The organism is Methylobacterium sp. ME121, from assembly GCF_000974725.1.
Taxonomy (GTDB): Bacteria; Pseudomonadota; Alphaproteobacteria; order Rhizobiales; family Beijerinckiaceae; genus Methylobacterium; species Methylobacterium radiotolerans.
Genome location: NZ_BBUX01000027.1, coordinates 1 through 54733, shown reverse-complemented (window position 1 = coordinate 54733; position 54733 = coordinate 1). Strand labels below are relative to the sequence as shown.

Here is a 54733-nt window from a genome sequence, read left to right as displayed (position 1 = left end):
AACGTCACGCTGCTCGGCGGCGGCTTCGGCCGCAAGTCCAAGCCCGACTACGTGGTCGAGGCGGCGCTCTGCTCGCAGGCCGTCGGCGGCGCGCCGGTGAAGCTCGCCTGGACCCGCGAGGACGACCTCCACCACGGCTTCTACCACACGATCTCGGTGGAGCACCTGGAGGCCGGCCTCGACGACAAGGGCATGCCGGTGGCGTGGCTGCACCGCTCGGTGGCGCCGACGATCGGCTCGATCTTCGCGCCGGACCCGAAGCACGAGCTGCCGTTCGAGCTCGGGATGGGGCTGGTCAACACGCCGCTCAACATCCCGAACATGCGGCTCGAGAACCCCGAGGCCGCCGCCCATGTCCGCATCGGCTGGTTCCGCTCGGTGTCGAACATCCCGCACGCCTTCGCGATCCAGTCCTTCGTGTCGGAGCTGGCGCACGCCGCCGGCCGCGAGCCGAAGGAGTACCTGCTGGAGCTGATCGGTCCCGACCGGAAGATCAGCCCGACCGAGATCGGCGACGTCTGGAACTACGGCGAGGATCCGAAGCGCTACCCGATCGAGACCGGCCGCCTGCGCGGCGTGATCGAGGCGGCCGCCAAGGGCGCGGGCTGGGGGCGTCAGATGCCCAAGGGCACCGGCCTGGGCATCGCCGGCCACTACAGCTTCGTCACCTACACGGCGGTGGCGGCCGAGGTGGAGGTCGACGACAAGGGCCAGGTCCAGGTGAAGGCGATCGACATCGCGGTCGATTGCGGGCCGCAGGTGAACCCGGAGCGCATCCGCTCGCAGATGGAGGGCGCGGTGGTCATGGGGATGGGGCTCGCCCTCACCTCCGAGATCACCTTCAAGCAGGGCCGCGCGGTGCAGAACAACTTCGACGGCTACGAGGTCCTCCGGATCGATGCTGCCCCGAAGGTGGTCCGCGTGCACCTCGTGCCGACCGGCAGCTACGACGGGCCGCTCGGCGGCGTCGGCGAGCCCGGCGTGCCGCCGGTGGCGCCGGCCATCGCCAACGCGATCTTCGCGGCCACTGGCCGCCGGGTCCGGCAATTGCCGATCCGCGATCAGCTGAGCGCCTGAACCGTCACCCGTCGCGAGACGTTGGGGCCGTGGGGGAACCCGCGGCCCCATGTTTTGGAAAGCACCCGACCCGATGATGCGTCCCGCCCTCACGGCCTGCCTGACCCTGATCCTGACGGCGGTCCCCGCCCTCGCCTCGCCCTGCGGCGACCGGATCGACAGCATGTCGAAGCGCGTCCAGTCCGAGGTGAGCCAGTCGATCTCGGCCAATACCAGCGGCCAGGGCAACGCCGCCAAGCGCGGCGGCGAGGGGCTCACCGGGACGGAGGGGCAGCGGGCGAACGAGTCGCCGCAGGCCCCCCCGGAGAAGGCGGCCCAGGCCGGCCAGGGCGCGGACGCCGCCCAGCAGGCGAAGGTCGCCCTGGAAGAGGCGCGCACGGCGGATCAGAAGGGCGACGCCAAGGGCTGCGAGGCGGCGCTCGCCCGCGCCGAGCAGCAGATGAAGAAGGCGCCGTGAGGAGCTTGGCGGAACAGGCCGGAGGCTCGGTGACCGCGCCTCGACATCGCCGTTGATCCAACCCGCACCGTCATCCTGAGGCGCCGGAGCGCAGCGCGGGCCTCGAAGGAGCCGTCCAGAGGCCGCGCGGTCCCCGGAGCCCTCCTCCGCGGCCTCGCCGCGCAATCACCTCAGTCAGGACGAGGAGGAGGATTGGATAGGGTCGGTCCGGCCCTGCCCCTACCGAGCCAGCGCGCTGATCTCGATCACGAACTTCCGCCGCAGCGCCCGCGAGAAGTCGCCGTAGCCGGCGGCCGCCAGCAGGAACGCCCCCGGACCGCCGATGACGTGCGCGCGGTACCACTGCTCCAGACTCGTCCGCTCCTGCGGCAGCGGGGTCGGGAGCAGGCCATAGCCGGGCGCCCGGTAGGCGCCGGCCCCGACCACGTCGTTCTCGCCCGGCACCAGGATCGGCAGGCCGTTGACCGTCGCGCCGGTGTCGAGCAGCGACCGGTGCGCCTCCGTGAGGCTGTCGGCGTCGGTGCAGTTGTCGATCCCGTCGCCGGAGACGTCGACCACCACGCGCTCGGCCGGGACCGGCAGCGCCGGGAGCACGGCGGCGGTCACCGTGCGGAACATCTGGCCGAGGCAGGTGAACTCGCCCGCCTGCCGCGGGGTGGCCCGGACTAGGGCCGCGGCCGCCGCGGCGTCGGCGCGGCCGGCGATCCGCCGCCATCCGACCGCGAGGTTCGCCCGGTCCGCCCAGGTGACCATCGCGAACAGGATCCCGCCCGGATTGCCAGTGATCGCGCCGAGGACCGACGGATCCTCCAGGGCCTCGGCGATGCCCTCCATCTGCAGCCGGAAGCGCGCGTCGTCGACGGATTGCGACACGTCCACGGAGACGACCAGCGCGGTGGCGACGCTCTCGGGCGCAGCTTGAACAGGCTCGGCTGTGGCGGGCGCGAGCCCGAGGAGCAGGAGGCCGGCGCCCCGCAGCACGCCGCGGCGGATCCGTCGCGAACCCGTCCGCATCATCGGCCTCGGCGCTCCCGGAAGGCGCGGCCCTGCGGCCGTCGCGCATCCGTTAGGCCACGTTTCGACGTCGCGCGAAACCGGCCTTTCGGGGGGCCCGCCGCGCGGACCCGCCCGTCGGACCGACGCGCCGCGGGGCAGGCCCGGATGCGCGTCGGCACGGTGTCGTTGGGCGCGAAGCCCGGCCCCGGTGAGGAAGGTTCGCTCCGGCGGCGGTGGCCCGCTCATCTCGGAGGTTGCCCGTCCTCCGGCCCCGTCCCTAGGCCGGCCGCGGGGTCGTCGCGGGCGGCCTCGGCCGCCCCGGAAGGTGCCTCAGGCCGCCGCGGCCGCGAGCGCGTGCGGGTTGCCGTTCAGGCCGGCGCAGAGATCGTCGATCTCGGCGAGGTCCAGCGCCTCGCCGGCCCGGCCGGCGATGGTGTCGATCAGGTGATCCTGACGGGGGTCGAACGGGTGACCCTGCATCCGGTAGAACTGGTAGTAGCGCAGCGCCGCCAGGACGGTGTCACGCTCGCGGTCGGTTACGGTGAAGTGCTGCATGGGTAGTCGCTTCCCCTTGTGGCTTCAACGAACGCTCGGGTAGGCCGCGACGCCGATCCCGAGCTTGACTGTTGTAACCCGTGGGCAACTGCCCGACCAGTTCTTGACAGCTCGCGCCGATGTGATTCGCGTCATTTAAGATTTTGATCCTGCCCCGGGCCGGCCGGTCACGGATCGAAAAGATCTACTCGGACAATGGCTTGGCAGGATCGACGGCGAGCGCCGCGCGGTCGGGCCTGTCCGCGGCCCGTCACGAATCCCCGCGCGGGACCCGCGCCGCCGGTCCCGCGCCCGCCTCAGAGGCCGAGCTCGGCCAGGTAGCGCGGCAGCGCGGCGCTCGCCGGCCCGTAGCGGGCATCGTCGAAGGCGTCGGCATTGTCGGACGGCTCCAGGTTGACCTCGCAGGTCGGGATGCCGAGGGCCCGCGCCTGCCGCACGTAGCCCGCGGCCGGGTAGACCGCCCCCGACGTGCCCACCGCCACGAACAGGTCGGCCTCGGCCAGCGCCGCCTCGATCGCGTCGAGGTGCATCGGCATCTCGCCGAACCAGACCACGTCCGGCCGCATCCGGCCCGCCGCGCCGCAGGCGGGGCAGCTGTCTGCCCGGCTGAGGTCGGCCCGCCACGGCGTGACAGCGGTGCAGGCGCAGCAGCGGGCCTTGAGCAACTCGCCGTGCATGTGGGTGATCGCCCGCGAGCCGGCCCGCTCGTGCAGGTCGTCGACGTTCTGCGTGCACAGGAACAGCCGCCCGCCCCGCGCGGCGATCCGCGTCTCGGCCCGCGCCAGGGCACGATGCGCGGCGTTCGGCTCGGCCGCGACCACGCCGCGGCGGCGATGGTCGTAGAAGTCGAGCACCGTGTCAGGGTCGGCCGCGTAGGCCTCCGGGGTGGCGAGCTTCATCGGGTCGAACCGCGCCCAGATCCCGCCGCGGTCCCGGAACGTGCCGAGCCCGCTCTCGGCCGAGACGCCGGCCCCGGTGAGCACGAAGATCGTCCTGGGATGGTCCGTCATGGGCTGCTCCTGCGCGCCGGAGATTGGCCGGATCTGTCCGCTGGTTGGCGGTGCGGTTTCTTTCCCGCTGCGTCCGCTCGGTGAATGCTGCGGCTCGCTTCACCGAGCGGGAGACACGAAATGTCCGATGTTGCGCTGCTGGTCATCGATGTCCAGGAATCCTTCCGGCACAGGCCCTTCTGGAACGACGCCGATGTCCCGCCCTTCACCGCGCGCCTTCAGGCGCTCATCGACGGCGCCGCCGCGCGGCAGATCCCGGTCCTGCAGGTGTTGCACGTCGCCGAGAGCGGACTGTTCGCCATCGCCTCCGGCCACGTTCGCACCCTCGAGCCGGTCGTGATCACGCCGACGGCCATCTTCCACAAGCGCCGGCACAGCGCCCTTGTCGAGACCGGCCTGTCCGGCTGGCTGACGCAGCACGGTATCCGCCGGCTGATCGTGTCGGGCATCCGGACCGAGCAATGCTGCGAGACCACGGCCCGCCACGCCTCCGACAGCGGCTGGCAGATCGATTTCGTGACGGAGGCCACCCTGACTTTCGCCATGACTCATCCGAACGGCCGCCGTTTCAGCGCCGACGACATCAAGGCCCGGACCGAGCTGGTGCTGGCCGACCGGTTCGCCCGGATCGCCACGGTGGATCAGGCGCTGGCCGGCCCGGACCTGCCGGTCGCCGCGTGAGCGGGGCGGCCCGGCACATCCCGGTCCTCGTGGTCCTGCCGCCGCGCGCGCTGCTGCTCGACCTCGCCGGCCCGCTGGAGGTCCTGCGCATCGCCGGCACCGTCCAGGACCGGGTCGGCTTCGCGGTGGCGTACGCGGCGCCGCGGGCGCTCACCCGCTGCTCGATCGGGCTCGACCTGGGCGGGGCCGGACCTCTGCCGGATACGGTGGCCGACGGGACGGTCGTGCTCCTGCCGGGCTCCGCGACGCGGGTGCTCGGCGACGCGCCGGAGCGGGCGGCCGACGCCGACGCCGACGCGGAGGCCGAGATCGTCGCGTGGCTGCGCGGCGCCGTCCGGCCGGGCCACACCGTCGCGACCGTCTGCGAGGGCGCGCTACTGGCGGCGCGGGCCGGGCTCCTCGACGGCTACGCCTGCACCACCCACCACGCCAGCTGCGACCGGCTGCGGGCGGCGGCGCCCCGGGCCCGGGTGCTGGAGAACCGCCTGTTCGTGCAGGACCGCGACCGGTTCAGCAGCGCCGGCGTCACGGCCGGCATCGACCTGATGCTGCACCTCGTGGCGGAGTGGGCGGGCCCGGCGACGGCGGTTGCCGTCGCGCGGGCGCTCGTCGTGTACATGCGGCGCGGGCCCGACGACCCCCAGCTCTCGCCCTGGCTCGAGGGGCGCAGCCACCTGCACCCGGCGGTGCACCGGGCCCAGGACGCGATCGCCGCCGACCCGGCCCGAGACTGGTCGCCGGCGCTGCTCGGCCGGTTCGTGGGCGCGAGCCCGCGCAACCTCGCGCGGCTGTTCCGGCTCCACGCGGGCATGACGGTGACGGACGCGGTCAACCGGTCCCGCGTCGCGCTGGCCCGCGACCTGATCGCGCGGAGCGATCTCGGCCTGGAGCGGATCGCCGAGCGGGCCGGCTTCGGCTCCGCCCGGCACATGCGCCGCGTCTGGCGGCAGTTCCACGCGGCGGCGCCGTCGAGCCTGCGCGCTCGATCCGCGGATGTAGCGGCCGAGCCGGCCAACCCGCGGCCCGTAGGCCGGGATTCTGCACGGAACCCCGCGAAACACCCGCCCTCGCGAGCGGAGCGAAGCGATCCAGGGTAGCGCCCCGCTCTCCGGCGTCGCGCGGCCCTGGGTCACTGCGCGGCGCGGGTGGATGGACCGACGCGGCCGCCTGTGACCTCCTGCCCCGCCGACCCCGTCCGCCCGAATCGGCGCGGACCGTGCATCGGCCCGGCGCGCCCGTTGGCGCGGAAGGAGTGAGCGGCATGCCCGAATTCGACCTTGCCATCCGGGGCGGCACGGTGGTCACGGCGAGCGACACGGTCCGGGCCGATGTCGGCGTGCGCGGCGGCCGGATCGTCGCGGTGGCCGAGGGCATCGCCGACGCGGCCCGGGTGATCGACGCCTCCGGCCTGCTGGTGCTGCCCGGCGGCATCGACAGCCACGTCCACATCGCCCAGGAGTCCGGCCCCGGCATCGTCATGGCCGACGATTTCGCCAGCGCCACCCGGGCGGCGGCGGCCGGCGGCAACACCTGCGTGATGCCCTTCGCGCTCCAGCCCCGGGGCGCCTCCCTGCGCGGTGCGGTCGACGCCTACAGGGCCCGGGCCGAGGGCCAGTGCCACGTCGACGTGGCGATCCACATGATCATCTCGGACCCGAGCGAGGCGGTGCTCGGCCAGGAGCTGCCGGCTCTGGTCGCCGACGGCTACACCTCGTTCAAGGTCTTCATGACCTACGACGACCTCGTCCTGAACGACCGCCAGCTCCTCGACGTGTTCCACGTCGCGCGGCGGCAGGGCGCCCGGGTCATGGTCCACGCCGAGGGCTACGACGCGATCCGCTACCTCAGCGAGCGGCTGGAGCGGGCGGGCGAGACCAGGCCCTACGGCCACGCCCTGTCGCGCCCCGAGATCGTCGAGCGGGAGGCGGCGCACCGGGCGATCAGCCACGCCGAGCTGATCGACCTGCCGATCGTCATCGTCCACGTCTCGGGCCGCGAGGCCACCGAGCAGATCGCCTGGGCGCAGGCGCGGGGCCTGAAGATCCGGGCCGAGACCTGCCCGCAATACCTGACGCTGACGGCCGAGGACATGAAGGGACTCGGCCAGGAGGATCTCATGGCGGGGGCGAAGTACGTCTGCTCGCCGCCGACGCGGGACGTCGAGAGCCAGGAGGCGGTCTGGTCGGGGATCCGGCGCGGGATCTTCGACGTGGTCTCCTCCGACCATTGCCCGTTCCGCTACGACGACCCGCAGGGCAAGCTGAACCCGCGGGGTAAGACCTCCTTCCGCTGGATCCCGAATGGCATCCCCGGCATCGAGACGCGGCTGCCGGTGTTCTTCTCGGAAGGGGTCTCGAAGGGGCGGATCAGCCTCAACCAGTTCGCCGCGCTGACCGCCACCAACCACGCCAAGCTGTACGGGCTCTACCCGCGCAAGGGCTCGATCGCTCCGGGCTTCGACGCCGACCTCACGCTTTGGGATCCGAACCGGCGCGAGACCATCCGCCAGGCGAACCTGCACCACGGCTCCGACTACACGCCGTGGGAAGGCTTCGACGTCACCGGCTGGCCGGTGGTGACGATCGCGGGCGGGCAGGTGATCGCCGAGGACGGCCGGGTCCTGTCCGAGCCGGGCCGCGGGCGGGTGCTCGACCGGGCCGTCGACCCGGCCGAGCGGCGGGACGCCTGAAGGACGCGCTGGCCCGCCGCTTGCCTGCAGCCCCCGGGGGAGAACCGCATGGACGTCGAGCTGATCGGCCTGACCAAGCGCTACGGCGCGGCCATTGCGGTCGACGGCATCGACCTGAAGGTGCCGTCCGGCGCCTATTGCTGCCTGCTCGGCCCTTCCGGCTGCGGCAAGACCACGACGCTGCGGATGATCGGCGGCCACGAGCGCGCCAGCGCGGGCGACGTGGTGATCGGCCCGAAGGCGGTGGGCGACGCGGCCCCGGCCGAGCGCGGCACCGCCATGATGTTCCAGAGCTACGCCCTGTTCCCGCACCTCGACGCGCGCGATAACGTCGCGTTCAGCCTGAAGATGCGCGGCATCGGCAAGGCCGAGCGCCGCGCCAAGGCGATGGCGATGCTCGACCTCGTGCAGATGGGCCACCTCGCCGGGCGCCTGCCGGCCCAGCTCTCGGGCGGCCAGCAGCAGCGCGTGGCCCTCGCCCGCGCCCTCGTCACCGGCCCGAAGGTGCTGCTGCTCGACGAGCCACTCTCGGCCCTCGACCCGTTCCTGCGGGTGCGGATGCGGGTGGAGCTGAAGCGGATCCAGACCGAGCTGGGCCTCACCTTCATCCACGTCACCCACAGCCAGGAGGAGGCGATGGCGCTCTCCGACCTCGTGGTGGTGATGAATGCCGGCCGGATCGAGCAGGCCGCCGACCCGCGCACCGTGTTCGAGCGGCCGGCCACCGCCTTCGTGGCCCGGTTCATCGGCGGCCACAACGTGATCCGGCTGTCGGAGGGTCTCGTCGCCGTGCGGGCCGACCGGATGCGGCTCGGCGCCGAGGCCGGCCCCGCCGCGCTGCCGGCCCGGGTGGTCGCGGTCGAGTACCAGGGCACCAGCGTCCATGTCGGCCTCGACGCCGAGGGGCTGGAGCGCGCCCCCGAGAGCCCCGCCGCCCTCACCGCCATCCTCAGCGACGCGGCTTACGCGGCCCGCCCGTTCCACCTCGGCGACACGGTCCCGGTCGGCTGGGACGCCGCCGCCGCCCATCGCCTCGACGCGTAACCCGTAGGGAGACGACCATGGACCTGCCCTCGAAGCCGAGCCGCCGCACGCTCCTGAAGGGGGCGGCCGCGCTCGCCGCGACGCCGGTGACCGGCTTCCCGGCGGTGCACGCCGCCGAGCCCGTGACCCTGCGCTACCTCGGGACCGCGGTGAACCAGTCCGCCGACATCGCCCGGAAGGTGAAGGAGGATCTCGGCCTGACCATCGAGTACATCCCGGTGGTGACGGACGAGGTGACCAAGCGGGCGGTCACCCAGCCGAACTCCTTCGACCTGATCGACACCGAGTATTTCAGCCTCAAGAAGATCCTGCCTTCCGGCAACCTGCAGGGCATGGACGCCGGGCGGATCAAGCTCGCCGACAAGATCTCTTCCATTTTCACCAAGGGGGAAGTGGCGGGAAAGCGGATCGGCGACCAGGGCACGGCGCCCCGCAAGGTCTTCTACCTGGAGGGCCAGGAGTCCAAAAAATTTGCCGGCGAACAGACCGGGTGGATCTCGCTGATCCCGACCGTCTACAACGCCGACACGCTGGGCATCCGGCCGGACCTGATCAAGGTGCCCGTCACGAGCTGGAAGGAGCTCCTGAACCCGGCCTTCAAGGGCAAGGCCTCGATCCTCAACATCCCGTCGATCGGCATCATGGACGCCGCCATGGTGGTGGAGGCGACCGGCGACTACACCTACGGCGACAAGGGCAACATGACGAAGCCCGAGATCGACCGCACCATCAAGGTGCTGATCGAGGCCAAGCGCGCCGGCCAGTTCCGGGCCTTCTGGCAGGACTTCAACGAATCCGTGAACCTGATGGCCTCGGGCGAGACGGTGATCCAGTCGATGTGGTCGCCCGCCGTCACCAAGGTGCGGGCGCAGGGCGTGCCCTGCACCTACCAGCCGCTGAAGGAGGGCTACCGGGCCTGGGCCTCGGGCTTCGGCATCCCCAAGACCCTGAGCGGCCGGAAGCTCGACGCCGCCTACGATTTCATCAACTGGTTCCTGTCCGGCTGGGCCGGGGCCTACCTCAACCGGCAGGGCTACTACTCGGCCGTGCTGGAGACCGCCCAGGCGAACATGCAGCCCTACGAGTGGGCCTTCTGGATGGAGGGGAAGCCCGCCGAGAAGGACATCCTCGGCCCCGACGGCACCCTGATCGAGAAGGCCGGTGCCACCCGCGACGGCGGCTCCTTCGACGCGCGGATGGGCGCGGTCGCCTGCTGGAACGCCGTGATGGACGAGAACACCTACATGGTGCGCAAGTGGAACGAGTTCATCGCGGCGTGAGGGCGGTGGGCGCCGCCGCCTCTCCCCGCCCCCTCCCCCGCGGAGGGGGGCGGGATGCATCGGCGCGCGGGGGGCGAATCCGATGACCGATCTCGCCCTGCCCGCTGCCGCGGCCGCCGAGCGGACCGCGGCGCCCGCCGTCGCGGCGCGCCCCCGCCGCCGCGCCCTCGCCTATCTCCAGGCCGCCCCGCTGGCTCTCGTCTTCCTGATCTTCCTCGTGGTCCCGCTGGTGCTCACCGGGATCGTCTCGCTCTGGGAGTACAACGAGTACGAGATCATCCCGGCGCTCACCCTTCAGAACTACGTCGACGTGTTCGACGGCTGCCTGTCGGCCGACCTCTGCACGACGGTGCGCACCTATCTCTCGACGGTGAAGTTCGTCGTGCTGACGCTGGCGATCACCCTGCCGCTCGGCTTCGCGATCGCCTACTTCCTGGCCTTCCACGTCCGCTCGGGCACGGTGCGGATGGGCCTGTTCCTGCTCTGCACGATCCCGTTCTGGACCTCGAACGTGATCCGCATGATCTCGTGGATCCCGCTCCTCGGCCGCAACGGCCTCGTCAACGACACGCTGCGCAGCCTCGGGCTGATCCGCGCGCCGATCGAGGGCCTGCTCTACTCCGACTTCGCGGTGGTCCTGGCCTTCGTGCACCTCGACACGGTGTTCATGATCGTGCCGATCTTCAACAGCCTCGCGCGCATCGACCGGCGGCTGATCGAGGCGGCGCGCGACGGCGGCGCGTCCGGCGCGCAGATCCTCTGGAACGTGATCCTGCCGCTCGCCAAGCCCGGCATCGCCATCGGGACGATCTTCGTGACGACGCTGGTGATGGGCGACTTCGTCACCGTCGGCGTCATGGGCGGCCAGCAGATCGCCAGCGTCGGCAAGGTGATCCAGGTGCAGATGTCCTACCTGCAGTTTCCGGCCGCCGCCGCCAACGCCGTGGTGCTGCTCGCCGCCGTGCTGCTGATGATCCTGGGGCTCACCCGGATGATCGACCTCCGGCGGGAGCTGTAGCGATGGATCAGCCCCGCGGCCGCGCCTTCTACCTGCTGGCGGCGGTCTTCGCCCTCTACGTCCTGTTCCTCTACGGGCCGACCCTGACGATCCTGGCGCTCAGCTTCCAGGGCCCGTCCGGCGGCCTGACCTTCCCGATGAACGGGGTCTCGACCCACTGGTTCGCCAAGCTGTGGGAAGGCGTCGGCGTCGTCGACATCTGGGCGGCGTTCCGGCGCTCCCTGGCCCTCGGCCTCGTGGTGATGGCGCTCACCGTGGGGATCGCGTTCTACGCCGGCCTCGCCTTCCGGAAGGGGTTTCGCGGGGCCGGCCTCGTCTTCGCTCTCGCCGTGTCGAGCCTGATCGTGCCCTCGATCGTGGTCTCGCTGGGGATCGGGCTGGAGTTCCGGCTCCTCGACGACGCCGTGAAGGCCCTCGCGGCCGCGACCGGCTGGGGATTCCTGCAGGACCACGGCACGCTGATGGGCCTCTACACCTCGGCGCTGGGGGCGCACCTCACCTGGACGCTGCCCTTCGGCCTGCTGATCATGTTCGCGGTGTTCAACCGGTTCGACCCGGCCTACGAGGAGGCCGCCCGCGACCTCGGCGCCAGCGGCCCGCAGACGCTCCGGCACGTGGTCGTGCCGATCCTCGCGCCCGCGCTCGTCGGCGTCGCGCTGTTCGGCTTCACCCTGTCGTTCGACGAACTCGCCCGCACCAGCCAGGCGATCGGCGGCCGCAACACCCTGCCGCTGGAGCTGCAGGGCCTGACCACCACGGTGACGACGCCGGAGATCTACGCCCTCGGCACGGTGACCACGGCGATCTCGGCGCTGGTGATCGGCACGGCGCTCGGCCTGACCCTGTGGCTGCAGAAGCGCCGGGCGCGGCGGGCGCTGGCGGGCCTGTGATCGATGCCGGACGGTCAGGCGGCCATGGGTCGGCGGCGCCGCATTGCCAATCCGGCCCCGTCCGTGTAAGCGCACGGCGCGCCCCCGAGACACCCTTGGAGGCAGGGGCGCGCCGGGAAGGATGTGGCCGTCCGCCAGGGGCGGCCTTTTCGTTTTCCGGCTCCAGCAATCGTAAAGGATCACGCCATGAGCGCTGTGAAGACGCTTGAGGCCGTGGCACGCGACCGGGTCGGCAAGGGGGCCGCCCGGGCCGTTCGTCGCCAGGGCCAGATTCCCGCCGTCATCTACGGGGGCGGCCAGCCGCCGCAATCCATCGCGGTCGACCTCATCCGCACCCGCACCCTGATCTACGCCGGCGGCTTCAAGACCACGCTGTTCGAGATCAACGCCGGCGGCAAGAAGGTCCGCGCGATCCCGCGCGACTTCCAGCTCGACCCGGTGACCGGCGTGCCGCTGCACGTCGACTTCCTGCGCGTCGTCTCGGGCCAGACCGTCACGGTCGAGGTGCCGGTGCACTTCGTCAACGAGGACGCGGCCCCTGGCATCAAGAAGCTCGGCGGCACCCTCAACATCGTGGCCCACACGCTGAGCCTCGACGTCGCCCCCGACCAGATCCCGGACGCGATCGAGGTCGACCTGACCGGCCGCGCGATCGGCGACGTCATCCACGTCTCCGACATCAAGATCCCGGCCGGCACCTACACCGGCGAGGCGACCGACCCGGTGGCCAACATCGTGCCGCCGACCGTGCTGGGCGCCGAGGTGGAGGCCGAGGAGGCCGCCATCGCCGAGGCGCAGTCGGCCGAGGCCGCCGAGGAGAAGGCCGAGGAATCCGCCGAGGACGAGAAGAAGGACGGCGAGGAGGCCTGAGCCTCGTCGCTCTCTGTCACGCGACGCGAGAGCCCCGGCCCTGCCGGGGCTCTCTGCGTTTCGGCCGCGGTCAGGGATAGAGCCGCGCCCGGCTCCAGCCCGCGCCCGTCCGGGTGAAGCGCACGCGGTCGTGCAGGCGGAAGTCGCCGTTCTGCCAGAACTCGACGCTCACCGGCGCGATCCGGAACCCGGTCCAGTGCTCAGGCCGGGGGATCGGCCCGTCCCCGTAGCGCTCGGACAGCTCCGCCACCGCCGACATCAGCGTGGCGCGGTCCGCGAGCGGGCGGGATTGCTGGCTGGCGATCGCACCGAGGCGGCTCTCCCGGCGGCGGCTCTGGAAATAGGCGTCGGCCTCCGCGGCCGTGACCGGCGTGATCGGCCCACGGGCCCGCACCTGCCGGCGCAGGCTCTTCCAGTGCAGCACCAGGGCGGCCTGGGGGTTCTGCGCCAGCTCCTCGCCCTTGGTGGACTGGGTGTTGGTGTAGAACACGAAGCCGCGGGCGTCGAAGTCCTTCAACAGGACCATCCGCACGTCCGGCAGCCCGTCCGATCCGGCGGTGGCGAGCGCCATCGCGTTCGCGTCCTCGGGCTCGGAGGCCTCGGCCTCCTTCATCCAGGCGGCGAACAGCCCGACGGGGTCCTCGCTCAGCGTGAAGTCCGCGCTCTTCGGGTCATCGGTCCTTAACTGATCCACGCCAAGACTCCTGCCTGCCGCGTCCAGGGCCTGAGGGGGCACCGACATCGGCGTGTTCGGTCGAGCGAATAGCCCGTCGTGAGTCAGGTGTAATGCGGGGATGCGCGTGTAAAGGGCCAAGCCGGCGGTCGCAGATCGGCGCGTCCGTCTCGGCCCTGTCTCTGGCGATGGTCCTGTGCGGCTGCAGCCAGCCACTGCTGGTCTTCCGGGGCGATCCCCCGGCGGCGGCGCGCGTGGTCGAGGAGCCGACCGTCACCGGCAGCATCGAGAAGCGGCCCGTGAGTTTCGGGGACGACCTCGCCGAGGAGGATTGGCGCCGGGCGCGGGCCGCCCTGAGCGTCGCCCTGGATCCGCAGGGCAACGGGCGCCCGGTCAAGTGGGACAACCCGGAGACCGGGCTTCACGGGTCGGTCAACCCGACCGGGCTGCCGTATGTCTCGGATGAGCTGATCTGCCGCAACTTCCTGGCATCGGTGATCGCGCCGAGCCGCAGCCGCTTCGTCCGCGGCACCGGCTGCAAGCTCTCGGGCGGACCGTGGACGCTCAAGCGCGTCCGGGCCGCGAGCGGCACCGGACGCTCCTGAACTCCGTCGACGTCGGGGGCCCCTGCCCGTGCGGCAGCGGGAGCGCCCCCGCGCCCTCAGTACGGATGCCCGTAATAGGGCCGCACGCGCAGGCGCGGCTGCGCCGCCGGCGGAGCGGCGTAGCGGGCCGCGGCCTCCGGGTCGTAGGTGCGGATATAGGGATCGAGGGCCGGGTCGCGGTAATTGCCGTTGTTGACCCCCGCCGAGCGATCGTTGCCGCTCAGCGCCGCGTAGGGCGAGAGGCCGCTGCCGCTGTCGCCGCCGCCACCGCCGCCACCGCCCCAGGCAAAGGCCGTCCCCGGGATGGCGGCGAGGAGCATCGCCGCGAGGGGCATCGTCAGCGTCTTGCGCGTCATGTCCTGTCTCCGCACCACGTCATTGTCTGGCGAACGGTCCAGCTGGAGGTGGGGTTCCCCTCGGCGAGCCGCCACGGCCTCGCGACATTGTACCACCGCCCGCCAACACGCGTTTATTTGAAGGCCCGCGTTTCGATTTTTTCGGTTCACCGTCCAGAAATCGTCTCGCGCGTTAAGCTTGAACCGGTAGACAGCCACTCGGCCGTGCTTGATCGTGGTGCGGCGTAACAGCATTCGAGCCCGGCTCGACCGTATCCAGGGTCGGGACCGGGCGCATACCGGGCCTGGCTGCCGTGAGCGTCGACACGAAATCCGGCACGCGGGGCATGAGGCTGACCGGCTGATGGAGCGGGCGATCGGAGGCACGGACCGATCGTCGGCGGCCGGTGGCCGGGCTCCCACCCGGGCGGAGCCGCCGGCGTCCGGGACGCTCTCCCGCACCCGGACCGTCACCGTGTGGCTCGACCGACGGTCCCTGCGCGGCTGGCACATCCGCCTTCTCGACCAGCTCGGGCAGCGGCCCGACCATCGGATCCGGGTCGCCTGGGTGGAGCACGCGGAGGGCCTGCCGCCGAACGCGGAGCTCCTGTTCCGTCTGGAGGCCGCCATCCACGGCCTGCCCCGGCCGGGTCTGGCGACCGCCGCGGAACCGGTGGCCCTCGCCCCCTACGAGGCGAGCCCGGAGGGCCCGGAGCCCGGCGGGAGCGGCGCCGACCTCGTCCTCGACCTTTCGGGCAGCCCCGCGGAGCCGGGCTCGGCGCCGGCCTGGCGGCTCGACTACGACGGGATGCCGGGCGAGGCCGGCCTCCTCGCCGCCCTGTTCGCCCACGGAGCGCCGGTGGCGGCGCTGCGCGGGCCGGACGGCAGGCCGGTGGCGGTCGGCCGCCTGGGCGCGGAATCGCACACGGTGATGCTCGCGGCCTTCGAGGGCTACCTCGCGCGGACCATCACGCTGATCCTCGCCGCCCTCGACGGCGCCGCCTCGACGGAGCTTCCCGACGGCGCCGGGGCGCCCCTGAAGCCCGCGGCCGGCTACGACCTCGGCGGCCTGGGCGCGCGCCGTCGGGCCGCCGGTGGGCTCGCCCGGCAGATCGCGCGCAGGCTCTACGCCCTCTGCTTCCACGGCCCGCACTGGCGGGTGGGCTGGCGGCGGATCGCCGGCCCCGACCTGATCGACCTGCGCCGGCATCCGGAGGGCGGCTGGCAGGTCCTCCCCGACGACGGGCGGCGCTTCTACGCCGACCCCTTCGCGATCGCCCGGGACGGCGCCGTGACCCTGTTCGTGGAGGAGTTCGACTACCGCCGCGGCAAGGGCGTGATCGCCGCGGTGGGCTTCGGGGAGAACGGGCCCCGCGGCCGGCCGGAGCCGGTGCTCGAGCTCGAGACCCACCTGTCCTACCCGTTCGTGTTCGAGGCGGACGGGCAGGTCTGGATGATCCCGGAATCCCACGCCTCCGGGACGATCGACCTCTACCGGGCCACCGACTTCCCGCGCGGCTGGGTCCACGAGGCGGTGCTCCTGGACGGGGTCGTGGCCGGGGACGCGACCCTGCTGCAGCACGGCGGCCGCTGGTGGATGTTCGCCACGGTCCGGGCCGGCGGCGGCAGCTACTCCGACACGCTCCATCTCTGGCACGCGCCGCATTTCCGCGGGCCCTGGACGCCCCACCGGCACAACCCGGTGCTGATCGACATCGGCTCCGCCCGGGCCGCGGGCCCGATCGTGGCGCGCGACGGCGGCCTGATCCGGCCCGTCCAGGATTGCCGACAGGGCTACGGCGCGGCGCTCGGCCTCGCCCGGATCCTGCGCCTCGACGAGGAGGGCTACGCCCAGCGGGTCGAGACGCGCCTGCGGCCGGGGGCGGCCTGGCCGGGCACCCGCCTGCACATGCTGAGCGCGGCCGGCGGCTTCGAGTTCATCGACGGCTCGCACCGGGCCCGCCCCCGCCTCCTGGGCTGAGGGCGCCTTCTGGGCTGAGGGCACCTTCTGGGCTGAGGGCGCCTGCTGGGCTGAGCCCGGGCCGAACCGCCCCGTGCGGCCGCGCGCGGCCCCGTCGGTGCCGAACGGCACCCGCATACGGCTCGCATCGCGGCCGCGCGCGCGCTAAGCGGGGACCTCACCTGCGCCGATCCAGCAGAACCGCCGGGACGATCACCATGGCGAGCCCCGTCGAACATGCGAGCTTCCTGCCGCCGGTCCTGACCTTCCTCACCGCGGCTGTGATCGGCGTGCCGATCTTCCGGCTGATCGGGCAGAGCGCCGTGCTCGGCTACCTCGTGGCCGGCGTGCTGATCGGGCCCTCGGGCCTGTCGCTGATCGCCGAGCCCGAGACGGCGGCGAGCGTCGCCGAGATCGGCGTGGTGCTCCTGCTCTTCATCGTCGGCCTGGAGCTGCACCTGTCGCAGCTCGTCTCCATGCGCCGCGACATCTTCGGCCTCGGCACCGCGCAGCTCGTCGTCTGCGCGCTGGTGCTCGGCGGCGCCGGAATTCTGGCCGGCCTCAGTTTCGGCGCCGCCGCGGTGATCGGCCTCGCGCTCGCCCTCTCGGCCACCGCGGTGGCCCTGCAACTCCTGGAGGAGCGGGGCGATCTCGGCAGCGCCTACGGCGCGCGCGCCTTCGCGGTGCTGCTGTTCCAGGACCTGTCGGTGGTCGGCATCCTGGCGCTGATGCCGCTGCTGGCCTCGGCCGGCGAGGCGACCGACGTCTCCTGGCTCGGGGAGGCGGCGGTCTCCACCGGCAAGGCGCTCGCGGCGATCCTCGCGGTGGTGCTGGTCGGCCGCTACGGCCTGAACCCGTTCTTCCGGCTGCTCGCGGCGAGCGGCGCCCGCGAGGTGATGACCGCCGCGGCACTCCTGGTGGTGCTCGGCACCGCGCTGCTCATGGAGCAGGTCGGCCTGTCGATGGCGATGGGCGCGTTCCTCGCCGGCATCCTGCTGGCCGAGTCGAACTTCCGCCACCAGCTGGAGGCCGATATCGAGCCGTTCCGCGGCATGCTGCTCGGCCTGTTCTTCATGAGCGTCGGCATGTCGATCGACGGCAACCTCGTGCGCGAGGTCTGGCCGGCCCTGTTCGGCGCGACCCTGGCGGCGATCCTGGTCAAGGTCGCCATCGTGGCCGGCCTGTTCCGGCTGTTCGGCTCGGACACCCTCGGGGCCCTGCGGGGCGCCGCGGTCCTGGCGCCCGCGGGCGAGTTCGCCTTCGTGCTGCTGCCGCAGGCCCAGGATCTCGGCCTCACCGGCGTCACGGCGACGCGCTTCGCGGTGGCGCTCGCCGCGCTGACCATGCTGATCGGCCCCATCGCCGCCAAGGGTCTCGACAAGCTGATCGAGCGGCGCAACGCGCGCAGCACCTTCGCGCTGGAGGAGCCCTCCAGCGAGCTCTCCGAGAGCGGCGACGCCCGGGTGCTGGTGATCGGCTTCGGCCGGTTCGGGCAGGTGCTGACCCACGTGCTGATGGCCGAGGGCATCCCGGTCACGGTGATCGACAAGGACGTGGAGCAGCTGCGCGCCGCCTCGCGCTTCGGCTTCCGCATCTACTACGGCGACGGCACGCGCCTCGACGTGCTGCGCGCCGCCGGGATCGGTCGGGTCGAGCTGGTCTGCATCTGCGTCGACGACCGGGAGGGCGCCCTCAAGATCGTCGACATCGTCCACGAGGAGTTCTCCAGCGTGCGCACCTTCGTGCGGGCCTACGACCGCCTGCACGCGGTGGAGCTGATGAACCGGGACGTCGACTACCAGATCCGCGAGACCGCCGAATCCGCCCTCGCCTTCGGGCGGGCGGCCCTCGAGGGGCTCGGCCTGTCGCCGGAGGCCGCCACCGCCCGGACCGACGACGTGCGCAAGCGCGACATCGCGCGGCTGGTCCTGCAGCAGGCCGGCGCCCTGCCGGACGGGTCCAGCTGGATGCGCGGCGCCGCGGCGGGCCTGAAGCCCGAGCCGCTGACCGCCCCGGTCCGGCCGGCCCGGGCGCTCAGCACCGAGACCCGCGACCTCGTGGGCAGCGACCGGCGCGAGGCCGCCGAGCGGCTCCTGGAGAAGCCCGCCCTGGCCCCGCAGGAGACGGAGGCCGCCGAGGAATCCGATCCGGAGACCGAGCTCGAATCGGAAGGCAGCGCCCGGGATGCGTGACGGGCCGGATGTCTGACCTGTCCGACGGGCCGCCCCCGGCGGAGGCGGGCCGCTTCGTCACCGGCTCGATCCTCCGCCACGTCGTCGTGATGGCCGCCACCGGCTCGGTGGGGCTGATGGCGATCTTCGTCGTTGACCTCCTGTCGCTGCTCTACGTCTCGACGCTGGGCGACCCGAACCTCACGGCGGCGGTCGGCTTCGCCGGCATCGTGCAGTTCTTCGCCACGGCGGTGAATATCGGCCTGATGATCGCGGCCGGCGCCCTGGTGGGGAAGGCCGTCGGCGCGCGCGACCCGGCGGCGGCGCGGCGCCTCGCGACGTCCGCGCTGGTCCTCGGCAGCCTCGTGGCCGCCGTCATCGCGGGGCTGATCGCGCTGCTGGCCGGCCCGCTCCTGGCCCTGATCGGCGCCGAGGGCGAGGCGCTGCGCGTGGCCGTCCTGTTCCTCCACATCACTCTGCCGTCGAACCTGCTGCTCGCCGCCGGCATGCTGTTCACCGGCCTGCTGCGCGCGGTCGGCGAGGCGAGTCAGGCGATGGCGGTCACGCTCGCCGGCGCCGTCGTCACCGCGTTCCTCGACCCGCTGCTGATCTTCGGGGCGGGCCTCGGCGTGACGGGCGCGGCGATCACGGTCTGCGTGGCGCGCGCGACCTTCGTGGCGGTGGGCATCCGCGGCGTCGCGCGGCACGGGCTCCTCGGCCGGCCGCGCCTGCCCGACCTGCCGCCCGACGCGGCCGCCCTGGCGGGGGTCGCGGGCCCGGCCGTGCTCACCAACCTCGCACCCTCGGTGGCGAGCGCCTTCCTGGCGCGCCTTTTTGCCGGCTACGGAGCGGACGCGGTCGCCGCCGCGTCGGTGATCGACCGGCTGACGCCGGTGGCCTTCGGCGGCCTGTTCGCGCTGTCGGGGGCGATCGGCCCGATCCTGGCGCAGAACTGGGGTGCGGGCCGGTTCGATCGGATGCGCGGCGTGCTCGGCGCGGCGATCCGGGTGACGCTGGCCTACTGCGCCGGGGTCTGGCTTCTCCTGGCGCTCGGCCGGGGGTGGCTCGCCGGCCTGTTCGGCCTGCAGGGGGTCGCGGCCGAGCTGTTCGGCTTCTTCTGCCTCGTCGGCGGCGCGATCTGGTTCTTCAACGGGCTGCTGTTCCTCGGCAACGCCGCCTTCAACAATCTCGGCTTCCCGCTGCGCTCGACGCTGCTGAACTGGGGCCGGGCGACACTCGGGACGATCCCGCCGGCGATGCTCGGCGCGGCGCTCTACGGCCCCCGCGGGGTGGTGGCCGGGATGGGGATCGGCTCCCTGATCTTCGGGGCGCTCGGCATCCTGCTGGCCCGCCGCACGGTCGACCGGCTGGAGGGAAGCGGTCCGCGGCGGCCGGGGGCGGATATCGCCGCGGAGGCGCCCCAGTGCGCGGCGCCGCTGCCGGCGGGGCACGCCCATCCCGAGCCGATGACCTGAGACGGCGGCGGCAAGGCACAAGTTCCGCGGGTGGGAACTGGTATTTCCCCGCGCAAAGGGTCACGATGCCCTGTCCCGGACGGTCCCGGCCGGGACAGAGTCGAGGCGTCATGTTCAACCCGCTCGAGATGTTCCAGGCCCAGGGCGAGGCCGGGCTTCAAGCCATGGGCCAGCCGTTCGGCCTGACGACCGAGCAGACGGCGCGCGCCTTCGAGGCGCTGATGCCGGCCCTGACGCTCGGCCTCCAGCGCAGCGTCGGCCTGGACCCGGCAGGCTTCGCCCGGATGTTCGGCCTGGAGGCCGCCAAGCCGGCGCCCGCCCAGGGATTCGAGGCCCTCGGCCAGATGTTCGGGTCCGCGCAGCTGATGCAGGCGGTGCTGCGGCAGGCCTCGGCGACGAGCGGCGTCGGCGCGCAGGTCCTGCGCCAGATGCTGCCGATGATGGCGGGCGCCGTGGTGGCGAGCATCGTCCACGTCATGCTGAACCAGCCGCAGGCCGAGCCCGCGCGGCCGAGCGCGCCGCCCCCGCCCGTGCCGTTCCCGTTCGGCCCGGCCTGGGCCGAGATGGCCAAGGCGATGATGCCCGCCGTCGAGCCGCCGGCCCCGCCGCCGAAGCCCGCCGCCAAGCCGACCGCCAGGCCGACGGCCAAGCCCGCCGCCAACCCGCAGGCGGCCGCGGGCGAGGCCGGCTCCGACATGTTCCAGCAGATGCTGCGCACCGGTGCCGAGGTTCAGGGCAACAACATCCGGGCGATGCAAGAGCTGTTCGAGACCTTCTGGCCCGCCTCCGGCACGCCGTCCGCGAGCGCCGCGCCTCCGGCCTCGTCGGGTAGCCCGGCCCCGCCCGATCCGGCGCCGGCCGACCCCGCGGCTGGCAAGGGCCGGCGCGGTCGCCAGCCCGGCGGGACCGGTTGACGCGGGGACCGGGCCGGGACGAACGTTGACCCGGCGGACCGGAGCGGCAACCTGCCGGCGAGGAGATCCGTCGATGAGCGAGCACCTGACCGCCTGGGACGACCGCGCCGAGAGCGTCGGCGGGAACGGTGTGGCCAAGCGCACGATCCCGGGCTCCGGCGCCAGCCTCGTGCGCGTGGTCGTGCCGGCGGGCGTCTCCGCACCGGCCCACAGCCACGATCACGAGCAGTTCGTGCAGGTGCTCTCCGGCTCGGGGATCCTGGAGACCGAGCAGGGCCGCGCGCCGTTCTCGGCCGGCAGCGTGTTCCACTTCCCGGCGGGGGCGTGGCACGCGGCCGCGTTCGAGACCGAGACGGTCCTGATCGAGACGAACCTCGCGCCGCCGACCTGACGGCGCCGCCGAGGCGCCGCACGCCGTCCGCGCTCCGCGGGGTGTCGAACTGCGCGTCCAGACCGGCGATGCGCGCCACCGTGTCGTGAGCGTAGCGGATCGCCTCCTCGGCGGTAGCAGCCACCCCTCGTGCGGATCGAGGACGATACGGTCCGACCGGGCCGCGCAGGCCGCGACAGCCATCGACGCTCCGGCCCAAGCCGGGAGCGTGGCGACGTACACGGCGCAGACCCACGTCCACGGGCCGCCGAAGTCGATGTCTGTCTAGGTGTCCGTCAGATCCGACAGCGGGATGATCTGGCACCCGAAGCCGGCCTTGCGGCGCCGCCACGTCGCGGACAGGTGCCCCTGCGCGGCCGGCGGTATGCGCGCGGCGTCGCGCTTCAGATCGCTCGAACCGGGGCAGCGCCGGTCCTGCCGTCGCGGAGGATCACGTCCGTCCGTATGCTGCCGTCCGATCCGTCGAGCACCGGATCACCGGCGCCGGAACTCTGCTCGATCCCGTACCGTCCGATGCCGGGCAGGTCGGGCTCCCGCATCCGTGCCGCGAACTTCGTGTGGACCTACGATGCCGTACAGCGGACCCTGTCCAGGATCCCGGGTCTGGACGACCTCACGCGAGACATCGACGGTCACGTCGGTTTTGCCATCGATCCGGGGATCCCGCGTCCGGTCCTTCCGCGCGACGACGAGCGAACCGCTCCCACCGCACCGGCGGTCGCAGCCGCGCGGCAGATCCCGTCGAAAGCCGGGCTCAATCTCCAGCAAGTCGAGAGCGATGACGGCTAGTCCGAGCCGAAGCTCAGCGATGTGATGATCCAGGACATCCGGCAGACGACAGCACCGCATCGCGTCTCTGATCCTCGAGGCGTTCGTGCTTCATTCCATGACTCTTCTCCTTTTTGCCGCTGATGCGTGGCTGAAAGGGAAAATATGCCGGCACCCGCCGCGACGGGAACGCGGCGGTCTGCGACAAATTATTCTTGGCGCGCGAGTAAAATGCCTGTGCTTGGCCTGAGCCCTCGGCGCGTGTAGGAATCCCACCTTCAACGCCCGCCCGTGCACGCCGACGAAAGGCCGGGCATCGCCCCTACCAGAACAGAGGCAGATCATGAGCGCCGGTACCGCCGCCGACAAGCACTTCTCCAACAGCTTCTTCGCCGCCCCGCTGACGGAAGCCGATCCCGAGATCGCCGAGGCGGTGGCCAAGGAGCTCGGCCGCCAGCAGCACGAGATCGAGCTGATCGCCTCGGAGAACATCGTCTCCCGCGCCGTGCTGGAGGCTCAGGGGTCGGTGCTCACCAACAAGTACGCCGAGGGCTATCCGGGCCGGCGCTACTACGGCGGCTGCCAGTTCGTGGACATCGCCGAGGACCTCGCCATCGAGCGCGCCAAGCGCCTGTTCGATTGCGGCTTCGCCAACGTGCAGCCGAATTCCGGCTCGCAGGCCAACCAGGGCGTGTTCCTGGCCCTGATGCAGCCCGGCGACACGTTCCTGGGCCTCGACCTCGCGGCCGGCGGCCACCTCACCCACGGCGCCCCGCCGAACGTCTCGGGCAAGTGGTTCAAGCCGGTCTCCTACACGGTGCGCCGCGAGGACCAGCGGATCGACATGGAGCAGGTCGCCCAGCTCGCCCAGGAGCACAAGCCGAAGGTGATCATCGCCGGCGGCTCGGGCTACCCGCGCCACTGGGACTTCGCGAAGTTCCGCGAGATCGCCGACTCGGTCGGCGCCTACTTCATGGTCGACATGGCCCATTTCGCGGGCCTCGTGGCGGCCGGCGTCCACCCGTCGCCGTTCCCGCACGCCCACGTCGCCACCACGACGACCCACAAGACGCTCCGCGGCCCGCGCGGCGGCATGATCCTGACGAACGACGAGGCGCTCGCCAAGAAGTTCAACTCGGCGATCTTCCCCGGCCTCCAGGGCGGCCCGCTGATGCACGTCATCGCCGGCAAGGCGGTGGCCTTCGGCGAGGCGCTGAAGCCCGAGTTCAAGATCTACGCCCGCCAGGTGGTGGAGAACGCCCGGGCGCTCGCCGACACGCTGATCTCGGGCGGCTACGACATCACCTCGGGCGGTACCGACAACCACCTGATGCTGGTCGACCTCCAGCGGAAGGGCCTCACCGGCAAGGCCGCCGAGGCGGCCCTGTCGCGGGCGCACATCACCTGCAACAAGAACGGCGTCCCCTTCGACACGCAGAAGCCGACCATCACGTCGGGCATCCGGCTCGGCACCCCGGCCGGCACCTCGCGCGGCTTCGGCGTCGCCGAGTTCAAGCAGATCGGCGGCTTCATCGTCGAGGTGCTGGACGGGCTCGCCGCCAAGGGTGAGGCCGGCGACAGCGCGGTCGAGGCCGATGTCAAGACCCGCGTCCACGCGCTGACGGACCGGTTCCCGATCTACGGCTGAGGCGAGAGAGCCGCTTGAGCGGGGCCGGTCTTCCGGGCCGGCCCGCGGTGGATTAGGAAACGGCCGCGGATCCGACCGGTCCGCGGCCGTTCCCATGCCCGAGCATCGAGAACCATGCGCTGTCCCTACTGCGGCGGCTCCGAGACCCAGGTGAAGGACTCGCGGCCCTCCGAGGACGGCGCCGCGATCCGGCGCCGCCGGGTCTGCCCGGACTGCGCCGGCCGCTTCACCACCTTCGAGCGCGTGCAGCTCCGCGAGGTCGTGGTGCTCAAGCGCTCGGGCAAGCGCGTGCCGTTCGACCGCGACAAGCTCCAGCGCTCCATCGACGTGGCGCTCCGCAAGCGCGCCGTCGATCCGGAGCGGATCGAGCGGCTGGTCAGCGGCATCACCCGGCAGCTCGAGAGCGCCGGCGAGCCCGAGGTGACGTCCGAGGCGATCGGCGAGCTGGTGATGGCGGGGCTGAAGGGCCTCGACGACGTCGCCTACGTGCGCTTCGCCTCGGTCTACAAGAATTTCCGCGAGGCCCGGGACTTCGAGGAGCTGCTCGGCACCCTGAGCGACGGCATGCCGGTGCCGGCGGCCGCGCCGGAGCCGGAGGGCGACCCGGAACCCGAGGCGTCGGGGCGCCGCCGCGCCGGGCGTCCATGAGCGGCGACGCGAACTTCATGCGCCTCGCCCTGGCGCTGGGCCGCCGCGGGCTCGGCACCACCTGGCCGAACCCGTCGGTCGGCGCCGTCGTGGTCGAGCCCGGGACCGGCCGGATCCTCGGGACGGCGGCCACGGCGCCGGGCGGGCGCCCGCACGGGGAGCCCGTGGCGCTCGCCGCCGCCGGAGAGGCCGCCCGCGGCGCGACCCTCTACGTCACCCTGGAGCCCTGCTCCCATCACGGCCGCACGCCACCCTGCACCGACGCGATCCTGGCCGCCGGGATCGCCCGGGTGGTCAGCGCCCTGGAGGATCCCGACCCGCGGGTGGCGGGGCGCGGCCACGACCTCCTGCGGCGGGGCGGCGTCGCGGTCGAGACCGGCCTGATGCGGGACGAGGCGGCGCGCGACCATGTCGGCCACGTCACCCGGGTGACGCGCGGCCGCCCGGCCCTGCACCTCAAGCTCGCCCGCACCCGCGACGGCTTCTGCGCCGCCGCGGGGCCGGAGCGCCTGCGGATCACCGGGCCGGTGGCGGACGGGGCGGTCCACCTCTGGCGGGCCCACGCCGACGCGATCCTGATCGGCATCGGCACCGCCCGGGCCGACGACCCGTCGCTGACGGTGCGGCTGCCGGGCCTAGGGGCGCGCTCGCCCCTGCGGGTCGTGCTCGATACGCACCTGCGGCTCTCCCCGGCGAGCGTGCTCGCCCGGACCGCCCGCGACACGCCGACCCTGGTGCTCACGACCCGCTCGGCGCCGGCCCACGCGCGGCGGGCCCTGGAGGCGCTCGGCGTCGCGGTCGCGACCGTGCCGGCGGACCCGGCCGGCGGGATCGATCTGCCGGCGGCCCTGACGCATCTCGGCGAGCGCGGCCTGACCCGCCTGTGCAGCGAGGGCGGCCCCCGCCTTGCGGAGGCGCTCGCGCGGGCCGATCTGATCGATGCCTGCACGCTCGTCACCGGGCCGATGGCGCTGGGACCGGCGGGCGGGCTGCGGGCCCTGGGCCCGGCCCTGGCGGAGGCCCTTTCGGGCGATCGGTTCCGCGAGGCCGAGCGGCTGCAGCTCGGGCCCGACGCGGCCGTGACCTACGAGCGCAACAGGACGTAAGCGATGTTCACCGGCTTGGTCAGCGATGTCGGCACGGTCGCCTCGGTCTCGGGCGACGGCGACCTGCGTCGGATCGCGATCCGCGCCTCCTACGACCCGGCGACGATCGCGCTCGGCGCCTCGATCGCCTGCGCCGGGCCGTGCCTGACCGCCGTGTCGGTGGAGCCGACCGCGGGCGGCTGCGTCTTCGCAGTCGACGCCGCCGCCGAGACGCTGGCGCGCACCACCGTGGGCGCCTGGGTGGCGGGCACGCGGATCAACCTCGAACGCTCCCTGAAGATCGGCGACGAGCTCGGCGGGCACCTCGTCACCGGCCACGTCGACGGCGTCGCCGAGATCGTGGAACGCGAGACCGTCACGGCCGATGCCTGGGGCGCCAGCGAGCGGTTCACCCTCCGGGCGCCGGCGGCCCTGGCGAAGTTCATCGCCGAGAAGGGCTCGGTCTGCCTCGACGGCACCTCGCTCACGGTGAACGCGGTCCAGGGCGACCTGTTCTCGGTGCTGCTGATCCCGCACACGCTCCAGGTCACTACCTGGGGCGAGCGGCGGCAGGGTGACCGGCTCAACTTGGAGGTCGACCTGATCGCCCGCTACGCCGCCCGGCTGACCGAGGCGCGGGCCGGCTGAGCAGGGTACGCGTCTTCGCCAGCGGAGCGAAGCAGACCCACAGCGCCACATCGCCGGGCGTCGCGCGGCCCTGAGTTGCTTCGCTCCGCCCGCAACGACGGCCTGGGCCCCTCAGCGCGGCGGGATCGAGTAGGTGCCGGTGGCGTGGCAGACGAGCTCCGGGCTGCCGACGGCGGTGATCGACACCTCGCCGACGGCGAGGCGCCGGCCGAGCTTGAGCAGCCGGCACTCGGCCACGAGATCCCCCGTGGCGGGTTTGCGCAGGAAGTTGAAGTTCAGACTGGTCGTCACCGCGAGCGCAACGGGACCGATATTGGCGAGGATCGCCGCGTAGAGGGCGTAGTCGGCGAGCGCCATCATGGCCGGCCCGGAGACGGTCGCGCCGGGCCGGAGGAAGCGCTCGTGGGCCTCCAGCCGCATCCGCGCCGCGAGGGGTCCCACCGCCTCGAGATGGTAGGCCCGGCCGCCCGCCTGCATCTGCGGGAACTCGCGGTCGAGGAAGTCCTGCGTCTCGGCGAGGGTGAGGATCGTGGCGGTCATGGGCCCTTGCAGCACGGCGGTACCGCCAGGGCAATCACCAGGCCTCTGGAGCGGCCTTCCTCATCGGAAGAGCCCGGTCGATCCGCGGTGTCGTCTTCGCGAGCGCAGCGAAGCGACCCAGTCGGCGCTCCATTCACGGATGTCGCGCCACCCTGGGTCACTTCGCTGCGCGCGGGATGACGGAGGGCTGCCTCCATCGAGGGCTTCGGCCGGACGCCACATCAGGATGGGGACGCGGGCGGGAGGAACCGTCCCGCCGCCCCGATCAGAAGAAGATCGGCCGCGCGCTGGCGGTGATCTCGCCCAGCACGGCGCCGGTGGCCGGCTCGACCTCCTTGAGCACCACGTCGTAGCCCCAGAGGTCGGCGAGGTGCTGCAGCACGCGCTTGGCGTCGTCCTTCTGCAGGGTGATCTTGTTGATCGCCTTGTGGTGCAGGATCAGGCGCCGGTCGCCCTCCAGGTCCACGTCCACCACCTCGATGTCGGGGTCGAGCCACGCCACGTCGTACTGGCGCGCGAAGGCCCGGCGCAGCTTGCGGTAGCCGCGCTCGTCGTGGATCGCCTCCACCCGCAGCTCCGGCTCCTCCGGATCGTCGACCACGTGGAACAGGCGCAGGTCGCGCATCAGCTTCGGCGACAGGAACTGCTGGATGAAGCTCTCGTCCCGGTAATTCTCCCAGCAATCGCGCAGGACCGCCATGGCGTCGCCGGCCCCGGCGATGTCGGGGAACCACGCCCGGTCCTCCTCGGTCGGCTGCTCGGCGATGCGGGCGATGTCCTGCATCATCGCGAAGCCGATCGCGTAGGGGTTGTGGCCGCCGTAGGAGCGGTCGTCGTAGGTCGGCTGCCGGATGACGTTGGTGTGCGACTGCAGGAACTCGAGATAGGCCGCCTCGGTGATCTGCCCGGATTCCGACAGGGCGTTCATGATCCGGTAGTGGCAGTAGGTGGCGCAGCCCTCGTTCATCACCTTGGTCTGGCGCTGCGGGTAGAAGTACTGGGCGACCAAGCGCACGATGCGCAGGATCTCGCGCTGCCACGGCCGCAGGCGCGGGGCGACCTTCTCCAGGAAGTAGAGGATGTTCTCCTGCGGCAGCTCCAGCAGGGCCTTGCGCCGCTCCGCCGCCAGGTCGGAGCGGACGGCGCCCGTCTTCTGCGGCAGGGTCCGCCAGAGGTCGTTGTAGATCTGCTCGCCGTGCTCGATCCGCTCGCGCTCGCGCCGCTGCTCGGAGGCGAGATCCGGCCGCTTCTTGCGCGGGTAGCGGTGGACGCCCTGGCTCATCAGCGCGTGGGCGGCGTCGAGCACCTGCTCCACCGCCTGGTGGCCGTAGCGCTCCTCGCAGCGGGCGATGAAGCCTTTCGCGAAATCCAGGTAGTCCAGAATACCTTCAGCGTCGGTCCATTGCCGGAACAGATAATTGTTCTTGAAGAAGTGGTTGTGGCCGAAGGCGGCGTGCGCGATGACGAGCGTCTGCATCGTCGCCGTGTTCTCCTCCATGACGTAGGAGATGCAGGGGTCCGAGTTGATGACGATCTCGTAGGCGAGCCCCATCAGGCCGCGGCGATACCCCGACTCGTGCTGGGCGAAGTGCTTGCCGAAGGACCAGTGCTTGTAGAACAGCGGCATGCCGATCGACGCGTAGGCGTCGAGCATCTGCTCGGCCGTGATGATCTCGATCTGGTTCGGGTACCAGGACAGGCCGAGCTGCGGCCCGGCCACCGCCTCGCAGGCGTCGTGGATCCGCCGGATCGTGTCGAAATCCCAGTCGTTGCCGGTGAACAGGGGCTTCTGGTTGCCCGCGATGATCTGGGGCGTGCGTGCCTTGACGAGCGTCATGCGGCCTCCCGATCGGTTGATGCGCGCGCCGCCATCACGCCTCCGCCTCGGCGCGGCCTTCCTTGCGGCCGAACAGCTCGCGGAAGACCGGGTAGATCTCCCGGCGGTGGTTGACCTTGCGCATGGCGATCGGCCCGCCGGCCTTGGCGATCGCCTCGTAGGTCCGCCACAGGGTGGTGCGGTGCTCGACGAAGCCGGCGCGCGGGCCGTTCTCGTCGCCGACCTCCAGATAGGCGAAGTGCTGGCAGGCCGGCAGGATGTGCGACCGCAGCAGCTCCGTGGAGGTCGGCCCGTCGGAGGAGACGTTGTCGCCGTCCGACGCCTGGGCGGCGTAGATGTTCCAGTCGTTCGGGTCGTAGCGCTCGGCGATGACGCGCTTCATCTCCACCAGCGCGGAGGAGACCAGGGTGCCGCCCGTCTCGCGCGAGCCGAAGAAGGTCTCCTCGTCCACCTCGGTCGCCCGGTCGGTGTGGCGGATGAACACGATCTCGACGTGCCGGTAGCGCCGCGTCAGGAAGATGTGCAGCAGGATGTAGAACCGTTTGGCGAGGTCCTTCATGTGCTCGGTCATCGAGCCGGACACGTCCATGAGGCAGAACATCACCGCCTGCGCGATCGGCCGCGGATAGGGCTCGAACCGGCGGAAGCGCAGGTCGATCGGATCGACGTAGGGGATGCGCTTCGCGCGCTCGCGCAGCCGGAACAGCGCCTGCTCCAGGTCGGCCCGCTCGGGGTGCCCCTCGGGAAGGGCGTCGAGCCGGGCTTCCAGGGCCGCGACCTCGTCGGGCTTCGGGCGCTTGAGGGCGATCCGCCGCGACATCGAGTTCCGCAGGGTGCGGGTGAGCGCGAGGTTGGCGGGCGAGCCGGTCACCGTGTAGCCCGCCCGACGCAAGCCTTCCGTCTCGACCACGGCCAGCCGCCGCTTGGCGAGGTCCGGCAGTTCCAGATCCTCGAGGAACAGCTCCAGGAACTCCTCGCGGGTGAGCACGAAGCGGAACGCGTCCTCGCTGTTCTCGCCGCCCTCCCCGCCCTCGCCGGCACCGCGACCGCCGCCGCTGCCCGGGGGGCGCTCGATCGTGTCGCCCTCCACGTAGGTCTTGTTGCCGGGCAGGATGTGGTCCTGCAGGCCCGTGCCGGGCTGGCGCGAGAACCGGGGCTCGCGGACGCCGTCCGCCGGAACGGTGACGCGGCCGTCCTTGCCGAGATCCTTGATGTCCTTCTCGCGGGCGGATTCCCGCACCGCGCGCTGGGCCACGTCCTTCACGCGCCGCAGGAAGCGCTGGCGGTTCGGGAGGCTCTTGCCGCCCGGGTTCAAACGTCGGTCGACGATGTGCATCCGCTGCGAAAACCCTCGTCCGCGTGCTCCGGCCGGGTCCGGACCCTTGTCGTACCATGCTGCCACCGGAGGAATGGATCCCTCTTTCGCAGCAGGGCCGAGATCTTCGCCGGCCGGTCGTCCGAAACTGTGGCGGCGGAGGGTCGGAACGGGGCCCGGCCGACCCGGCGGACCGGTCGAGCCCCGTCGCCCCTCAGCCGGCCTGCTTCACCCGCATGTACCACTCCACCAGGCGGCGGACCTGCCGCTCGGTGTAGCCGCGCGCGACCATGCGCTCGACGAACTCACCGTGCTTCTTCTCGGTCTCGCCGTCCTTCTTCGAGCCGAAGGAGATCACCGGCAGCAGCTCCTCCACCTGGGAGAACATCCGCCGCTCGATCACCTCGCGCAGCTTCTCGTAGGAGGTCCAGCTCGGGTTGCGGCCGCCGTGCTGCGCCCGGGAGCGCAGGGCGAACTTCACGACCTCGTTGCGGAAGTCCTTCGGGTTGGCGATCCCGGCGGGCTTCTCGATCTTGGTCAGCTCCTGGTTCAGGAGCTCGCGGTTCATCAGCTGGCCGGTCTCGGCGTCCTTGAAGTCCTGGTCCTCGATCCAGGCATCGGCGTAGTCGATGTACCGGTCGAACAGGTTCTGCCCGTAATCGTGGTACGATTCGAGGTAGGCCTTCTGGATCTCGTGGCCGATGAACTCCGCGTAGCGCGGGGCCAGCTCGGTCTTGATGAATTCCAGGTACTTCTTCTCGGTCTCGGGCGGGAGCTGCTCGCGGCGCAGCGACTGCTCCAGCACGTACATCAGGTGCACCGGGTCGGCCGAGACCTCGGTGGTGTCGTGGTTGAAGGTCGCGGCCAGCACCTTGAAGGCGAAGCGGGTCGAGATCCCGTCCATGCCCTCGTCGACGCCGGCCGTGTCCTTGTACTCCTGCATCGAGCGGGCGCGCGGGTCGACCTCGCGGAGCGACTCGCCGTCGTAGACCCGCATCTTCGAGAAGACGTTGGAATTGGCGTGCTCGCGCAGCCGCGACAGCACCGAGAACCGCGCCAGCATCTCCAGCGTGCCGGGCGCGCAGGCCGCGTCCGACAGCTCCGAGCCGGAGATCAGCTTCTCGTAGATCCGCTGCTCCTCGGTGACGCGCAGGCAGTACGGGACCTTGATCACGTAGATCCGGTCGATGAAGGCCTCGTTGTTCTTGTTGGTCTTGAAGGTCTGCCACTCGGCCTCGTTCGAGTGCGCCAGGATCACGCCGGTGAAGGGGATCGCGCCGATATTCTCGGTGCCGACGTAGTTGCCCTCCTGCGTCGCCGTGAGCAGCGGGTGCAGCATCTTGATCGGCGCCTTGAACATCTCGACGAACTCGAGGATGCCCTGGTTCGCCCGGTTCAGGCCGCCCGAGTACGAGTAGGCGTCGGGATCGGCCTGCGACAGGGTCTCGAGCCGCCGGATGTCGACCTTGCCGACGAGCGACGAGATGTCCTGGTTGTTCTCGTCGCCCGGCTCGGTCTTGGCGATGGCGATCTGGCGCAGGCGCGAGGGCCGGACCTTGATCACCTTGAAGCGCGAGATGTCGCCGTTGAACTCGTCGAGGCGCTTCAGTGCCCAGGGACTCATCAGGCCGGTCAGCCGCCGGCGCGGGATGCCGTAGCGGCGCTGGATCTCCTCGCCCATCGTCTCGGGGTCGAACAGGCCCAGCGGGCTCTCGAAGACCGGCGAGACCTCGTCCCCGGCTTTGAGTACGTAGACGGGGTGAACCTCCATCAAGAGCTTCAGCCGCTCGGCCAGCGACGACTTACCGCCGCCCACCGGACCGAGCAGGTAGAGGATCTGCTTGCGCTCCTCCAGCCCCTGCGCGGCGTGGCGGAAGAACGAGACGATCCGCTCGATCGTCTCCTCCATGCCGTAGAATTCGCGGAAGGCCGGGTAGGTCCGGATCGTCCGGTTCATGAAGATCCGGCCGAGGCGCGAATCCTTGGCGGTGTCCACGAATTCCGGTTCGCCGATCGCCGCGAGGATGCGCTCGGCGGCCGAGGCGTACATCAGGGGCTCGTCGCGACAGGCCTCGAGATACTCGGAGAGCGTCATCTCCGTGTCGCGGCGGGCCTCGTACCCTCGGGCGAAGCTCTGGAAAAGGTCGTTCGTCGCATGCATCGGCATTCGATAACCCTCTCAGACCGTGACAGCTTCATCCTGTCTCGGCTCGGATGCAACCGACAGGCCCGCTTTTGTCGCAGTGCGGCGAGCGTGGCGCCCGGCATGTCGATTGCATGCAACACTCCGCAGCGCTGAAGGCGGCACGGACGAGACTCCGTGCCGCCCCCGGACGGCTGCCGGGGCGGCAGAACTGCTCAGAGACCGGGTCGGCCGGAGCCTGCTCACAAATCCGTGCCCTCTTTCTTGCCGTCGTCTCCCGATTTGGTACCCGCGCCCCCGACCGTGATCTTGACGGTCTGCGTCTGGACTTGCCCGTCGGAACTCTTGACCTCGAACGTCACCTCGTCGGTGCCGGTGAAGCCGTTGTTGGGCTGGTAGAACAGCGCCTGGACGGCCGCCTCCTTGTTGGGACAGCGGTAGCTCGCCGGCGTCTTCAGCTTGCCGACCTTGGTGATCACCGACCCGTTCTTGGGCGGTCCCGAGACCTTGAACTCGGGCATCGGCCCAGGAGAACAATCCTTCTTGAGGTTCGGCGCGATCTCGATGCGGACCGTCTTGCCGGGCGCCACCGTCTTGGTTCGGCTGGTCGGCGCCTGGGCCAGGGCGGGCCCGGCCAGTGCCATGCTCCCTGCGAGCAGCGCGGCGAGCGGACGTAGGGCGATCATGGCAGCGTCTCTCCAAAGCCGACCCGGGGCCTCTCCCCGGACACGTGTCCGGATGCCCCGTTCATCGGTCCAGACCATGTGGGGACGCCCCGCACGGGCGTCGAGGGCCCGGGCGGCGGCTTAATTCTGGAGGGCCGCCGCGACGATCCCGGTGATGCGGGCGATCTGCGCGGCGTCGAACTCGCCGGCCAGCGCGGCGGCGAGCCGCCCCTCGACCCGCGCCCGCTCCCCGGCATCGGCCACCGGGACGGGGGGAATCTCGTCCTCGGCCAGGCGGCAGACCCGGCGGATCGTCTCGGCCGCCGCCAGGAGTTTCTCCCGGTCGGTGGGACCCATCTCCCAGAGCGGATTGCGCAGGCGGCTGATCACCCGCTTGGCGTCGCGGTACTCCCGGTCGACGCCGGTGGCCGCCTCGATCTGGCTGACCAGGAACATCAACTCCAGGACTTCGGACGCCGCCTCCGGGCAGGTGCGGACGATCCGCATGATGCGGGCCATCAGCTCCTGGCTGGGCGTCAGCTTGGATTTGGGCGCGGCCATGCGGGCGACAACGCGAGTTGTTGCCGGAAAGTTCGCCTGCCGCGTGTGGGGCCCGGGCCCGTCGAGTCCGGCGGGGCCCTCAGGCCTCCGCGTCGGGCAGCTCGCGCAGCCCGTCGAGCAGGGCGCGGCAGGCCCGCAGCTCGTCCAGGGCCTCGGCCAGGGCCGCCCGGTCCGAGGCCTCGAGCGTCCCGGCCCGCGTTCCGGCCCGGCTCGCGGCCTCGGCCTCGACCTCCTGAAGCAGGGGCTCGGCCGCCACGGCCTCGCCGCGACCGACGGCCTGCACGAAGCGGACGCCGTTCTCCTTGAGGACCCGCTGCGCCCCCGCGATGGTGTAGCGCTGCACGTGCAGGAGGTGGCGGATGCCGGCGACGAGCTCGATGTCCTGGGGCCGGTAATAGCGCCGCCCGCCCGCCCGCTTCACGGGTCGGATCTGGCCGAAGCGGGTCTCCCAGAACCGCAGCACGTGCTGGGGCACGTCGAGTTCCTCGGCCACCTCGCTGATCGTCCGGAACGCGTGGGCGCTCTTCTCGCCGCTCCCGGTCGGCGGGTCGTCGGTGGATGCGGCGGCGAGGGCTGGCGGCATGGGCAACTTACGGAGCGGGGCGAAGCAGCGCGATCTTGCCGGCTCGCAGGGCCGCACTCAAGCCTGGAGTCCGGCCGATCCGGCCGCGCTCCCGGACGGTGACGCCCGCGCGGTCAATCGTCGTCGTGCTCACCCGCGCCGTTCAGGCCGTTGATCTTGGCCTTGAGCACGTTGGAGGGCTTGAACACCATCACCTGCCGCGGCTCGATCGCGACTTCGACCCCGGTCTTGGGATTCCGACCGACGCGCTTGCCCTTGCTGCGCACCACGAAGGAGCCGAACGAGGACAGCTTCACCGTCTCGCCGCTCGCGAGGCAGCTGCAGATCTCGGACAGCACGGTCTCGACGAGGGCGGCCGACTCGGTCCGCGACAGGCCCACCTGATGGTAGACGGCCTCGCTCAAGTCGGCGCGCGTCACCGTCTTGCCTGCCATGCCGTGCCCCCTCGCCCGCATCCCTCGCCCCATGACGCACGGCGCGGCACCCTTGGCCGCGCCGAACGCTGAAGGCGTATCCCTATGATCCGGCACGCTAATCGGCGCTCCGCCCCCGGTCAACCGCGCCGGGGCAGCGAATCGTTTCGCGCGCGCCGCCGGAGGCCTCACCAGCGGATCAGCGCCGCGCCCCAGCTGAACCCGCCGCCGATCGCCTCGATCATCACGAGGTCGCCCGCCCGGATGCGGCCGTCCCGCCGCGCCACGTCGAGGGCCAGGGGGATCGAGGCCGCCGAGGTGTTGCCGTGGCGATCCACCGTCAGGACGATCTTGTCCCGGGCGACCCCGAGCTTGTCGGCCGAGGCCTCGATGATCCGGCGATTGGCCTGATGCGGCACGAACCAGTCGAGTTCCTCCGCGGTGATGCCCGCCTGCGCGAAGGCCTCGACGATCACGTCGGTGACCTGCCCGACGGCGAAGCGGAACACGTCGCGGCCCTCCATGCGCAGGTGGCCGGTGGTGCCGGTGGAGCCCGGGCCGCCGTCGACGTAGAGCTTCTCCCGGTGGCGGCCGTCCGACCGCAGGCTCGCGCTGAGGACGCCGCGGTCCCCGGCCCCCTCCTGCGCCTCCAGCACGACGGCGCCGGCGCCGTCGCCGAACAGCACGCAGGTCGTGCGGTCCTCCCAGTCGACGATCCGCGAGAAGGTCTCGGCGCCGATCACGAGGGCCCGCCGGGCGGCCCCCGTGGTCAGGAACTTGTCGGCGGTCGAGACCGCGAAGACGAAGCCGGCGCAGACCGCCTGCAGGTCGAAGGCCGCGCCCTGATGGATGCCCAGCGCCGCCTGGATCTGGGTCGCGGTCGCCGGGAAGGTGTGATCCGGCGTCGAGGTGGCGCAGATCACGAGGTCGATGTCGTCCGCGGTCAGCCCGGCATCGTCCAGGGCGGCCCTGGCCGCGCGCGTGCCGAGGACCGAGGTGGTCTCGTCGGGACCCGCGAGGTGGCGCTGGCGGATGCCGGTGCGCTGGACGATCCACTCGTCGGAGGTGTCCACCCGCTCGGCCAGGTCGGCGTTCGTCACCACCCGCGCGGGCAGACTCGATCCGGTCCCAACCACCACCGAGCGCAGAGGGGGGACGCGCCGGTGCTGCCCGGGGTCAGTGCGGAGGGTTGCCATCATTGTCCTTCCCGGACGACACCAGCTTCACAATCTTCGGTTGTGAAGCTGCGGACGTCCGTTTTCCATCCCGTCCGTCGACGGAGGCCCGGGCCGGCGTCAGGCCGGCGCCAGCGCCGCCGTCTGGTCGAGCATCTCGCGGATCGTGCGGATCATGTCGTGCCGCGCCATGTCGTGCGCCAGATCGATCGCCGCGGCGAAGCCCTGAGCGTTCTCCGAGCCGTGGCTCTTGATCACGATGCCCTCGAGGCCGAGGAACACCCCGCCATTGGCCCGGCTCGGGTTCATCTTGTCCTTGAGGGCCTTGAAGGCCTGCCGGGCGAACAGCGCGCCGATCTTGGCCGACAGCGTCCGGGTCATGGCGGCGCGGAGATACGTGCCGATCTGCTTGGCGGTGCCCTCGGCGGTCTTGAGGGCGATGTTGCCGGTGAATCCCTCGGTCACCACCACGTCGACCGTGCCGCGGCCGAGGTCGGTGCCCTCGACGAAGCCGTGATAGGTGAGGCCGGGGCTCTCCATCTCGCGCAGGATCCGGGCGGCCTCCTTGACCGCCTCGTTGCCCTTCATCTCCTCGGTGCCGACGTTGAGCAGGCCGACGGTGGGGCGGTCGAGGTCGAACACGATGCGCGCCATGGCCGAGCCCATCACGGCCATCTCGACGAGGTGCTCGGCATCCGTGCCGATGGTGGCGCCCACGTCGAGCACGACGCTCTCGCCGCGCACGGTCGGCCACAGGCAGGCGATGGCGGGCCGCTCGATGCCCGACATGGTCTTCAGGCAGATCTTCGACATCGCCATCAGCGCGCCGGTGTTGCCGGCCGACACGCAGGCGTCGGCCTGCCCGTCGCGGACCGCCTGGATCGCCTGCCACATGGACGACTTGCCCCGGCCCTGGCGCACCGCCTGGCTCGGCTTGTCGTCCATGGCCACGGCCACGCTGGTGTGGCGGATCTCGACGCAGTCCTTGAGCCGGGGCTCCTTGGCGACCAGGGGCGCGATCACCGCCTCGTCGCCGAACATCAGGAAGGTGGTGCCGGGATGGCGCTCCCGGGCCAGCGCCGCGCCGGGCACGACCGTGGTGGGCCCGTGGTCGCCACCCATGGCGTCGAGCGAGATGCACACGCGTTGGGACATGTCGGTAGCGGGTCGCGGGTCTCGGCGGGAAAGGGGTTCGGACGGCGGCGGGACGGGGCCCGCCGGGCGCGGCGGACCATAGCGATACCGGCCCGGCGGGCAAATGAAATCGGCCGGCGGGCGGTTCCGGCCGGACGCGACGGCCTCAGCCGTCGCGGTCGCGGAGCTTGCGCAGGCCGTCCAGGGGCCCCGCCTCGTCGCCCGCCACGACCGGCTCGAAGGCGATGCCGGGCTTGCGCGGGTACGGGTCGAGGCCCAGCGCCAGGAACTCGGCGGTGAGCGCGCCGAAATCGATGCGGCCGCCCACCAGGGGGTCGGGGATGTCGGCGTCCTCGGCGTCGGTGCCGGCGAGCCGGTCCGTGTCGGTGAACACCACCTCGACGGGTTCCCGGACCGGCGCCTCGAAGGGTTCGAGGCTGACGGTGCAGACCTGGGTCACCAGGGCCTCCACGGCTCCGGTCACGGTGAGGCGGCTGGTCGCCCCCTCGATGGCGAAGCGCCCGACGAGGTCGCGGATCCCGGGGATCCCGAAATCGGCGGCGAGCGCCGCGCACTCGGCCGGGGTCGCCTCCACGGTGACGGCGCCGCGTCCCTGGGGCAGGCGCTCGACATTGACCCAGCGCGCGAGCGGGAAAGCGTCCTGTCTGGCATCGCGGCTGCTGGCATCGCGGCTCATGCGCGTCCTCCGTGATCAGGGCCGGCCGGTGCCGGCGCGAAGCCCGCGGGCTCCGGGAAGGGCGGCCCGGCCCCGAGGAGGCCGTCGAGATCGGCCCCGGCCAGCGCCGCGTCGGCCGCCCGCACGTAGGCGGTGAGGCTGCGCCCGTCACCCTCGCCGCCGAGCACGTTGCGGACGAGGGCCGCCTCCAGGGCCGCGGCGTCGCCGGCCTCCAGGGCGGCGTCGTAGCCCTCGGCCCGGCCGTAGAAGGCGGCGCCGAGCTTCTTCATCCGCTTGGACACGCCCATGTCGCCGACGCCCAGCTCGCGCAGCGACGCGTCGAGCTGGGTGAAGACGGAGTTCACCAGATCCTGCGCCACCTCGGCGGCCGGGGGCGGCAGCCGGTTCAGCCGGCGCAGGACCAGGATGGCGTGCAGGCACAGGGACTCGAACCGGCCCTCCACGGTGTCGGGCACCCCGAGATCCGTGTAGAGGCCCGGCCGGCGCGCGGCCTGGCTCAGGGCGACGTGCAGCCCCTCGACGGCGCGGCGGCGCGCGCCCGCGCGGCGGAACAACCCGGCGATCATCGGTGCGGAACCCCGGCCCTCTGTGGCCAAGCTTGCCTTGTCAAAGCCATAACCCCGCGGTACGGCAACCCACGCCCAGGGCGCAAGCGCCGTCGGAGCCCCGTGCCGGCGGCGACGGTCGCGCCCCGTCCGTCAACACGCTCTCTGGGGGCCCGATGCGGCGCCGTTTCGTCCAGTCCTTCGCGCGCCTCGCCCTGCTCGGCCTCGCGGCAGGCGGCCTGTCCGGCTGCATCGGCGAGGAGCTGCGCCACGGCTACCAAGTCGATCAGGCGGCGCTCGCCACGATCAAGCCCGGCATGGGCCCGGAGCAGGTGCTGCAGATCCTCGGCACGCCCTCGACCGTGTCGACGGTCGGCAACAAGTCCTGGTACTACATCTCGCAGAACACCCGCCGGACGATCATGTTCCTGGGCGAGCAGGTCGAGGACCAGAAGGTCACGGCCGTGTACTTCACCCCCGCCTTCAAGGTCGAGCGCGTGGCGCTCTACGGCCTGCAGGACGGCCGGATCTTCGACTTCATCGAGCGCACGACGCCGACGAGCGGCGCCGACCGCGCCTTCCTCAGCCAGCTGTTCCGCGGCCTGACCCGCTACGAGCCGTTCGGCAGCGGCAGCGGCACCAGCATCGTGCCGGGCGCCAATCGCGGCATGTGACCGGCCCCGCCCGCCGCGAGGCGGGCGATCTCTCCGGGCTCCGAGAACAGGTGCTCGGGGCCGAGGGACGCGAGGGTCCGCGGGTCGGTGTAGCCCCAGGCCACGGCCCCGAACGGGCAGCCGAGGGCGCGCGCCGCCTCGAGGTCGCGGATCTCGTCGCCGATGCAGAGGGCCCGGTGCGGCGCCACGCCGGTCCGCGCGAGCAGCGCCCTCAGCCGGCGCGCCTTCCCGAAGATCGACGCCCCGCAGGCGTAGGTGCCGATGCGGGCGGCACTGTCCGGCCCGAGCACCCGCCGCACCGTGTCGGCGCGATTCGACGACAGGATCGCCAGCGGCACGCCCGCCTCCGCGACCGCGTCCAGCATCGCCGGGACGCCGGGAAACAGGGCGATCTGCGCGGCGTCGCGCGCGGCCAGCGCGTGCATGTGGCGGGCGATGAGCGGCAGCTTCCAGCGCGGGATGCCGAGATGGGCGACGATCGCCCGGGCGCCCTGGAGTCGGAGCTCCTCCACCTCGTGGGCCTCGACCCGCCGGAACCGGTAGCGGTCGGCGACGCCGTTCAGCACCGAGCAGAACCACGCGAAGCTGTCGGCCAGCGTGCCGTCGAAGTCGAGGACGACGAGACCCGGCCCGGGCGCGGCCGGCATCCGGGCCGGCATCCGGGTCATGTCAGGTCCGCAGGTTCTCGAGCGGGACGCTGAGCCGCATCAGGAGACCGCCCGGCGCCCAGTCGTGCTCCAGCACCCCGTCGAGCTGGCCGGCGACGCTGCGCTCCGCCAGCACCGTGCCGAACCCCTTCCGGGACGGCGCGCCGACGACCTGCGGGCCGCCCTCCTCGCGCCAGGTCAGCGTGTAGCGGCCCGCCTCGCGGATCCCGCTGAGCGAGACGGCGCCCTCCCGGGTCGAGAGACCGCCGTACTTGACCGCGTTGGTGGCCTGCTCGTGCATGATCAGCGCGAGGGCCGTGGCGGTGCGCTCGCCGATCTCGGCATCGTCCCCGGAGATCACCACGCGCGCCCGCCCGCTCTCCTCGTAGGCGGCCATGATCAGGCGCATCAGCCCGAGCACCGTCTGGCCGGCGACCGGCGGGGCGCTGTCGGGGGAATGCGGGCGCACGTACTCGTGGGCCCGGGCCAGGGCGCCGAGCCGCTCGCGGAACGCGGCCACGAACGGCTTGGCCGCGGGGTCGGTCCGGGCGGTCAGGGCGGCGAGGCCGCCGACCACCGCGAAGATATTCTTGATCCGGTGCGACAGCTCGCGGATCAGCAGGTCGCGGGCCTCCTCGGCGCGCTTGGCCTCGCGCAGGTCGCGGGTGACGGTGGCGTAGCCGATCTCCGCCCCGGTCGGGTCGCGCACCGGGAAGATGTTGTAGAGCACCGCCAGCGGCTCGCCGGTGACGAAGTGCCGGAAGGCGAGCTCGCCCTCCCAGAACCCGTCCCGGCGCACCGCCGGCATGACGGTCTCGGCCAGGATCCGGCGGCTGTCGTCGGTGAAGAAGTCGGGCACCGTCTTGGCGCGGGCGGCCGCGAGGTCGGGCAGACCGACCAGGGCCAGGGCCGCCTCGTTGAGGTGGGTGATCGCGCCCTCGAGGGTGCAGAGCCCGATGAAGTCCTTGGAGGTCTCGACGATCGCCGCGAGCTTGCGGGCCTCGGCCTCGGCGCGCTTCAGGTCGTCGATGTCGGTGCAGGTCCCGAACCAGCGCTCGATCCGCCCCTCGGCGTCCCGGATCGGCATGGCGCGCCCCAGGGTCCAGCGGTAGTCGCCGCTGTTGTGGCGCAGGCGGTACTCGATCTCGTAGGGCTCGCCAGTGGCCAGCGAGTGGCGCCAGCGCGCCCAGGCCCGGTCCTGGTCCTCGGGATGGAACATCCCGCTCCAGGCCTCGCCGTCGGTGGAGCCGTGGGGGACGCCGGTGAACTCGTACCAGCGGTCGTTGTAGTAGTCGTGGAACCCGTCCGGCCGCGTGGTCCAGACCATCTGGGGCATCGCCGAGGTCATCACGCGGAAGCGGCGCTCGCTGGCGGCGATCTCCGCCTCGCGGGCGGCGACCTGCGCCAGCGTCCGGCGGTGCTCCAGCAGGCTGGAGATCTGGCGCGCCAGTGCCAGCAGGGTCGCGGTCTGCTCCGAATCGAGGCCGCCCGGCCGCGGGGCCCGGTCCAGCACGCACAGCGCGCCGAGGGGGATGCCGTGGCCGCCGCGGATCACCGCGCCCGCGTAGAAGCGGTAGGCCGGCGCCCCGGTGACGAGGGGGTTCTCGGTGGTCCGCGGGTCGGCGGTCAGGTCCGGGATGATGAGAAGGTCACCGGCCTCGATCGTGTGGGCGCAGACCGAGCAGTTGATCGGCAGCTCGCGCTTGCCGAGGCCCAACTCCGACTTGAACCATTGGCGCTCGGCGTCGACGAGGCTGACGAGCGCGACCGGGGCCCGGCAGACATAGGCGGCGACCCGCACGAGATCGTCGTAGAGCGGCTCCGGCTCGGAATCGAGGATCGCGAGGTCGCGCAACTCCGCGATCCGGGCCGCGGCGCTCCAGCGCCCGTCGGTCGGTCCGGCTTCCGCGAGCGCGTGAGGTGCAGGCACATCCATGGTCCTGCCATCACATAGGTGCGCGACGGCCCGCTGCCAAGGAACCGCCGCGCTTTCCTGCCGCACCCCTGCCGCACCCCTGCCGCACCCGCGCGGATGCGGCAGGGGTCCCGAAGACGGCGCGTCAGGCGGCGCGTCAGGCGGCGCGGGACTCGGCCAGCGTCGGATAGTCGACGTAGCCCTCGGGCCCCTGGCTGTACCACGTCGCGGCGTCGTCCTTGTTGAGCGGCGCGCCCTCGGCGATGCGCTCGACGAGGTCCGGATTGGCGATGAAGGTCCGGCCGAACGCGATGGCGTCGGCCTCGCCGGCATCCAGGGCCTTCTGGCCGCTGATCCCGTCATAGTCGGCGTTCAGGATCATCGGGTTGCGGAACACGCGCCGCATCGCCGGGGCGATCGGCGGGTGGTCGGCCTTGCCGAAGGTGCCGTTCGGTCCCGGCTCGCGCATCTCCAGGAAGGCGATCCCGGCATCGGCGAGCGCCTGGGCGGCGGCGACGAACAGCGGCTCCGGGTTCGAGTCGTTGCAGCCCTGGATCGCGCCGTTCGGCGAGAGGCGCACGCCCGTGCGCTCCGGCCCGGCGACCTTCGCCACCGCCTCGGTGACCTCGCGCAGGAGCCGCACGCGGTTCTCGATGGAACCGCCGTACTGGTCGGTGCGGTGGTTGGTGCCGTCGCGGAGGAACTCGTCGATCAGGTAGCCGTTCGCGGCGTGGATCTGCACCCCATCGAACCCGGCCGCCAGGGCGTTGGCGGTGGCCCGCTCGTAATCGGCGAGCAGGCGCGGGATCTCGGACACCTCCAGGGCGCGGGCCTCGCTGTAGGGCTTCTTGCCGGAATAGGTGTGGGCCTGGTCGGGGGCCGTCGTGGGCGAGGACGAGACCGGCTTGGCGCCGCCGAGGAAGTCCGAATGGACCATCCGCCCCATGTGCCAGATCTGGCAGACGATCTTGCCGCCCCGGTCGTGAACGGCCTTCACGATCGGCCGCCACGCGTCGACCTGGGCGTCGGACCAGATGCCCGGCGCGTAGGGCCAGCCGAGGCCCTCCTGGCTGATGCCGGTGGCCTCGGTGAGGATCAGGCCGGCACCGGCGCGCTGCGCGTAGTACTCGGCCATGATCGGGGTCGGAACGTGCTCGCGGGTGCCGCGGCCGCGGGTCAGCGGAGCCATGAAGATCCGGTTCTTCGCCTCGATGGCGCCGATGCGGATCGGGTCGAGCAGGGACGGCATGGGTTACCTCGTGCTGGCGCGGCGGGGGCCGCGTCCGGGTTTAATCCGGCGCCGAGGTGGCGCTGCGGCGCCGCGATGCCAAGGTGTTGCGCCGCAGGACTGACCGTCGCGTGCGGGTACGCACACGGCGAGACGGGAAGGGCCGGGCTCTGCGAAGAGCCCGGCCCCGTCGACGCGCCTCAGCCCCGCGGAACTCAGCTATGCGCCAGCACGGCGAGCAGCAGGAGGGCGATGATGTTGGTGATCTTGATCGCCGGGTTCACCGCCGGACCGGCGGTGTCCTTGTAGGGGTCGCCGACCGTGTCGCCGGTCACCGCCGCCTTGTGGGCCTCGGACCCCTTGCCGCCGTGGTGGCCGTCCTCGATGTACTTCTTGGCGTTGTCCCAGGCGCCGCCGCCCGAGGTCATCGAGATCGCCACGTAGAGCCCGGTGAGGATCACGCCGAGCAGGCTCGCGCCCACGGTGGCGAAGGCCTGGCTCTTCCCGGCGATGAACTGGATCACGAAGAACAGCACCACCGGCGACAGGACCGGCAGCAGCGAGGGGACGATCATCTCCTTGATCGCCGCGCGGGTCAGCATGTCCACTGCCCGCCCGTAATCCGGCCGGTCGGTCCCCTGCATGATCCCGGGCTTGGCCCGGAACTGGCGCCGGACCTCCTCGACCACCGCGCCCGCCGCGCGCCCGACCGCCGTCATGGCGATGCCGGCGAACAGGAACGGGATCAGGCCGCCGAGCAGCAGCCCGACCACCACGTACGGGTTGGAGAGCGAGAAATCGACGCTGACCCCCTGGAAGAAGCGGTACTGCGTCGGGCTCGCATGGGCGATGAAGTAGTTCAGGTCCGACGTGTAGGCGGCGAACAGCACCAGCGCGCCAAGGCCCGCCGAGCCGATCGCGTAGCCCTTGGTCACCGCCTTGGTGGTGTTGCCGACCGCGTCGAGGGCGTCAGTCGACTTGCGCACCTCGGCGGGCAGGCCCGCCATCTCGGCGATGCCGCCGGCATTGTCGGTGACGGGTCCGAACGCGTCGAGGGCGACGATGAAGCCGGCCAGCGCCAGCATGGCGGTGACCGCGATGGCGATGCCGAACAGGCCGGCGAGCGCGTAGGTGCTGATGATGCCGGCCACGATCACGATGGCCGGGAGCGCGGTCGATTCGAGCGAGATCGCCAGCCCCTGGATCACGTTGGTGCCGTGCCCGGTCACCGACGCGTCGGCGATCGACTTCACCGGGCGGAAGTTGGTGCCCGTGTAGTACTCGGTGATCACCACGATCAGCGCCGTGATGGCGAGCCCGATCACCGCGCAGCCGAACAGGGCGCCCGACGTGAAGGTCAGGCCGGTGGAGGTGGTGAAGCTCGTCGAGAAGCCGCCGAACAGGGTCATGTTGACCGCCGCGATCGCCGCGATGGAGAGCACGCCGGCGGCGATCAGCCCCTTGTAGAGGGCGCCCATGATCGACTGGTTGGCGCCGAGCCGCACCGCGTAGGTGCCGGCGATGGAGGTGAGGATGCAGGCCGAGCCGATGGCGAGCGGGTACAGCATCATCGGCTCGAGGACGTTTCGGTCACTGCCGCCCGCGCCCGAGAAGAAGATCGCGGCCAGCACCATCGTGGCGACGACCGTCACCGCGTAGGTCTCGAACAGGTCGGCCGCCATGCCGGCGCAGTCGCCGACATTGTCACCGACGTTGTCGGCGATGGTGGCGGGGTTGCGCGGATCGTCCTCCGGGATGCCGGCCTCGACCTTGCCGACGAGGTCGCCGCCGACATCGGCCCCCTTGGTGAAGATGCCGCCGCCGAGGCGGGCGAAGATCGAGATCAGCGAGGCGCCGAAGCCCAGCGCCACGAGGGCGTCGATCACCTCGCGGCTCGACGGCTCGAGATGGGCCGCGCGGGTGAGGAACAGGTAGTAGAGGGCGACGCCGAGGAGCGCGAGGCCCGCGACCAGCATGCCGGTCACCGCCCCCGACTTGAAGGCGACGTCGAGGCCGCCGCCCAGCGAGGTCGAGGCGGCCTGGGCGGTGCGGACATTGGCCCGCACCGAGACGTTCATGCCGATGAAGCCGGCCGCGCCCGACAGCACGGCGCCGATCAGGAAGCCGACCGCGACCTTGATCCCGAGGAAGACGGCGAGGAGGACGAACAGGACGACGCCGACGAGGCCGATCGTCGTGTACTGCCGGCGGAGATAGGCCTGCGCGCCCTCGGCGATGGCGGCGGCGATCTCCTGCATGCGCTGCGTGCCGGCGTCGCGCCGCATCACGTCGAGGATCGTGACGATGCCGTAGGCGACGGCGCAGAGCCCGCCCGCGATGATCAGGACCAAGGGAATCATTCGACCGTCCTTGTTATTATCGTGCCTGGCGTGGGCTTGTGATTGTCGAGCTTGGCCGCCGGACGACGGCCATGGGACGCGGTGCTCGGATCCGGGGCTTTCCTTCCCAGAACAATGCCTTGATTGCCAAACTTCGCCGGTGAGCGCAAACGCCGCGCGGGCGGACGGCGCCGGGATCGAGTCCCGTGGCGCGGCGCGCCGACGCGTCCCGGACTCGAAAAACTGCATTATGATGCAAATGCCGTTCCCGGCCGGCCGCCGCCGGCCCGCTCTCGCGGGCACCGCGCGGCGGGTCAGAGCCGTTCCCGATCGATCCGGGACGGCGGCGATGCCCGGGCCCGTGCCGAACGAGGCGCGGGTGCCGGGACCGGGTTCGCTGTCCTTTCCGGCCGTTGCAGCAGGATCGGGAACGGTCCCCGCGGCCGTTAACCCTGCCTTAACCAACCGATATTCTATTTTTGGTTGTATTCTGACGGGGGTTCGCCATGAGCAGCGACCAGGCCGCCAAGCTGGCGGCGACGATCGAGGTGTTGAGCGGCGCGGTCGGGTTCCTGATCGCCGAACGGGTCGCGGCGCAGCCGCTCGCGATCCAAGACGACCTGCTGTCCGTGCTGCAGCGCGCCCTGTCCCGGGCGCCCGGCGCGGGCGGGGACCCGGTCGGCCGCTGGATCCCGGTGGTCGCCGCCGAGATGATCGGGGAGGTCCGGGGCCAGATCGGCCACCCGGCCGGGGCCGCCGCCGGCCCGATGGCCGCCCGGCCGGACGCGATCCGGGCGTCAGAAGTGGCTGAAGGCCCCGGCCGCGAACACGCGCTCGGCGCCATCGCGCATTTCGAAGCGCGGCGGGCCGTCGCCTGAGGTGACGGTGCCGATGGCGGCGACGGCGATCCCGGCGGCCGCGGCCTCGGCCCGGAGATCCTCCAGGCGCTCCGGCGCGACGGTGCAGAGGATCTCGTAATCGTCGCCGCCGGTCAGGACCGCCTCGATCAGGGCGGGCTCCGCTGCGCAGGCGCTCCGGGCGGCCCCCGAGAGCGGCACGTCGGCCACCGCCACCCGGGCGGTGCGGCCCGCCCCCAGCATCTTGGCGAGATCCCCCGCGAGGCCGTCGGAGACGTCCATGGCGGCGGTGGCGTGGCGGCGGACCGCCGGCGCGGCGGCGAGCCGCGGGCGCGGGTGCAGGTAGCGGTCGGCGAGTTCGGACCGCTGCGCCGGGTCGAGGCCTGACGCCCAGGGGGCGTCGGGCTCCAGGCGCATCCGCAGGCCGAGGGCGGCGTCGCCGATCGTGCCGGTGACGCAGATCCGGTCGCCCGCCCGCGCGGTGGTGCGCCGCACGATGGTGCCGGTCGGCACCTCGCCGAACGCGCTCACCGAGATCAGCGCCGGCCCACCGGAGCGCACCGTGTCGCCGCCCAGCAGCGGGCAGCCGGCCGCCGCGGCCGCCGCGCCGAGCCCCTGCGCGAAGCCGTCGAGCCAGGCCTCCGTCCAGTCGTCGGGGAGCGCCAGGGTCAGCAGGAAGCCGCGCGGGACCGCGCCCTTGGCGGCGATGTCGGAGAGGTTCACGCCGAGGGCCTTGCGGGCGATCGAGGCCGGCGGATCCTCCGCGAAGTAGTGGATCCCCGCCACCACGGCGTCGACGGTGAGGACGAGGTCGTGGCCCGGCGCGGGCGTCAGCGCGGCGGCGTCGTCCCGGAGCCCGTCGGCGCCCGGCCCGGCGAGCGGGGCGAAGTAGCGGGCGATCAGCCCCTCCTCGGAGGCGCGGGCCGGCCCGGCCAAGGCTCAGGCCTTCCCGGCCGACGGTTTCCCAGCCGCAGCTTTGCCGGGGAGCGGCTTGGACGAGCCCGGCTTGCCGGAAGCCTTCGGGGCCCCGACCTCGCCCGGCCGGACCTCGCGGGCGACCCGGTCGAGGACGGCGTTGACGAGGCCCGGCTCGTCGGCCGTGTAGAAGCTGTGGGCCACGTCGACGTATTCCGAGATCGCCGCGGCCGCCGGCACGTCGCGGCGGAACATCAGCTCGTAGGCGCCCGCCCGCAGGATCGCCCGGAGCACGATCTCGATGCGCCGCAGCGGCCAGCCCTGGGCGAGCGCCTGGTCGAGCTTCGGGTCGATGGCGCGCTGCTCCTCGACCGTGCCGCGCAGCAGGTCGCGGAAGAAGGCGGTCTCGGCCGGGGGATGGGCGATCCCGTCGACCTCCTGGCCGATCCAGAAGGCCTCGAACTCGGCGAGGGCGTCGAGCACGCCCTTGCCGGAGATGTCCATCTCGTAGAGCGCCTGCACGACGGCGAGGCGCGCGCCGCTGCGCGGGCTGATCTTGGCGGGAGCGCCGGCGGTGTCGGTGCCGGTCTCCGGATGGGTGTCGGGGGTCCCGGTCATGGGTGTATCCGTCATCGCGGGCGCGCGCCGTCGGCCATACGCTTCAGGGCGAGCACGCCGAGCGCCGCCTCGGCGGCACCGCCGCCCTTGTTCATCTCGGCGACCCGGGCGCGGGCGAGGGCCTGCGCCTCGGTCTCGACCGTGAGGATGCCGTTGCCCAGGGGCACCCGGCGCTGCACCGACAGGTCCATGAGCGCCCGGGCGCTCTCGCCGGCGACGATGTCGTAGTGGCCGGTCTCGCCGCGGATGACGCAGCCCAGCGCCACCACGGCGTCGTAGGCCCCCGTGTCGAGCAGGATCGCCGCGGCGGCGGGGATCTCCAGGGCTCCCGGCACGGTCACCACGGTGGCCCGGGCGTCGGCGGCCTCGATCGCCGCCAGGGCGCCGGCGAGGAGTTCGTCGGCGATCGCGTCGTAGTAGCGCGCCTCGACCACGAGGATCCGGGCGCCGGCGAGCGCCGGGTCGGTGGGCTTGGGCGCCGAATCGGCGCGGGTATGGGCGACCATGGCTCTCGTCCGGCCGGGTTTTCGGGAATGGGCGGGCGGCACGTCGGGCACCCGCACGGGGGAGGACGGTTAGACCGAAGCGGCCGGCGCCACAAGCGGCGCGGGACCAGGCCCCGGCCCCCGCACCACGGCCGCGGCGCGCCCTACCCCACCAGTGGCGGCAGCGGCGGGGCCGCGGGGCCGCCCTCCGGCGGGGCCGTGCGGGCGACGTTCATCGTCATGGCGAGCAGCGCGTAGTAGCCGTTGATGCCGGTCAGATCGATCGCCCCCTGCTCGCCGAAGCGCGCGACCAGGGCCGCGTAGGTCGCGTCGCTCACCGCGCGGTTGCGCGTCAGCTCGGTCGAGAACGCGTAGGCGAGGGCCTCGTCGGCGCTCATCGTGTCGGGGCGGCGCCCCTCGGCCAGCGCCTGCGCGGTCTCGGGGGCGACCCCGGCCTTCAGGGCGATCGGGTGGTGGATCGCCCACTCGACCGGCTGGCTCCACTCCCGCGCGACCACCAGGATCGCGAACTCGCTGATGCGCAGCGGCAGGACGCTGCCGTAGCGCAGGTACTGGCCCATCCGGCTCGCGCAGAGCATCAGCTCGGGGCTGCGCAGGAGCGGCACGAACGGTCCGAAGACCGGGACGCCGCGCTCGGCCCGGAACGCGGCCGCCGCTTCGGCCTGCGCCGGGGACAGGCTGCCGTCCGGGATCTCCGGCATGCGCTCCGCGCTGGTCTGACCGGTGGTCATGCGTTTCCCCTCCGTGCTCCGGCACCGACGCGCGGCCCGCTCTGGATTTCCGGTCCCCGTGCGCCTAGACCATTAGGGCTCACCGGCACGCACCGCGCCCGACCGGGCCGCGATCCCTGAACGCCAGCGAGGCTTACGGCTTTGGCCCTCCCCGTCAACGAACGCCGGCGCATCATGCTGCTCACGGGCGCGAGCCGGGGCATCGGCCACGCCACCGTCAAGCGCTTCTCGGCCGCGGGCTGGCGGGTGATCACCTGCTCGCGCCACGCCTTCCCGGAGAACTGCCCCTGGGAGATGGGGCCCGAGGACCATCTGCAGGTCGACCTCGCCGACGCGCAGGACACGGTCCGCGCCGTCGAGGAGGTGCGGGGCCGGCTCGCCGCCGAGGGCGGGGTGCTGCACGCGCTGGTCAACAATGCCGGCATCTCGCCGAAGGGGCCGGAGGGCGAGCGCCTCGGCGCGCTGGCCACCGAGTTCGACACGTGGCAGCGGGTGTTCCAGGTCAACCTCTTCGCCACGATCCTGCTGGCCCGGGGCCTGCGCGAGGAACTGGCCCGGGCGAAGGGCTCGGTCGTCAACGTGACGTCGATCGCCGGCTCGCGCGTCCACCCCTTCGCGGGGGCTGCCTACGGCACCTCCAAGGCGGCTTTGGCGGGCCTGACCCGCGAGATGGCCGCCGATTTCGGGCCGCTCGGCGTGCGGGTGAACGCGATCTCGCCGGGCGAGATCGACACGTCGATCCTGTCGCCCGGCACCGAGAAGCTCGTCGAGCAGATCCCGCAGCGCCGGCTCGGCACGCCGGACGAGGTCGCCAAGGCGATCTACTTCCTGTGCACCGAGGCCTCGTCCTACGTGAACGGGGCCGAACTCCACATCAACGGCGGCCAGCACGTTTGACCAGATCGGACGCTTCCTCGGGCGCGGCGTCCGCGCGCCGGAACCCGGCGGCGCGCCGCGAGCGGGGCGCGCTCGCCCTAAGCCTGCTCGCGTGCGTCGCGCCGGTCGCGGTCGCCCGGGCCGAGCCCGGGATCCGGATCCTCGACCTGCCCTTCAAGGTGCGGGCGCTGCGCGGCTCGCGCAGCGAGGCCGCGGTCTCGGTCGCGACGTCCGGGCTGCTGCCGATCACCGGCGGCAAGGCCGGCGCGCAGACCGGCGCGCAGACCGGCGCCCAGCAGGCCGGCGACGAGGAGAGCGCGCCGATCGCCGTGGTCTGGGGCGACGACGGCGGCGCCGTGCTCGCCCTGGCGGAGGGCACCGTCACCGTGCGGCCGATCGGCAGGGATGCGGTCGAGGGATTGACCGCCGCCGAGACGCCGCGCGGGGCCCTGCCGGGCTCGCGCCGCGCCCTCTCGGGCCCCCTGAGCGCCTACCTCACCGGGCGCACCCGCGCCCCCGACGGCGGCGCGGCCGCCGCGGTCCTGACGATCCGCGAGCGCCAGCCGATGGCGGTGAGCACCGATCCGAAGCCCGTTCCCGTGGCGACCGCGACGGTGCCGGCGGGGGGCGAGGCCGTGTTCGCGCCCCTGCGGCCGCGCCTGCTGCGCCTCGGAGGCCGCCCGGCGCTGCTGGCGGCGACGCTGTCCGGCGCGGATTCCGGCGGCCTCGCGCTGATCGACCGGCCCGCTGGCGATCCGGGCGCGGCCTGGGCCGTCGCTGCCCGCACGCCCGCCCAGCCGGGACCGCCGCTGAAGATCGCCGGCATCGCGGACTTCTCCGGGTCCGGCGCCCCCCAGGCCGCGACGGTCAGCGCCAGGGGCAGGCTCCAGCTCTGGACGCTGCGCCCCGACGCGATCGAGCCCGCCGGCGAGGCCGCGGGCTACGCGGCCGGCGACGGCGATTCGGATCTCGCCGTGACCGATCCGGCCGGCGGCAGCCCCGAGCTCGTCCTGCCGGTGGCGGGCCGGCCGGAGATCGCCTTCGTGGCGGCCAGGGGCGGCCTGCACGAGCGGGCGCGCGTGCCCCTGCCCGCCCCCGCCGAGACCGGCATCGTCGTCCTCGGCGCGGGCGCGACGGCGCGGCTGCTCGTCGGCCTCGCCGACGGCCGGGTGGCCGTCGTGGCAACCGACGGGGGCAAGCCGTGACCGCGGGCGCACCGGATCCCGACAGCCGCCTGTTCCCGGCCCGGCCCTTCGTGGGCGCGTCGATCGCGGTGATCCGCGGCGACCGGGTCCTGCTGGCGGCGCGGGCCAACGAGCCGATGCGCGGCGTCTGGACCCTGCCGGGCGGCCTCGTGGAGGCGGGCGAATCCCTGGCCGAGGCGGCCCTGCGGGAGCTGTCCGAGGAGGTCGGCCTGCCGGCGGAGGTGGTCGGCGTGCTCTCGCCCACCGAGATCATCGTCCGGGACGAGGCCGGCCGGGCCCGGCATCACTACGTCGTCCACCCGCACGCCGCCCTGTGGCGCGGCGGCGAGCCCGTGGCCGGGCCCGAGGCCCTGGGCACCCGGTGGGCGACGCTCGCGGAGGTGGCGACCCTCCCGACCACGCCCGGCCTGGCCGACACCCTGCGCGAGGCCTTCGCGCGGGTGGCGGCCCGGGGCGAAGACGGGAGCGCGGGGATGCGGGGCGGGGAGGCGACGGCGTGAGGCGCCCCGCGACCCTCCTGTGCCTGCTGGCGCTCCCGTACTTGCTGGCGCTCCTGGCCGGTCCGGTCGCCGCGCCGGCCCAGGCGCAGCAGCGCTCCGGCCGGAGCGGCGCGCCCGCCAGGGAGGCCGCGAAGGAGGCGCCCAAGGACGCGTCCAAGGACGCGACCGCCCCCGCGGACGTGCCGGCGCCCTACGACCGCGACCTGCTGCGCATGTCCGAGATCATCGGTGCCCTGGCGTTCCTGCGGAACCTCTGCGCGGCCCCGGACGCGGCCGACTGGCCGGCCCGCATGAAGGCGCTGATCGACTCCGAGGGCGTGACCCCGGCCCGCCGCGACCGGCTGGCCGGTGCCTACAACCGGGGCTACCGCGGCTACGCGCTGACCTACCGGGTTTGCACGCCCGCGGCCCACGAGGCGGCCGCCCGGTACGTCGCCGAGGGCGACCGGCTGTCGCACGCCCTGGCCGGGCGTTTCGGGGGGTGATGCAGGCGCAACACACGGGGCGCCGATGCCGGCGAAACACCGGATTTGAGCGTCCGTGTTAACCGATCCGAAATTCTCGGCTGGCCGAGCCGCCGGGACCTGCTTATCATCCATTGTGTCCGCCGGGCCCCGTGTCCGGCGCAATGGAAGTATCGGGCCATGCAGCACAGCTCTCACACCGCCCCCATCGAGGTCGATGTCGAGGAGAAACGCGTCGCGCTGAGTTACGTCTCGGAAGCGTTCGCGGAAGGCTGCCTCGATGGACTCGACGGTGACTGCATGGCTCAAGCCGCCCTGTTCGCGGCCTTTCAGGAACTGGTGACGACGTACGGCGAGGAGGCCACGGCCCGCTACGCGGAGGGCTTCCCCGAGCGCATCCGCGGGGGGGCCTTCACCACGACGCTCCAGCATTGAGCCGCATCGCGCGCGTGAGCGCGGACGGTTGAGGCGCGGGCGGTCAGCGACTACGTCCCGGATCCGCGGTCCGGCCTGCCGGACCGCCCGCTCCCCGAGGAATCGCCGCCCATGCCCGTCGCCCTGCTGCCGGATCGCGCCCTGGTCACCGTCACCGGGCCGGACGCCACGACGCTGCTCCAGGGCGTCCTGACCTGCAACGTCGAGACGCTCCGGCCCGGTGAGGCGCGCCTCGGCGCCCTGCTGACGCCGCAGGGCAAGATCCTGTTCGATTTCCTGATCTCGCTGATTCCGGACGGCTTCCGGTTCGACGTGCTGGCCGACAGGGCCGCGGACCTCGCCAAGCGCCTGACGCTCTACCGCCTGCGCGCGCAGGCGACCATCGCGGCCGACCCGACCGTCGCGGTCGCGGCGGCCTGGGCCGGCGCCACCCCGCCCGCCGCGGAGGCCGTGGCCGATACCCGCGCCGTCGATCTCGGCGCCCGCCTCTACGCCGCCGCGGGCGCCTTCTCGGCGGACGCCGCCGAGGCCGACTACCACGCGCACCGGATCGCCCTCGGCGTGCCCGAGGGCGGGCGCGACTTCGCCTTCGGCGACGCCTTCCCGCACGAGGCGCTGATGGATCAGCTCGGCGGCGTCGACTTCCGCAAGGGCTGCTATGTCGGCCAGGAGGTGGTCTCGCGGATGCAGCACCGGGGCACGGCCCGGACCCGCATCCTGGCCGCAGCCTACCCGGACGCGGCGCCCGCGCCCGGCACCGAGATCACGGCGGGCGGCAAGGTGCTCGGCACCGCGGGCAGCGCGGCCGGGAACCGCGGCCTCGCTACGATCCGCCTCGACCGCCTGGGCGACGCGCTGGCCGCCGGCGAGACCCCGCGCGCGGGCGACCGCCCCGTGACGCTGGAGCGCCCGGCCTGCGCGACCTTCGCCATGCCGGACGCGGCGACGAGCGCGGCCGAGTAGGACCGCGAGGCGGCGCACGGGCTCGGAGCGGGGGCAGCGGCTCGTCCCGGCGCGCCGAAGCGGCCGCGGAAGCCGGTGCCCGCCCCGGCGGTGGCGTTCCGCTCCTGTTCTCGTTACCATCGCCGCATGTCCGAGACCGGCCTCATCGATCATCCCGACGGCTGCCCGCGCTGCTGGTGGGCCGGCCTCGACCCGCTCTACGTCGCCTATCACGACACCGAGTGGGGCGTGCCCGAGCATGACGGCCGCGCCCTCTACGAGAAGCTGATCCTCGACGGCTTCCAGGCCGGCCTGTCGTGGATCACCATCCTGCGCCGCCGGGACGGGTTCCGCGACGCCTTCGCCGGGTTCGATCCGGAGCGGATCGCCCGCTTCACCGAGGCGGACGTCGCGCGGCTGATGGCCGACACCCGCATCATCCGCAACCGCGCCAAGATCCAGGGCACCGTCGCGGGCGCCCGGGCCTGGCTGCGGATCGAGGAGCGCGGCCCCGGCTTCGCGCGCTTCCTGTGGGACTTCGTCGACGGCCGGCCGGTCCAGGGCACCGCCCGGACCCGCGCGGCGATCGCCACCGAGACGCCGGTCTCCCGGGCGATCGGGAAGGCCCTGAAGGCGGAGGGCTTCTCCTTCTGCGGGCCGACGATCGTGCACGCCTTCATGCAGGCGGTGGGCATGGTCAACGACCACCTCGTCGGCTGCCACCGGCACGGGCCCTGCGCCGAACTGGGCCGGATCCGGTGAGCGCGCCGCCGCGCGCGTGGCAGCGCATGCTCTCCGGCCGGCGCCTCGACCTCCTCGACCCGGCGCCCGGGGACATCGAGATCGCCGACATCGCCCACGGCCTCGCCCGGGTCGCGCGCTGGAACGGCCAGACCCGCGGGCCGCACGTCTTCTCGGTGGCCCAGCACAGCCTGCTGGTCGAGGCCGTGGGCCGCCACCTCGATCCCGGCTGCACCGACCGGGACGGGCTCGAGCTGCTCCTGCACGACGCGCCGGAATACGTGGTCGGCGACATCATCTCGCCGCTCAAGGCCGCCATCGGCGACGCCTATCGCGGCGTCGAGCTGCGCCTGCTCGACGCGGTGCGCCGCCGCTTCGGCCTCGCCGCCCCGTCGGCCGCGCTCGCCGGCCTCGTGAAGCGGGCCGACCGGATCGCCGCCCACGTCGAGGCGGTGCGCCTCGCGGGCTTCGCCCGCGAGGAGGCCGAGCGCTATTTCGGCCCCTCGGTCGCCCTGCCTGCCCCGGTGCCGGCCCTGGCCGAGCCGTGGCCGACCGCCGAGGCCGAGGCGCGATTCCTCGCGCGCTTCACCGCCCTGTCTCCGCCCTGACGGATCTCCGCCCTCGATCCGTCACGATCGCAGGTCACTGGCGCCCCACCATGCCGACCCTCCACGTCTGTCCGCTCTCGCGCCTGCCCGAGACCGTCGCCGCCACCGGCGCGAGCCACGTGCTCACGCTGATCAATGTCGGCACGCCGCTGGAGCGGCCGGCCGTGATCGACGCCGAGAACCACGCCGTCATCGGGGTCAGCGACATCGCGGCGGCGCGCGACGGACACGTTTTGCCGGCCGAAGAACACGTGGCCCGGGTCCTCGACTTCGTCCGGACCTGGCCGCGGGAGAAGCCGCTGGTGATCCACTGCTACGCCGGGATCAGCCGCTCGACGGCGGCGGCCTACATCGCGGCCTGCGCGCTGGCGCCGGAGCGCGACGAGGCGGCGATCGCCGACGCCCTGCGGGCCGCCTCGCCCTCGGCCACGCCCAACCCCCTGTTCGTGGCGATCGCCGACCGGATGCTCGACCGCGACGGCCGCATGGTCGCGGCGATCGCGCGCATCGGTCGCGGCGCCGACGCCTTCGAGGGCACGCCGTTCACCCTCGCGCTGGCGTGAACCGTCGGACGCCAAGTGTGGCGCAAACGCCGCCGCCCGCGTCCAAAACGGTCACGACCCGGCCGGCGGACGGTCCCCCTGGGTTGTGGGCATTGGGGATCGCGCCGTACAACCACCCCCAAAGGAAGTATCTGGGATGAGTGCGAGCAGACCCGAGGTGGCCCCCGCCGCCGGCGACCTGCCCTTCGAGAAGGCGCTGGAACAGCTCGAGGAAATCGTGCGCCGGCTCGAGCGCGGCGACGTGCCGCTCGACGAATCGGTCGCGATCTACGAGCGCGGCGAGGTGCTGAAGAAGCATTGCGAGGCGCTGCTGAAGCGGGCCGAGGCGCGGATCCAGCGGATCACGCTGGGCTCCGACGGGCGGCCCGAGGGCGTCGCCCCACTCGACATGTCCTGAGGCTCGGCGGTCGAACCGATCCCATCCGTTAGAGGTTGATGCCGTGGCGATTACCCCCGAGCAGAGTGCACTTCTC

At 72.5% G+C, this 54733-nt stretch carries 58 protein-coding genes (1 of these 58 cut by a window edge); 33 read left to right on the top strand and 25 right to left on the bottom strand.

Translation table 11 applies throughout. The features are described 5' to 3' along the window. Together ME121_RS17690 and ME121_RS17685 are read left to right on the top strand one after the other, a co-directional pair. A protein-coding gene (locus tag ME121_RS17690; RefSeq protein WP_012320865.1) for a xanthine dehydrogenase family protein molybdopterin-binding subunit crosses the window boundary here: on the top strand, positions 1-1077 show its end. The gene continues 1254 nt to the left of window position 1, outside the view; 1077 of the gene's 2331 nt are visible here — the last part of the coding sequence; the start codon falls outside the window, past its left edge; it ends in the stop codon at positions 1075-1077. Positions 1078-1126: 49 nt separating this feature from the next. After that, positions 1127-1534, top strand: a complete 408-nt coding sequence (locus ME121_RS17685) for a hypothetical protein (RefSeq protein WP_408902446.1) — start codon at positions 1127-1129, stop codon at positions 1532-1534. Between the two features lie 219 nt (positions 1535-1753). Here the strand turns inward: ME121_RS17685 and ME121_RS17680 are convergent, their stop codons facing one another. The 3 genes from ME121_RS17680 to ME121_RS17670 all read right to left on the bottom strand — a co-directional run bounded on the left by ME121_RS17680 (position 1754) and on the right by ME121_RS17670 (position 4095). Continuing rightward, a complete protein-coding gene (locus ME121_RS17680) occupies positions 1754-2548 on the bottom strand; it encodes a DUF1194 domain-containing protein (RefSeq protein ID WP_012320867.1) in 795 nt (264 codons plus the stop codon). A gap of 312 nt (positions 2549-2860) precedes the next feature. Further along, positions 2861-3085, bottom strand: coding sequence for a hypothetical protein (locus ME121_RS17675; protein WP_012320868.1), 225 nt, complete (start codon positions 3083-3085; stop codon positions 2861-2863). Between the two features lie 296 nt (positions 3086-3381). Next, complete coding sequence (locus tag ME121_RS17670; RefSeq protein WP_012320869.1) at positions 3382-4095, bottom strand: SIR2 family NAD-dependent protein deacylase; 714 nt, start codon at positions 4093-4095, stop codon at positions 3382-3384. A 120-nt stretch (positions 4096-4215) separates the two neighbouring features. Between ME121_RS17670 and ME121_RS17665 the strand changes: the two genes are divergently transcribed. The 8 genes from ME121_RS17665 (at position 4216) to ME121_RS17630 (ending at position 12567) form a co-directional block, all read left to right on the top strand. Continuing rightward, positions 4216-4776: an isochorismatase family protein gene (locus tag ME121_RS17665; protein ID WP_059409300.1), complete on the top strand. Its 561-nt coding sequence runs from the start codon at positions 4216-4218 to the stop codon at positions 4774-4776. Then, the gene (locus ME121_RS17660) at positions 4773-5873 is read left to right on the top strand and encodes a GlxA family transcriptional regulator (protein ID WP_058607167.1); all 1101 of its coding nucleotides are present in this window, start codon (positions 4773-4775) and stop codon (positions 5871-5873) included. Before ME121_RS17665 ends, ME121_RS17660 begins: the two co-directional genes overlap by 4 nt. Positions 5874-6037: 164 nt before the next feature. After that, on the top strand, positions 6038-7465 hold the full coding sequence (hydA, locus tag ME121_RS17655; RefSeq protein ID WP_012320872.1) for a dihydropyrimidinase: 1428 nt from the start codon (positions 6038-6040) through the stop codon (positions 7463-7465). A gap of 48 nt (positions 7466-7513) precedes the next feature. Then, a complete protein-coding gene (locus tag ME121_RS17650) occupies positions 7514-8509 on the top strand; it encodes an ABC transporter ATP-binding protein (protein ID WP_043074337.1) in 996 nt (331 codons plus the stop codon). A 17-nt stretch (positions 8510-8526) separates the two neighbouring features. Further along, positions 8527-9789 (top strand): ABC transporter substrate-binding protein, encoded by a 1263-nt coding sequence (locus tag ME121_RS17645; protein WP_059409299.1) that lies wholly within the window; start codon positions 8527-8529, stop codon positions 9787-9789. An 82-nt stretch (positions 9790-9871) separates the two neighbouring features. After that, entirely contained in the window at positions 9872-10807 is a 936-nt protein-coding gene (locus ME121_RS17640) for an ABC transporter permease (protein WP_059409297.1), read from the top strand. Between the two features lie 2 nt (positions 10808-10809). Further along, positions 10810-11697: an ABC transporter permease gene (locus ME121_RS17635; RefSeq protein WP_043074339.1), complete on the top strand. Its 888-nt coding sequence runs from the start codon at positions 10810-10812 to the stop codon at positions 11695-11697. Between the two features lie 186 nt (positions 11698-11883). Then, positions 11884-12567, top strand: coding sequence for a 50S ribosomal protein L25/general stress protein Ctc (locus tag ME121_RS17630; protein ID WP_029359103.1), 684 nt, complete (start codon positions 11884-11886; stop codon positions 12565-12567). 70 nt (positions 12568-12637) lie between these two features. On the opposite strand, the gene pdxH is transcribed toward ME121_RS17630, so the two are convergent. Continuing rightward, positions 12638-13261: a pyridoxamine 5'-phosphate oxidase gene (gene pdxH, locus ME121_RS17625; RefSeq protein ID WP_012320878.1), complete on the bottom strand. Its 624-nt coding sequence runs from the start codon at positions 13259-13261 to the stop codon at positions 12638-12640. Between the two features lie 92 nt (positions 13262-13353). Between pdxH and ME121_RS17620 the strand changes: the two genes are divergently transcribed. Then, the gene (locus ME121_RS17620; protein WP_012320879.1) at positions 13354-13845 is read left to right on the top strand and encodes an RT0821/Lpp0805 family surface protein; all 492 of its coding nucleotides are present in this window, start codon (positions 13354-13356) and stop codon (positions 13843-13845) included. A gap of 56 nt (positions 13846-13901) precedes the next feature. Here ME121_RS17620 and ME121_RS17615 read toward each other — a convergent pair whose 3' ends face one another. Then, positions 13902-14201 carry a hypothetical protein gene (locus ME121_RS17615; RefSeq protein WP_012320880.1) on the bottom strand — a complete coding sequence of 100 codons (300 nt, stop codon included), beginning with the start codon at positions 14199-14201 and terminating at the stop codon, positions 13902-13904. 343 nt (positions 14202-14544) lie between these two features. On the opposite strand from ME121_RS17615, the gene ME121_RS17610 reads away from it, so the two are divergent. The 10 genes from ME121_RS17610 (at position 14545) to ME121_RS17565 (ending at position 25888) form a co-directional block, all read left to right on the top strand. Continuing rightward, positions 14545-16161 (top strand): glucosamine inositolphosphorylceramide transferase family protein, encoded by a 1617-nt coding sequence (locus ME121_RS17610; protein ID WP_012320881.1) that lies wholly within the window; start codon positions 14545-14547, stop codon positions 16159-16161. 197 nt (positions 16162-16358) lie between these two features. Next, a complete protein-coding gene (locus tag ME121_RS17605) occupies positions 16359-18332 on the top strand; it encodes a monovalent cation:proton antiporter-2 (CPA2) family protein (RefSeq protein WP_024829046.1) in 1974 nt (657 codons plus the stop codon). Between the two features lie 8 nt (positions 18333-18340). After that, positions 18341-19786: an MATE family efflux transporter gene (locus ME121_RS17600; protein WP_059409296.1), complete on the top strand. Its 1446-nt coding sequence runs from the start codon at positions 18341-18343 to the stop codon at positions 19784-19786. Positions 19787-19896: 110 nt separating this feature from the next. Next, complete coding sequence (locus tag ME121_RS17595; RefSeq protein WP_059409295.1) at positions 19897-20700, top strand: DUF937 domain-containing protein; 804 nt, start codon at positions 19897-19899, stop codon at positions 20698-20700. Between the two features lie 73 nt (positions 20701-20773). Beyond that, a complete protein-coding gene (locus tag ME121_RS17590; protein ID WP_012320885.1) occupies positions 20774-21091 on the top strand; it encodes a cupin domain-containing protein in 318 nt (105 codons plus the stop codon). A 444-nt stretch (positions 21092-21535) separates the two neighbouring features. Continuing rightward, on the top strand, positions 21536-21880 hold the full coding sequence (locus ME121_RS17585) for a hypothetical protein (RefSeq protein ID WP_024829044.1): 345 nt from the start codon (positions 21536-21538) through the stop codon (positions 21878-21880). A gap of 322 nt (positions 21881-22202) precedes the next feature. Beyond that, positions 22203-23507 carry a serine hydroxymethyltransferase gene (glyA, locus tag ME121_RS17580; RefSeq protein WP_012320887.1) on the top strand — a complete coding sequence of 435 codons (1305 nt, stop codon included), beginning with the start codon at positions 22203-22205 and terminating at the stop codon, positions 23505-23507. A 114-nt stretch (positions 23508-23621) separates the two neighbouring features. Beyond that, positions 23622-24155 (top strand): transcriptional regulator NrdR, encoded by a 534-nt coding sequence (gene nrdR / locus ME121_RS17575; RefSeq protein ID WP_024829043.1) that lies wholly within the window; start codon positions 23622-23624, stop codon positions 24153-24155. Beyond that, on the top strand, positions 24152-25261 hold the full coding sequence (ribD, locus tag ME121_RS17570) for a bifunctional diaminohydroxyphosphoribosylaminopyrimidine deaminase/5-amino-6-(5-phosphoribosylamino)uracil reductase RibD (RefSeq protein WP_029359107.1): 1110 nt from the start codon (positions 24152-24154) through the stop codon (positions 25259-25261). Before nrdR ends, ribD begins: the two co-directional genes overlap by 4 nt. 3 nt (positions 25262-25264) lie before the next feature. Next, entirely contained in the window at positions 25265-25888 is a 624-nt protein-coding gene (locus ME121_RS17565; RefSeq protein WP_024829041.1) for a riboflavin synthase, read from the top strand. A gap of 111 nt (positions 25889-25999) precedes the next feature. Here the strand turns inward: ME121_RS17565 and ME121_RS17560 are convergent, their stop codons facing one another. The 12 genes from ME121_RS17560 to ME121_RS17505 all read right to left on the bottom strand — a co-directional run bounded on the left by ME121_RS17560 (position 26000) and on the right by ME121_RS17505 (position 37517). Continuing rightward, a complete protein-coding gene (locus tag ME121_RS17560) occupies positions 26000-26428 on the bottom strand; it encodes a PaaI family thioesterase (protein ID WP_012320891.1) in 429 nt (142 codons plus the stop codon). Between the two features lie 265 nt (positions 26429-26693). After that, a complete protein-coding gene (locus ME121_RS17555; protein WP_024829040.1) occupies positions 26694-28265 on the bottom strand; it encodes a SpoVR family protein in 1572 nt (523 codons plus the stop codon). 34 nt (positions 28266-28299) lie between these two features. Continuing rightward, positions 28300-29601: a YeaH/YhbH family protein gene (locus ME121_RS17550; RefSeq protein ID WP_012320893.1), complete on the bottom strand. Its 1302-nt coding sequence runs from the start codon at positions 29599-29601 to the stop codon at positions 28300-28302. 193 nt (positions 29602-29794) lie between these two features. Then, complete coding sequence (locus ME121_RS17545; protein WP_012320894.1) at positions 29795-31747, bottom strand: PrkA family serine protein kinase; 1953 nt, start codon at positions 31745-31747, stop codon at positions 29795-29797. Between the two features lie 218 nt (positions 31748-31965). Further along, positions 31966-32409 (bottom strand): Ig-like domain-containing protein, encoded by a 444-nt coding sequence (locus ME121_RS17540; RefSeq protein WP_012320895.1) that lies wholly within the window; start codon positions 32407-32409, stop codon positions 31966-31968. A gap of 120 nt (positions 32410-32529) precedes the next feature. Next, a complete protein-coding gene (locus ME121_RS17535; RefSeq protein WP_012320896.1) occupies positions 32530-32949 on the bottom strand; it encodes a hypothetical protein in 420 nt (139 codons plus the stop codon). 79 nt (positions 32950-33028) lie between these two features. Next, on the bottom strand, positions 33029-33532 hold the full coding sequence (locus ME121_RS17530; protein ID WP_012320897.1) for a MerR family transcriptional regulator: 504 nt from the start codon (positions 33530-33532) through the stop codon (positions 33029-33031). Between the two features lie 113 nt (positions 33533-33645). Continuing rightward, positions 33646-33966 carry an integration host factor subunit alpha gene (locus tag ME121_RS17525; RefSeq protein ID WP_012320898.1) on the bottom strand — a complete coding sequence of 107 codons (321 nt, stop codon included), beginning with the start codon at positions 33964-33966 and terminating at the stop codon, positions 33646-33648. Between the two features lie 167 nt (positions 33967-34133). After that, positions 34134-35141 carry a beta-ketoacyl-ACP synthase III gene (locus tag ME121_RS17520; RefSeq protein WP_012320899.1) on the bottom strand — a complete coding sequence of 336 codons (1008 nt, stop codon included), beginning with the start codon at positions 35139-35141 and terminating at the stop codon, positions 34134-34136. Positions 35142-35240: 99 nt separating this feature from the next. Beyond that, positions 35241-36275, bottom strand: coding sequence for a phosphate acyltransferase PlsX (gene plsX, locus ME121_RS17515; RefSeq protein WP_012320900.1), 1035 nt, complete (start codon positions 36273-36275; stop codon positions 35241-35243). A gap of 145 nt (positions 36276-36420) precedes the next feature. After that, positions 36421-36951 (bottom strand): YceD family protein, encoded by a 531-nt coding sequence (locus ME121_RS17510; protein WP_029359110.1) that lies wholly within the window; start codon positions 36949-36951, stop codon positions 36421-36423. Then, positions 36948-37517: a ubiquinol-cytochrome C chaperone family protein gene (locus ME121_RS17505; protein WP_029359111.1), complete on the bottom strand. Its 570-nt coding sequence runs from the start codon at positions 37515-37517 to the stop codon at positions 36948-36950. The genes ME121_RS17510 and ME121_RS17505 overlap by 4 nt, the downstream gene beginning before the upstream one ends. Positions 37518-37672: 155 nt before the next feature. Here ME121_RS17505 and ME121_RS17500 point away from each other — a divergent pair, with 155 nt between their 5' ends. Continuing rightward, positions 37673-38170: an outer membrane protein assembly factor BamE gene (locus ME121_RS17500; RefSeq protein WP_012320903.1), complete on the top strand. Its 498-nt coding sequence runs from the start codon at positions 37673-37675 to the stop codon at positions 38168-38170. On the opposite strand, the gene ME121_RS17495 is transcribed toward ME121_RS17500, so the two are convergent. The 4 genes from ME121_RS17495 to ME121_RS17480 all read right to left on the bottom strand — a co-directional run bounded on the left by ME121_RS17495 (position 38107) and on the right by ME121_RS17480 (position 44320). Next, a complete protein-coding gene (locus ME121_RS17495) occupies positions 38107-38838 on the bottom strand; it encodes an HAD hydrolase-like protein (RefSeq protein ID WP_059409293.1) in 732 nt (243 codons plus the stop codon). The two genes, ME121_RS17500 and ME121_RS17495, sit on opposite strands and share 64 nt — an antisense overlap. A gap of 1 nt (position 38839) precedes the next feature. Continuing rightward, a complete protein-coding gene (locus ME121_RS17490; protein ID WP_059409291.1) occupies positions 38840-40753 on the bottom strand; it encodes a PAS domain S-box protein in 1914 nt (637 codons plus the stop codon). A gap of 136 nt (positions 40754-40889) precedes the next feature. Further along, positions 40890-41981 carry an alkene reductase gene (locus ME121_RS17485; RefSeq protein WP_012320906.1) on the bottom strand — a complete coding sequence of 364 codons (1092 nt, stop codon included), beginning with the start codon at positions 41979-41981 and terminating at the stop codon, positions 40890-40892. Between the two features lie 194 nt (positions 41982-42175). Beyond that, complete coding sequence (locus tag ME121_RS17480; RefSeq protein ID WP_012320907.1) at positions 42176-44320, bottom strand: sodium-translocating pyrophosphatase; 2145 nt, start codon at positions 44318-44320, stop codon at positions 42176-42178. 485 nt (positions 44321-44805) lie between these two features. Between ME121_RS17480 and ME121_RS17475 the strand changes: the two genes are divergently transcribed. Beyond that, positions 44806-45177, top strand: a complete 372-nt coding sequence (locus tag ME121_RS17475) for a hypothetical protein (RefSeq protein ID WP_012320908.1) — start codon at positions 44806-44808, stop codon at positions 45175-45177. Here ME121_RS17475 and thiL read toward each other — a convergent pair. The 4 genes from thiL to ME121_RS17455 all read right to left on the bottom strand — a co-directional run bounded on the left by thiL (position 45097) and on the right by ME121_RS17455 (position 47926). Further along, the gene (gene thiL / locus ME121_RS17470) at positions 45097-46092 is read right to left on the bottom strand and encodes a thiamine-phosphate kinase (RefSeq protein WP_024829034.1); all 996 of its coding nucleotides are present in this window, start codon (positions 46090-46092) and stop codon (positions 45097-45099) included. The two genes, ME121_RS17475 and thiL, sit on opposite strands and share 81 nt — an antisense overlap. Positions 46093-46095: 3 nt before the next feature. After that, positions 46096-46689 (bottom strand): transcription antitermination factor NusB, encoded by a 594-nt coding sequence (nusB, locus tag ME121_RS17465; protein WP_024829033.1) that lies wholly within the window; start codon positions 46687-46689, stop codon positions 46096-46098. A gap of 11 nt (positions 46690-46700) precedes the next feature. Beyond that, entirely contained in the window at positions 46701-47195 is a 495-nt protein-coding gene (gene ribH / locus ME121_RS17460; protein ID WP_012320911.1) for a 6,7-dimethyl-8-ribityllumazine synthase, read from the bottom strand. 143 nt (positions 47196-47338) lie between these two features. Further along, on the bottom strand, positions 47339-47926 hold the full coding sequence (locus tag ME121_RS17455; protein ID WP_012320912.1) for a carboxymuconolactone decarboxylase family protein: 588 nt from the start codon (positions 47924-47926) through the stop codon (positions 47339-47341). A gap of 174 nt (positions 47927-48100) precedes the next feature. Between ME121_RS17455 and ME121_RS17450 the strand changes: the two genes are divergently transcribed. The 10 genes from ME121_RS17450 (at position 48101) to ME121_RS17405 (ending at position 54657) form a co-directional block, all read left to right on the top strand. Beyond that, positions 48101-48823 (top strand): SDR family NAD(P)-dependent oxidoreductase, encoded by a 723-nt coding sequence (locus ME121_RS17450; RefSeq protein WP_041372745.1) that lies wholly within the window; start codon positions 48101-48103, stop codon positions 48821-48823. Beyond that, the gene (locus ME121_RS17445; protein ID WP_059409289.1) at positions 48820-50007 is read left to right on the top strand and encodes a hypothetical protein; all 1188 of its coding nucleotides are present in this window, start codon (positions 48820-48822) and stop codon (positions 50005-50007) included. The genes ME121_RS17450 and ME121_RS17445 overlap by 4 nt, the downstream gene beginning before the upstream one ends. Further along, entirely contained in the window at positions 50004-50507 is a 504-nt protein-coding gene (locus ME121_RS17440; RefSeq protein ID WP_012320915.1) for an NUDIX hydrolase, read from the top strand. Before ME121_RS17445 ends, ME121_RS17440 begins: the two co-directional genes overlap by 4 nt. Continuing rightward, positions 50504-50992 carry a TIGR02301 family protein gene (locus ME121_RS17435; protein WP_012320916.1) on the top strand — a complete coding sequence of 163 codons (489 nt, stop codon included), beginning with the start codon at positions 50504-50506 and terminating at the stop codon, positions 50990-50992. Before ME121_RS17440 ends, ME121_RS17435 begins: the two co-directional genes overlap by 4 nt. A 159-nt stretch (positions 50993-51151) precedes the next feature. Then, positions 51152-51406: a hypothetical protein gene (locus tag ME121_RS17430; protein WP_012320917.1), complete on the top strand. Its 255-nt coding sequence runs from the start codon at positions 51152-51154 to the stop codon at positions 51404-51406. A gap of 111 nt (positions 51407-51517) precedes the next feature. Further along, positions 51518-52369, top strand: a complete 852-nt coding sequence (ygfZ, locus tag ME121_RS17425) for a CAF17-like 4Fe-4S cluster assembly/insertion protein YgfZ (RefSeq protein ID WP_059409287.1) — start codon at positions 51518-51520, stop codon at positions 52367-52369. 126 nt (positions 52370-52495) lie between these two features. Further along, positions 52496-53110 (top strand): DNA-3-methyladenine glycosylase I, encoded by a 615-nt coding sequence (locus ME121_RS17420; RefSeq protein ID WP_059409285.1) that lies wholly within the window; start codon positions 52496-52498, stop codon positions 53108-53110. Positions 53111-53136: 26 nt separating this feature from the next. Continuing rightward, positions 53137-53697, top strand: a complete 561-nt coding sequence (locus ME121_RS17415; protein ID WP_012320920.1) for an HD domain-containing protein — start codon at positions 53137-53139, stop codon at positions 53695-53697. Positions 53698-53747: 50 nt separating this feature from the next. Further along, entirely contained in the window at positions 53748-54260 is a 513-nt protein-coding gene (locus ME121_RS17410; protein ID WP_043074346.1) for a tyrosine phosphatase family protein, read from the top strand. Between the two features lie 136 nt (positions 54261-54396). After that, positions 54397-54657 (top strand): exodeoxyribonuclease VII small subunit, encoded by a 261-nt coding sequence (locus tag ME121_RS17405; protein WP_012320922.1) that lies wholly within the window; start codon positions 54397-54399, stop codon positions 54655-54657. The last annotated feature ends 76 nt before the right edge of the window (positions 54658-54733 follow it).

Excerpts from the sequence above, each read along its gene's own strand:
- ME121_RS17410 (WP_043074346.1), top strand. The coding sequence starts at position 53,748 with ATGCCGACCCTCCACGTCTGTCCGCTCTCGCGCCTGCCCGAGACCGTC.
- nrdR (WP_024829043.1), top strand. The coding sequence starts at position 23,622 with ATGCGCTGTCCCTACTGCGGCGGCTCCGAGACCCAGGTGAAGGACTCG.
- ME121_RS17605 (WP_024829046.1), top strand. The coding sequence starts at position 16,359 with ATGGCGAGCCCCGTCGAACATGCGAGCTTCCTGCCGCCGGTCCTGACC.
- ME121_RS17535 (WP_012320896.1), bottom strand. The coding sequence starts at position 32,949 with ATGGCCGCGCCCAAATCCAAGCTGACGCCCAGCCAGGAGCTGATGGCC.
- ME121_RS17645 (WP_059409299.1), top strand. The coding sequence starts at position 8,527 with ATGGACCTGCCCTCGAAGCCGAGCCGCCGCACGCTCCTGAAGGGGGCG.
- ME121_RS17630 (WP_029359103.1), top strand. The coding sequence starts at position 11,884 with ATGAGCGCTGTGAAGACGCTTGAGGCCGTGGCACGCGACCGGGTCGGC.
- ME121_RS17595 (WP_059409295.1), top strand. The coding sequence starts at position 19,897 with ATGTTCAACCCGCTCGAGATGTTCCAGGCCCAGGGCGAGGCCGGGCTT.
- ME121_RS17505 (WP_029359111.1), bottom strand. The coding sequence starts at position 37,517 with ATGATCGCCGGGTTGTTCCGCCGCGCGGGCGCGCGCCGCCGCGCCGTC.
- ME121_RS17420 (WP_059409285.1), top strand. The coding sequence starts at position 52,496 with ATGTCCGAGACCGGCCTCATCGATCATCCCGACGGCTGCCCGCGCTGC.
- nusB (WP_024829033.1), bottom strand. The coding sequence starts at position 46,689 with ATGACCGGGACCCCCGACACCCATCCGGAGACCGGCACCGACACCGCC.
- ME121_RS17485 (WP_012320906.1), bottom strand. The coding sequence starts at position 41,981 with ATGCCGTCCCTGCTCGACCCGATCCGCATCGGCGCCATCGAGGCGAAG.
- ME121_RS17600 (WP_059409296.1), top strand. The coding sequence starts at position 18,341 with ATGTCTGACCTGTCCGACGGGCCGCCCCCGGCGGAGGCGGGCCGCTTC.
- ME121_RS17640 (WP_059409297.1), top strand. The coding sequence starts at position 9,872 with ATGACCGATCTCGCCCTGCCCGCTGCCGCGGCCGCCGAGCGGACCGCG.
- ribD (WP_029359107.1), top strand. The coding sequence starts at position 24,152 with ATGAGCGGCGACGCGAACTTCATGCGCCTCGCCCTGGCGCTGGGCCGC.
- ME121_RS17590 (WP_012320885.1), top strand. The coding sequence starts at position 20,774 with ATGAGCGAGCACCTGACCGCCTGGGACGACCGCGCCGAGAGCGTCGGC.
- ygfZ (WP_059409287.1), top strand. The coding sequence starts at position 51,518 with ATGCCCGTCGCCCTGCTGCCGGATCGCGCCCTGGTCACCGTCACCGGG.
- ME121_RS17480 (WP_012320907.1), bottom strand. The coding sequence starts at position 44,320 with ATGATTCCCTTGGTCCTGATCATCGCGGGCGGGCTCTGCGCCGTCGCC.
- ME121_RS17615 (WP_012320880.1), bottom strand. The coding sequence starts at position 14,201 with ATGACGCGCAAGACGCTGACGATGCCCCTCGCGGCGATGCTCCTCGCC.
- ME121_RS17405 (WP_012320922.1), top strand. The coding sequence starts at position 54,397 with ATGAGTGCGAGCAGACCCGAGGTGGCCCCCGCCGCCGGCGACCTGCCC.
- ME121_RS17455 (WP_012320912.1), bottom strand. The coding sequence starts at position 47,926 with ATGACCACCGGTCAGACCAGCGCGGAGCGCATGCCGGAGATCCCGGAC.
- ME121_RS17685 (WP_408902446.1), top strand. The coding sequence starts at position 1,127 with ATGTTTTGGAAAGCACCCGACCCGATGATGCGTCCCGCCCTCACGGCC.
- ME121_RS17560 (WP_012320891.1), bottom strand. The coding sequence starts at position 26,428 with ATGACCGCCACGATCCTCACCCTCGCCGAGACGCAGGACTTCCTCGAC.
- hydA (WP_012320872.1), top strand. The coding sequence starts at position 6,038 with ATGCCCGAATTCGACCTTGCCATCCGGGGCGGCACGGTGGTCACGGCG.
- ME121_RS17450 (WP_041372745.1), top strand. The coding sequence starts at position 48,101 with ATGCTGCTCACGGGCGCGAGCCGGGGCATCGGCCACGCCACCGTCAAG.
- ME121_RS17610 (WP_012320881.1), top strand. The coding sequence starts at position 14,545 with ATGGAGCGGGCGATCGGAGGCACGGACCGATCGTCGGCGGCCGGTGGC.
- ME121_RS17680 (WP_012320867.1), bottom strand. The coding sequence starts at position 2,548 with ATGCGGACGGGTTCGCGACGGATCCGCCGCGGCGTGCTGCGGGGCGCC.
- ME121_RS17530 (WP_012320897.1), bottom strand. The coding sequence starts at position 33,532 with ATGCCGCCAGCCCTCGCCGCCGCATCCACCGACGACCCGCCGACCGGG.
- ME121_RS17545 (WP_012320894.1), bottom strand. The coding sequence starts at position 31,747 with ATGCCGATGCATGCGACGAACGACCTTTTCCAGAGCTTCGCCCGAGGG.
- ME121_RS17665 (WP_059409300.1), top strand. The coding sequence starts at position 4,216 with ATGTCCGATGTTGCGCTGCTGGTCATCGATGTCCAGGAATCCTTCCGG.
- ME121_RS17430 (WP_012320917.1), top strand. The coding sequence starts at position 51,152 with ATGCAGCACAGCTCTCACACCGCCCCCATCGAGGTCGATGTCGAGGAG.
- ME121_RS17635 (WP_043074339.1), top strand. The coding sequence starts at position 10,810 with ATGGATCAGCCCCGCGGCCGCGCCTTCTACCTGCTGGCGGCGGTCTTC.
- ME121_RS17415 (WP_012320920.1), top strand. The coding sequence starts at position 53,137 with ATGCTCTCCGGCCGGCGCCTCGACCTCCTCGACCCGGCGCCCGGGGAC.
- ME121_RS17510 (WP_029359110.1), bottom strand. The coding sequence starts at position 36,951 with ATGAGCCGCGATGCCAGCAGCCGCGATGCCAGACAGGACGCTTTCCCG.
- glyA (WP_012320887.1), top strand. The coding sequence starts at position 22,203 with ATGAGCGCCGGTACCGCCGCCGACAAGCACTTCTCCAACAGCTTCTTC.
- ribH (WP_012320911.1), bottom strand. The coding sequence starts at position 47,195 with ATGGTCGCCCATACCCGCGCCGATTCGGCGCCCAAGCCCACCGACCCG.
- ME121_RS17670 (WP_012320869.1), bottom strand. The coding sequence starts at position 4,095 with ATGACGGACCATCCCAGGACGATCTTCGTGCTCACCGGGGCCGGCGTC.
- ME121_RS17500 (WP_012320903.1), top strand. The coding sequence starts at position 37,673 with ATGCGGCGCCGTTTCGTCCAGTCCTTCGCGCGCCTCGCCCTGCTCGGC.
- ME121_RS17620 (WP_012320879.1), top strand. The coding sequence starts at position 13,354 with ATGCGGGGATGCGCGTGTAAAGGGCCAAGCCGGCGGTCGCAGATCGGC.
- ME121_RS17495 (WP_059409293.1), bottom strand. The coding sequence starts at position 38,838 with ATGACCCGGATGCCGGCCCGGATGCCGGCCGCGCCCGGGCCGGGTCTC.
- ME121_RS17520 (WP_012320899.1), bottom strand. The coding sequence starts at position 35,141 with ATGGCAACCCTCCGCACTGACCCCGGGCAGCACCGGCGCGTCCCCCCT.
- ME121_RS17650 (WP_043074337.1), top strand. The coding sequence starts at position 7,514 with ATGGACGTCGAGCTGATCGGCCTGACCAAGCGCTACGGCGCGGCCATT.
- ME121_RS17555 (WP_024829040.1), bottom strand. The coding sequence starts at position 28,265 with ATGACGCTCGTCAAGGCACGCACGCCCCAGATCATCGCGGGCAACCAG.
- plsX (WP_012320900.1), bottom strand. The coding sequence starts at position 36,275 with ATGTCCCAACGCGTGTGCATCTCGCTCGACGCCATGGGTGGCGACCAC.
- ME121_RS17565 (WP_024829041.1), top strand. The coding sequence starts at position 25,265 with ATGTTCACCGGCTTGGTCAGCGATGTCGGCACGGTCGCCTCGGTCTCG.
- ME121_RS17585 (WP_024829044.1), top strand. The coding sequence starts at position 21,536 with ATGCTGCCGTCCGATCCGTCGAGCACCGGATCACCGGCGCCGGAACTC.
- ME121_RS17540 (WP_012320895.1), bottom strand. The coding sequence starts at position 32,409 with ATGATCGCCCTACGTCCGCTCGCCGCGCTGCTCGCAGGGAGCATGGCA.
- ME121_RS17550 (WP_012320893.1), bottom strand. The coding sequence starts at position 29,601 with ATGCACATCGTCGACCGACGTTTGAACCCGGGCGGCAAGAGCCTCCCG.
- ME121_RS17525 (WP_012320898.1), bottom strand. The coding sequence starts at position 33,966 with ATGGCAGGCAAGACGGTGACGCGCGCCGACTTGAGCGAGGCCGTCTAC.
- ME121_RS17475 (WP_012320908.1), top strand. The coding sequence starts at position 44,806 with ATGAGCAGCGACCAGGCCGCCAAGCTGGCGGCGACGATCGAGGTGTTG.
- ME121_RS17490 (WP_059409291.1), bottom strand. The coding sequence starts at position 40,753 with ATGGATGTGCCTGCACCTCACGCGCTCGCGGAAGCCGGACCGACCGAC.
- ME121_RS17675 (WP_012320868.1), bottom strand. The coding sequence starts at position 3,085 with ATGCAGCACTTCACCGTAACCGACCGCGAGCGTGACACCGTCCTGGCG.